The sequence below is a fragment of the Pseudobdellovibrionaceae bacterium genome (assembly GCA_023954155.1).
Taxonomy (GTDB): domain Bacteria; phylum Bdellovibrionota; class Bdellovibrionia; order Bdellovibrionales; family UBA1609; genus JAMLIO01.
Genome location: JAMLIO010000001.1, coordinates 346,029 through 403,699, shown reverse-complemented (window position 1 = coordinate 403,699; position 57,671 = coordinate 346,029). Strand labels below are relative to the sequence as shown.

Here is a 57,671-nt window from a genome sequence, read left to right as displayed (position 1 = left end):
AGCTATCATAAGCGGTAGAAAAATCATTGTTACTGATGATCAGATCTAGAGGTTCACCTTTATAATTTTTAACCCCACCTTGAGACTTCACATCAAAAGGGTTCACTGTAAGTGTATAACCTGAAGCCGAAGTGAAGGTCAGAGGTTCAGCAATCACCTTCGGCAACAGCAATGTCACTGCGTAACCCGCTTCAGTCAACAAAGCCTGAATCCAGTACACATTGTCCCAATAGTAAGGGTTATTCGTGTGCTCTTCTGTCAGTAAACCTATATTTTGCACCGCCGACCCATAACGTTGTTTGATGTAAGCCTCTACCAATTCATACGAACTGTCTTTATCAGCCTGACAGATGTTATTAAATCCTGCAGGGTAAAGGTTCGCATCTACAGGCGCAATCTTGTAACCCGAATCGCGAATATCAAAACTTGTATAAAAGGGAAGCGAGCACTCTTTGACTTGAGTTGCATACCAATCTAATAGAGCATCGTATCTACTGACGATCTTTTCATGCAATAAGTTTTTCATATTCCTGCCTTCCCATGGTTTCGGCAAATTGTACGCTCATTCCTACCACAGTGACTGGCAATAGCAATAAAATTAGCCCTGGCACTAGCAAGAAGGGAAGCAAAACCAAACCTACCGCAGAGAAATAAGCAAAGTTTTCAATATACAAACCAATCCGACGCCCTAAAGACATCTCGTAAATTTCCACTGTGTAATCTAGGCTATCCATCCCCACCATAAGTGCGGAATAAAAAATACTTATAAACTGCAACCCAGGAATAAGGGACACAATAAAAACTAAAATCCATATCACAAGAAAGATACACATCCTGACAATCGAAACCACAAACATTCTTATGGTGACTCTGATCCAAGTGGAAATTCTAAAGGGACGGTCTGGAAAAACCCCGCGTTTAAATAAAATTCTCTCACAGATCAAACTGTAAAAGGGAATAGAAACCAACTGGATGAAAATAAAACTAAAGTACGTCAGCACTAGAATCACCATAAATTTAAATACCACATTGATGATCCAATAGATGGTCTTAGAAACCCATGATGCCTTCAATAAATAACTGGGAATATAGTCGGTGATGATCCTCTCGGCCCACTGCGAACTAAGTTCCCACCCATATTTAAACAAAACAAAAACTACAACAGCTGAGATCAAAACAGGAATGAGTGTGTAGAGAAATATTTTAAGATCACTGAATATCTCTTTGAATCCACGAAATAAAGTCGTGAAGCCCATTCTGAATTTAAGCCCTTGTGTGCTCATCCCACTTCTCCGTAGTTTCTTTGGATCTCATACTTGCGCAAAGTATAAAACCTCATTGTACTTACCCCGTATGCTCATCCCACTTCTTTGCGATCTCTTTAGGTTTCATACTTGAGTTAAAGTATGGAACTCTAATTATACTCACCTTATGCTTGTTCGACAAATCTTGCAGGTGCTTTTCAACGATCTGAGACTCTGCCGTCTTTTTTTGCAAAAACTGACGTAAGGGCTCAGCCATTTCCAAACCCTGTCGCTCTAGGATGTGTCCCAATCCCCGTCCCATAAACTTACTGACGTAATAACGTTTGACCTGCAAATCTATACCTTTAAGTTCAGACAGAAAGTCATCAGCTTGGATTACATTTTCTATTCCATAGGCACTGATATAATCCACAAGAACGGAGCCTGTTTTAAACCCTTTTTCTATTTCATTTAAAGTGTTTAGTACCGTAGGTCGTACAGTTTCTAGAATACGTATAAAGTCTAAGAGTTGTTTAAAAAACTCTAGCCCCGTTAAACTTTGCAAAGTCTTTAGGGCCATACGGCTCGAAGATTTAATAAAATGTGTGATGAAGTTTTCATTTTCAGACTCGATAAAGAGTCTCAATATCTTACTCTCAAAGAGCTTTCTAAATTTTTCTGGGGCGTAAAAGAACTCTAAGGCATTTTGAAAAGGTGGCGTATCCACATAAATCACATCGTACTTTTGTGACTTCATCATCTCAACCAAATAGTAAAGTGAGGTGAATTCTTGTAAACCCACAATGCCCTCAAGCAGATACCCAAAGAGCCTGTTGTTTTTAAAAGCTCTGGCCTCTTCGGGATGGATCTGCCCTAAGAGGTGCTCAAATATTTGCGCAGGATCAATTAAAAAGACCTCTAGGTTTTGTGTCTGATCCGTCACCTCTTCCGTAAGCAGATCCTTGAGTCGCAACGAAGGATCAAAAGTCATCGCCAATGTCCTTTGACCCTTAAGAGCAGAATGCAAAGAGAGGTTGGTCACAAGAGTGGTTTTGCCCACGCCTCCTCCGCCAACTATGACGTGGGCTTTAATCTCGCTCATGTTTCACATCCCATAAATGCTCTTCAGAGAGCTCTTCAGCCACATCCACAAAATTCAACTTAAAAGATTCAGGAAAGGAATTTTGAGAGAGGTGACTTTGCGCCATTGATGTTTCTAACTCTAAATTTTGTTTTAGAACTTCAATGAATTGCCCCTCGGCAAACCCTAAATCACTGGTCTTGATCGCAATCTTTTGAATGCCCTTCCCGTATAACGACCTATTTAAAAGTACTTTGGGGGTAATTTGAAACTGCTCTCGGAGTTTGTGCTGAAGTTCTTTTTGTTCATTGAGAACCAAAGGCTCGGGCATAAATACCGTGTAGACATGGACCCACTCTGGATTTTTAAGCACCTCAATGATGCCACGACAATGCTGTCCCATAGGACCCACAGAGGCAATTTCAAGCAGTGCTCTTGGCACCTGCAGGCAACTGATAAAGTGCCCTGTAGCAGGAGCATCAACAACAATATGATCATAATGCAGCCTAGGCTCCACCCCTCGTAGGTGGCTGGTGATGTAGCCCAAAAAAGAAATTTCCTTTAAGGCGGGGGCCGCCTTGATCAAGGCATTGGTGGCTTTGGCTTTAAAGAACATGTCAAAAATAAATCGAATTTTGACCGAGTGGCGCACATACTCCCGCAGGCAGTCTTCCCCAGTCCACGACGCCACATCCAAGTGCTCTTGCCACTTCACAGGTACAAACCCCACCCCTCGGCCCAGGTGACGACTCATAGTATTAAACTGGGAAAACTCCACCAAAAGGGTCTTCTGCCCGCCTCTTGCAAGCTGTAAAGCCTTAGAGAGCGCTAGAGTGGACTTTCCCACCCCGCCTTTGCCTGTAAAAAAGTGAATTTTTCCCATATTACTCAATAAAATTAAAATCCTTCTTGAAGCATTTTCAGTCTCTTTATATATGTCTTACTTTATATGTAAATACACAGAATAACATAGATTTATATGGATCATGTTAAAAAGGAGTTGAGATGAAGTCTACGATTGAAGCCTCTGAGGGCCTAAAGCGAAAACTTAAAATTGTTGTTGACCAAGAGAACGTGAAAGCCGCTTTCGAAAAGCAATTTGAAAAGATTAGAGGCGAAGTCACTTTAAAGGGCTTCAGAAAAGGAAAAGCACCTCTTAGCCAAATCAAGAGCATGTATAAAGAACAGGCCACACGCAATGTTGTGGAGCAACTAGTTCAAGACAACTATATGTCAGCATTACAAGACCACAATCTTCAACCCATCAACTATCCAAAGATTGATCTAGATCAAATCGAAGAAGATAAGGGCTTTTCATTTACTGCTGAATTAGAAGTGCGCCCCGAGGTTGATCTTAAAAAATATGAAGGCTTAGAGATCGAAAAAGAAGAAGTCACCGTTGATGAATCCAGAATCGACGATGTGATCAACCAAATCTTAAATTCACGCGCAGAGAGAACTCCTCTTTTAGAAGAGCGTCCCGTTCAATCTGGTGATTTCACTGACATCAACTTTGAAGGTTTTTTAAGTGACGGAAGTCCACTGGCAAATGGCGCTGCGAACAACTTCATTCTTGAAATTGGCAGCAACTCCTTCATCCCTGGATTTGAAGATGGCATTGTTGGTATGACAATCGGATCCGAGAAGACTGTATCTTTGACCTTCCCAGAAGATTACCACGCTACTGAAATTGCTGGTGCCAAAGTAGATTTTAAAGTGACTTTAAATAAAATTCTAAAAAAATCACTGCCTGAACTGACAGATGAATTTGCTCAAAGTTTAGGTGATGAAAAAATCAAGACTGTTAAAGATTTAAAACAACAGATTAAAAAAGATATCGAACGCAGCGAGAGTTCTCGTCTTGAACAGAAGCTTCAAGAAGAGGTTTTAAAGAAACTGGTTGAAGCCAACCCCGTTGATGCTCCTGAGTCTTTAGTTTTAGAACAAAAAGAAAATCTAAAACAAAATACAACTCAAACTCTTAAGCAGCAGGGCATGGACGATCAAGGTGTGACCGATTACCTAAAAAAATGGGACGCCGAATTTACACAAAATGCTTCAGACATCATCAAGTCTTCCTTCATTGTTGATGCTATTGCTGAAAAAGAAAACTTAATCCCCACTGTAAAAGACGTTGAAAACCGACTTGCCGAGCTTGCTCAAGGTGCGGGAATGCCTGTGGAAGAAGTACGCAAGTTTTATAACGAACCAGGAAAACTGGATTCTTTAAGATACAGACTGCTTGAAACTAAGGTGATTGACTTTGTTATCGCCAAAGCCAACGTAAAAAGCGTACCTGCAAAAACAGCAGAATAAACTTTAACTCACAACAAATAAAAAGGCCAAGTATTGAACTTGGCCTTTTTTTATTCTCTTGATCACTTGCAAATACTCTACGACTTAATATCTTTTGTCAGATGTTTTTGGGCCTCAACTACCCATGGGTCGTTTTGGATGTCTTTAAGTTCAAATTTTTTGTCTTGTTCTTTAAGAACCTTGTCGGGCTCAACACCTTTTTTATCTATAGTTTTGCCGTTGGGTGAATAGTAGCGGGCAATCGTGAGCTTCACCCCATCGCCATTTTCAAGCGCAATCACAGACTGTACAGAACCTTTTCCATAAGTCTTTGCCCCCATAAGTGTGGCCTTCTTGTGGTCTTTCATTGCTGCCGCAAAAATTTCGCTGGCACTGGCAGAGTTTCCATCCACCAAAATCACCATGTTGATGTCACCATGAATTTGGCTCTGTTTTGTGGCATTTAACACGTTTTTTTGTTCTTTATTGCGCCCAATGGTTGAAACAATGACCCCTTCATTGATGAAAAGATCTGCCATATCTACGGCTTGCTTAAGCAGGCCTCCAGGATTGGCTCTTAGGTCTACGATGAATGAACTGTTTGGATTTTTTTGTAAGCTCTTAGTGATATAGTTTGTAAAATCTTTGGATGTTTTTTCTAGAAAACTGCTCACCCGTACATAATGTACGCCCTTGTCTTTATCAATGATCCTACCTTTAACAGATTTGATCGTAATACTTGCGCGTTTGATTTTAAAATTAAGAAGCTGCTGTTCGCCTTCTCTTTTTACCGTGAGGTTAATCTCTGTACCAATTTTACCGCGAAGCTTTTTGCTGGCCTCAACAATGTCTAAGCCTTTTACTAACTCCCCATTGATAGTGATGATCCTATCCCCTGATTTGATTCCTGCTTTTTCGGCAGGACTGTCTTCAATGGGGCTGATGATTTTTAAGAAGCCTTCGTCAAGAGTGACCTCAATGCCCAAACCTCCAAAACGTCCCAAAGTCTCTGATTGAAAGTCCTTAAAGTCCTCTTTTTCTAAATAAGCCGAATACGGGTCGAGCCCGCCTAATAAACCCCTGACACTGCCGATGATCAGTTTCTTTTCATCCACAGTATCCACATAGTTACCCTCAATCAGATTGAATACGCGAGAAAATAGTCGCAGGTTATCATACCTTTGGCTAGAGTAAGACAACAACGGGTTCACTGCCATGCCCAACACTACTCCTAATATTAGCAATCCCATTTTTGACTTCATGCTTATCTCCTCCGTCTTACCCATTGCACAGGGTCCAAAGATTCTGAATCGAATCTTAATTTTAGCTCCAATTCTGTGTCTTTGACGAGACCAATTTGTTGATCAGGACTTACGTTACTACCAATGATTAAACTTTTAGTAGGAACAGCACCAATATAAAAACTCCTGATGTTGTCCGTATGCTTAACGACAATTAAAGGGCCCAAGTTTGCAATGTCTAAAATGGCTTCCACTTGACCACGATAGATCGGAAACACAGACGAATTTGTTGCTGCTAGAAATTTCATACCCTCGTTGTAATCAAAGACGCGTTCCCCGCGTACTTTATAAAATCCACGTGACCCTACCAATTTGGCCTGCGACACAGGCCAGAACAACCTTCCTGCCATAGCGTAAAAGATGGAATCTGGACCATCACTGATCGCTTTATACCTTAAAGCCACTTGCTGTTCGTTGAGGGCTTCAATTTCTTTTTCTATTCTAAAAGTTAAAGAATTACTGGTGTCGATAAACTGTTGCAACTCACGTTTTGCCAAGTTCATGTCTTCTAAAGCCAGTTGCATCTCATTTTTAAACTTAGTGATCTGGTCTGATTGCTTTTTCCAATTAAAATAGATTTGCGCTTCGATTCTAGACTTAAAGCTTAAATCACTATTGGTCTCACGAAGCTGCGAAACGACAAAGGTCTTTAAGTTTTTTTTGATATTTTGCTCTATCTGTTCAATTCTTTTTTGATTCTCTTTAATGCGCTCTTTGGTTTCTTCAATTTCATATTCCAGATAAAGGATGTTACGTTGGGACTCACTTCTTTTACGGATTAGGTTTTTGATTTCGTTTTGCAGTTTAAACTTCTGTCCTCTGGTTGTCTTTAAAGCATCCACCTGAGCATACGAACCTACAAAACCAAATACTATTAACAGAAAGACAATACGGCTACTGGTTTTCAACGTAATCTTCCCGTATTATTTTTTGTGTCATCAATGTGGTCAGAAAGAAAACCAAACTTACATTCACTAACAGATGTATTCCTATTTCATACATAGAGAAAAAAGGAATATTTATGACTTCACTGTATTCTTGTTGCAACTGATTCCAAACTGCAAACAGGATCGAGATCGCAAATATTAAACCTATCGCAGAAAGAAACACACCCTCTAAAATCAGTGGTCCACGAATAAAGTTTTTTGGAAATCCCAAAATCTTTAACAGATTGGTTTTATTTTTATGCTCTTTGAGCGACAGACTTAAAAGCAAAAACAGAAGTACAAAAATAGATGTGTAAAGTGCTGTGATAAATCCCCAAATCCCCACGCGATTCTTATGATAGATATCCACAAGTTTTTGCACAGTAGGATAAGGAGAAATCACTTGATCAATCTCTGCTACACCCGTAGCCCAATCGCTGATGTCCTTTGTGAGTTGCACCTTATGAAGCGGGCCCATATCACTAAACCGAAGCTCGGCCACGGCAGGTACGAGTTCAATGATCTCTTGATCCGTTAGATTAAGCTGTAAGTTGTCTTGCTTGAGGTTTTCAAAAATTTGCTTTGGACTTACAAAGTCCACCCGAATATTAGGGCTGATCTCAGCTATTTTATGTGAAAGATTCTTGATCTCTATCTCTTCAAAATCAGGTCTTAAAACCAAACTCGTTTTATAGTCTTCGGATAACACTTCAAAACTTTCAAAAACATTGCGCACAAACAGCACGGCCACAAGCAGAATAAAATAGGTGCACATGAAAGATACGATGAAAGAAAGTGAACGTATAGGAAAGGCTCCGATATTTCTCTTAAACTCTTTGTAAATAAACTCTATCATCTTGCAATATGACCTTTTTCAATAAAGAAAGTTCGGGCTGGATAAGTTTTTATGAGCTGTTGATCATGGGTGGCCACAATCAGGGTCTTTTCAAATTGAAAGAACAGCTCCATGACCTGGCAGCTCATCTCGAAATCCAGATTTCCAGTAGGCTCATCGGCGACAATCAGATCAGGATCTTGCAAGATGGTTCTTGCTATAGCCACGCGTTGCTTTTGCCCACCAGAAAGCGCTGACACGGTCTTGTCACTTACGTTTTTCAAGTCTAATTGTTCTAAAACCTCAAATACTTTTTGAGAATCAGGCTTTTTTCCAGAAGCATAAAAAGGCAAGACCACATTGTCATAAATCGATCTGTCACTCAGAAGTTTAAAATCTTGAAATATCACTCCCACTTGCCGTCTGTGTTGAGCCAAAGAAGCATAGGAGTCATAATTTAGCTCTGTGCCATTAAAGACAGCACGTCCAGAACTAGGTACAGTAAGACCCGCAAGAATATTAAAGAGCGTGCTTTTGCCCGCCCCACTGGCTCCACTGATATAAATCTTCTCGCCGTCATCCACTTCAAAATTGATATCCACAAGGGCCTTAGTGGGACCAGGGTAGGTTTTATAAATATGACTTAGAGACACCTTCATTTAAAGCCATTTCCCACTGCGAACTTCTGCAATGGTATCGTCGTGCTGCATGCCTAGGGCTTTTTCTAGTTTTTCATTCAACTGGGGGATGTTCTTTGCAACCCAACTGTTATAGTCGGTCTTAACCGTATAGATCACACGTCCAGCACAGAAGATACGAGTGACAATATAGGGATTCTCCCTGCCCCAGTCCTCTGTTTGCACGTGAAATTGCTTATCGCCGCACCATAAATCTGTGTTTTTTCCCTTAAGCATTACAAATTTATATCATGAAGTTATTTTTTTAGGAAAGATGTCTCAAGTTGAAACAGATAGTCAGGCCTTAGCTCTAGGTTGTTTTCTTAAATTATCCCCCCCAAAAGGCCGATAAGTTACCGTGATGTATAGGGTCTTCCAATTTTTTATAACTTGCATTTTTGTGCTGAGTTTTACCGCTTGCGGAAAACTCAAAAGCGCAAACTTGGCCGTTGAAAATATCAACGAGAGAATCAGCCCTACTTATGAGGGACCACCCGAACCTACATACTGTAGTGGCTCGTTAATTTTTGGTGGACCCAATATCACTGTGTCTGGTAAGGCCCAATATGAATATCGCGAACTTGTTTACACCTCCACCTTTCGCGGCTTAGGGCACGTACCTAAAGACGAAGACGAAAATGACATTTTAACTCCTATTCGTTATGCCGAGGTTGTCATTTTAGACAGCCAAAATAACATCGTCCAATGCGGAGAGACCGATCAAGAAGGCGATTACAATCTGACTCTGCCCAGAGATGGTGCTCTCTATCGAGTACGAATCCTTTCTAGAGGACTCAATGATGCTCAGGTCAGAGCCAGCGTCTTAAGATCCCCTGAAAGCAACCAACTGTATTTTGTGGAAAAGGTTATCACCGCAGATAACAACAAGGTCATCAATCTACTTGCCAAAGCTACAGGCACCCTTGAAGGTGGAGCCTTTCATATTTTTGATCAAATACTTAAATACAATGAAAAGCTACGCGAGCTAGTAGGAACATGTAATACGGGTTCCTACACAGGCTGCACACCATTCACAGCAGCACCCAAAGTCAATATTTACTGGGAGAAGGGTTTTAACCCTGGCACTTATTTACCTGGAAGTCCGATCAGTTCTTTTTATTACCAAGGTACAAATCGAATTTTTCTTCTTGGGGGCGTTGACGGTGACGTAGATTATTCAGACACAGATCACTTTGATCGAAGCATTATCGCGCACGAATACTTTCACTTCCTCGAAGCCACAATGGGAAAGGCCTCAAGTCCTGGCGGTGCTCATAATGGAAACCAGATCATTGATCCACGCTTGGCGTGGAGTGAAGGAGCGGCTCAGTACTTCCAAGGTGTTATGACTGGCATTGCACGAGTCATGGACTCAAGGGGAAACATCTCTGGAGCCTCTGCGCTTGTTGTAGATTTTTCGATTGAGATCGTAGACACCGATATGCCCGTACAAGAGAATGAAGGTGAGTTCAGAGAGTTTTCTGTAGCCCGTGTCTTATGGGACAGTTACGATGATTCACCTGGTGAAACCGACTCACCTGTCGCCTGTAGCAGTGCTAATATTGAAAACGTCAATGATAAATGTGCCAAAAATGGCTTTCATATTTTCTGGTCTGCACTGACAGGTAACAATGGCTTTAAACACAATAACCATGCCTTCGTCTCTGCAAGTCTAATGCACCATCTGCAAGGCAAACTTCACGCCCAAGCTCCAGATCCAAGCATCAACTGGAATCCTTTGCGCAATTATGAGCGACAGGCTCACGACAGATTTCCTTCAATGACGACCACTCCACCAGAACGAGTTCCCTTTGGCGCCCGTTTGATCAATTGTACGGGTTCGCCTCATTGGTTTACAATGCGACCACCGTTTCTCTCGCCCGTAAACCCCGCATGGCACAACTCGCATCTCGTCACTAATAATAACTTTTTATACTTCTACCACAGCGGTGGTGCTCTATATTCAGATATTATCTTTCAGTTCTCTGGCGGTATAGATGCCGAGATCAATTACATTTTATATAGAGATAATTTTTATCTTTATGACAACGACGACATCGTAGGGCACGACACTATACCCTCAGGAACTTACCCCACTTACAGCATCAACATTGCCGATCTTCCCGCAGGAAACTATATGATGAACGTCAACGTGATTCACACTAACGGAACCAATGGACAAATTGATTACAACATCAGAAATAATGGAGTGTATTTATGTCCCGAAGAATAGATAAGACTCTTTTATTATTTTTAATCACTGCTGTATTTACAAGTGGGTGCACTAAAAAAGTAGAATATGTGAATCATCTAAAACATACCACCTTAAAACTTGCCCCTGCTGTGCGGGTTTCTATAAAGCCCTTACAAGAAAATAAACAGCAGATTGTTCTGCGTCCCGTATTTGATACGCAAAAGTCTTTAGAAAATATCAAAATTACTTGGCTGCTAGCTCTCGAAGATCAGCCCGCACAAGTGATCTTTGAACAAGATTTATCACGAGAGCCTTTTTCGGAAAGTCGGTTACAGGATGTCCATGTGCCCGTTACCAGTACTGCTTTAAATCATAAAGTGGTTTTGATGGTGAGTGGGAAATCTGACGGCACCGACTTTAATCTGACTGCGATATACAATTCACTCTTTCAAAAAGAAATTGATGAAGCTAAAGACCGACTTCTAGAAAGAAGTTCACGCAAAGTTATTCGGGATAAACGCGAATATCAGGATTAAATTCGTTTTGCAAAATGCCTTCAATCGCTTGTAGTGTTCCCATAAATGAAGAGGGACATGTTCCACAAGCGCCTTGGTAAGATATTTTTAAAATGTTATCCTGATAGTCGATGACATCCAAATCTCCCCCATCAGCCTGCAATCCAGGGCGAACTGTACGATCCAATATGGCCTCTATCTCTTGCATTTCTGCGGATAAATGGGAGCGGTCTTTGGGTTTTTTAGAGTTCTCTTCTTCTGGGGTTAAAAAATCAGGATCGTGATCAGGCAATCTGGCTTTAAGCACCTCAGTGACTTCATTTTTAAAATCATCCACGAGTACTGTCCCGTCGTGTGAGACTGTCACCGTATTTTGAAAGGCATAGACCTGTCTGACACCATCAATTAAAAAGATATCATAAAATAAAAGGTGCTGCTCGGCCTCTTCAGGAAAATTAAATGTGGCCTTACCATCTGACTTGATGGTTTTATTCGTAATAAATTTGATCGCTCTTGGATTAGGCGTAATTTGAGGTCTTACTTTGACGTCTTGTGAAATAAAGGGTTGGTCATTCATAATAACATCTCTCTTGCTTTTTTAAGGGCTTCAACAAAAGCCAGACAATCTTGACCGTTGTTATAAATCGAAAAAGAGGCGCGCAGAGTAGCACTCACGCCCATTTTGTCCATAATGGGTTGTGTGCAGTGATGGCCCACACGTACCGCTACACCCATCTCATCAATGAGTGCTCCTAAATCCGCAGGATGGCAGCCGTCAATGTTGAAACTTAAAATATTATGCTTAAAGCTCACATCACCCAGAGGTTGATAACCAGGAATTTCGCTTAACATTTCATGGGTGGTATGAACTAAACTTCTTTCATGACTTTGCAATTCATCTTTTGGGATTTCGTTAAAAAAATCTATAGCAGTCCTCAGCGCAATCACCGCACCAATGGACGGCGTTCCTGCCTCAAATTTTTGCGGGGCAGGTAAAAATTGGATCTCATCAAAGGACACTGAAGAGATCATACTCCCTCCTCCTCGATAATATCCCATGGAGTTAAGAAGGTCCTTACGTCCATACAGGACTCCCAAACCTTCGGGTCCAAACAGTTTATGGGATGAAAAGCATAAAAAATCACAACCGATCTCTTGCACAGAAAGACTTACGAAACTTACACTTTGTGCCGCATCTACAATGCTCAACGCCCCAACTTCTTGAGCTCTAGCACATATCACCTGAACATCATTCAATGTTCCTAAGGTGTTAGACATGTGAACACATGAAACCAGCAGCGTCTTTTCTGTAATGAGTGTTTTAAGGGTATCAAGCTCTAAAACACCCTTTTCGTTAAAGGGAATAGTTCTAATTTTTAAACCATGTCTTTTGGCAAACCAGTACCAAGGAACAATATTTGAATGATGCTCCTCCTCCGTTAAGACAATCTCATCACGTCCTTCACCTTTGCGAACATCAGCAACAGAGTCTAAGGCGTAAGCTAACAAATTTAGAGCATCAGTAGTGCCTGACGTAAAAACAATCTCTTCGGGAGCAGATGCGCCCACAAAGCGCGCTACCGTCTGTCGGCTTTTTTCAAAATTTTCAGTGGCTTGGTTTGAAAAGTAATGCGCGCCTCTGTGAACGTTTGAAACTTCTGAAGTGTAGTACTGAGTCAAACGCTCAATCACGACCTGAGGCTTAAGCGTAGTCGCAGCACTGTCTAAATACACAAGACGCTGGCCATTTACACGTTGTAAGAGCTGAGGAAATTGATCGCGGATTAACGGCATTCCCATTTTAGTTCTTCCTCTTTACTGTATCCTGAGCTTTATACGATTGAATTAAGTCTGCAAAAACAGGAGCGCAGGCCTCTTTGATCTTCAAAGAAATGTCTTTTCGCACTTGTAAGTCTGATATCCCTTGAATCACTTCACCCGCAAAGGCTTGAGCTAAAAGTTCGTATGCTTTTTCTGGAGAAATTCCTCTTGATAACAAATAAAAGACTTCGTCACTAGACACTTGACCAATGGCCGCTCCATGCGCAGCCTTCACATCGTCAGCATAGATTTCCAATTCAGGTTTGGCGTTCATCTGCGCCTTCTCACCCAGAAGCAGCCCTTTACACGACTGGGCAGAGTCCGTCTTCTGAGCTACGGGATCAATATAAATTCTGCCATTAAAAATGGCTCTAGCCTCATCAGCTACAATGGCCTTAAAGAGCTGTCTGCTCACCCCATTAGGTTCGTAGTGAGCAATTTCTGTTCTGGATTCTGAAAACCCAGTGTCCCCCGCAAGAACAAAAGTAAGAACTTCGGCATTCACATCAGATTTTAAAATATGAACATTATTTTGATTTCTTACGAACTGACTATTTAAAGAAGTTAAAAACAATTTGTACGTAGACAAAGCCCCCAGCGAGGCTTCGCTAGAATAAAGCAAAGCCAGTGTTGCGGGCAAACTTTGCTGAACAACAAAATGTCTAAACCTAGAATCCACCTGTTCAACTTGTGTGAAGACAGAAACAAAGGTCTGAGGATCAAAGTCCTTTGACTCAAATAATTCATAAACAGACACATTAGAGTTTTTCACAGCATACTTCACCGTAGTGCCCACCACGTCTCTTTTTGCGTCTTTAAAATTAAACTTTACTTTGATGGGCTCTGGTATTTCCACCGTATCAAAGCCAAGTACAATTGTAGGAAAAATTTTATTTATATTTAAAAATCTCTGATCTATTTTAGAGTTGGAGTTTAAAATTCTTAGTTCTTCTTGACGACTGACTTTTACACCTAAATCCAGTAAGTCCTGAGAAATCCTGACTCTATTGTCACTGATAAGGATTTCTTTTTGAGAGTCTGCTAAGACCTCGACATCGAAGGCATCAGAACCTGCTTGCTCTACGACAAGGTTTTCAAATGATTTTAATTTCTTAAAATCAAAGTACTTCCACGCCTCTTCTTTTGAGGTGGGCCAAAGTGTTTGGCCATTGGAGGTCTCTGTCAAGAAATCGTGTAAGCTCTTTGTCATTCTAAACCCAGTCGTACCCTTTTCGTTCAAGCTCTAAGGCTAAGTCCTTATCGCCTGTTTTTACAATTCTTCCATCCTTAAACACATGCACCACATCAGGGACAATGTAATCTAATAATCTTTGGTAGTGAGTGATCAAAATCATGGACCGATCTGGTGAGCGTAAGGAATTTACCCCTTTAGCCACCACTTTAAGAGAATCAATATCTAAACCCGAATCCGTTTCATCTAAAAGGCAAAGGCGTGGGGATAAAACCGCCATTTGTAGGATTTCATTACGTTTTTTTTCGCCACCAGAAAAACCTTCGTTCACCGATCTAAATAAAAATGAAGGATTAAGTTCAACAAGCTTAGCTTTTTCGATCACATAAGATTCAAATTCTGATTCTGACATTTCGGCAGTGCCTTGATGCTTGCAGATGGCATTAAATGAAGCACGCAAAAAATCAATATTACTTACGCCTGGAATTTCTGTTGGATATTGATTGGCTAAAAATATTCCCTCTAAAGCCCTTTCATGAGGCGCAAGATCAAAAAGATTCTTCATATCCATGTTGATGTCATAAAGAACTTCTCCCGAAGTCACCTCATAGGTGGGATGGCCCGCTAGAACTTTTGAGAACGTGCTTTTGCCTGATCCATTAGGACCCATGATGGCATGGATTTCACCTGGCTCGACATTGATGTTTAAGCCTTTTAGAACTTCTTTATCTTCTACACGTGCACATAAATTTTTAACTGATAACATCTTATCTCTTCCACTCACTCTTTTAACACTCGTATCCACTCTGGCTTGTCGAGATCACTTATAGCAACCTTAACCCACCGAGTTTTCGAGTTTCATTTCAATCAGTTTCACAGCCTCTACAGAAAATTCTAATGGCAGCTGTTTAAAAACATCTTTACAAAACCCATTCACCAGAATCGAAATGGCCGACTCCATATCTAACCCTCTCGACATCAAATAAAAAAGCTGATCCTCACTGATCTTTGACGTGCTCGCCTCGTGCTCCACCACTGCTGTGGGGTTTTTAACCTCTAGGTACGGGAACGTATTGGCTTGGCAAGAGTTGCCCACCAACATGGAATCGCACTGCGAGTAATTTCTAGCCCCTTCAGCGGAAGGCATGATTTTAACCAGTCCTCTGTAGCTGTTGGCAGAACTGTCCGTAGAAATTCCCTTGGATATGATTGTACTCTTGGTGTTCTTGCCAATGTGAACCATTTTGGTTCCTGTGTCGGCTTGCATTTTATCGTGGGTCAAAGCCACTGAATAAAACGCACCTTCAGAGTTTTCTCCTTGCAGGATGCAACTAGGATACTTCCATGTGATGGCTGAACCTGACTCCACTTGGGTCCAAGATATTTTAGAATTCTTGCCCACACACTTCCCGCGTTTAGTGACAAAGTTATAAATTCCACCTCGTCCCTCTTTGTCTCCTGTGTACCAATTCTGAACTGTAGAGTACTTGATCTCTGCATCGTCTAAGGCGATCAATTCCACAACCGCAGCGTGCAGTTGATTTTCGTCGCGCATAGGGGCCGTGCAGCCTTCAAGGTAATTTACAAAACTGCTTTCATCCGCGATCAAAAGCGTTCTTTCAAACTGCCCCGTTTCTTCGGCATTGATGCGGAAGTAAGTCGAAAGATCAATGGGGCATTTCACACCTTTTGGAATATAACAAAACGATCCATCCGTAAAAACAGCGGAGTTGAGTGCAGAATAAAAATTATCTGCAATGGGCACCACTGATCCCAAATACTTCTTTACAAGTTCAGGATATTTTTTGACGGCTTCACTTATGGAACAAAAGATCACACCATGTTCTTCAAGTAAGTTTTGGTTAATGGTTCCCACAGAAACACTATCAAAAACCACATCCATAGCCACGCCACTGATTCTTTTTTGCTCAGAAACAGGGATACCTAGGCGCTCAAAGGTTTTAATCAGTTCGGGGTCCAGCTCATCTAGACTCTGATGCTTATTTCCGCTCTGCTTTTTGGGGGCGGAATAATAGGAAATCGCCTGAAAATCTATCGGTGGATAATGAACATGCGCCCACTTGGGCTCCACCATCTTTTCCCACTGTTTTAAGGCTTTTAAACGGAAGTCCAGTAACCATTGCGGCTCTTCTTTTTTTTCTGAAATGAATTTCACAATTTCAGCATTCAAGCCATTGGGCGCACGATCACTCTCGATATTCGTGACAAACCCATATTTATAAGTGTTTTGATCTTTAACTTCTGACATTATGGTACCTGTGTCTAATACAAAGGGGAATTTGTCAAAATAAGCCCTAAATGTTGCCTCAAAAATACTATATTTAACCTTCATTCTCAGTAACAAAAGTCGGCTTTAAAGAATTTTCATGGAGCACTTAAAAACTTCATCTTGGCAAACCCCGCTCGGCAAGCTATCACCTCGACATGAGTTGGACACAAGCACTGGTTAAGTTTATGCAAATTGCACTCGGGGTGTTGATTTTTGCCCTTGTCCTTCATGTCCTTATCGTCTGGTATGGGCGAAATCAAGTATATTCCAGGCTAGACAGCTCTGTATTGAAAAATATCAGTGATATTATGTATTTAAATGAAAATAACTCAGGGTTTGTTATGGAAAATGACTCTGATTTAGGCTCCCCCAAGTTCCCCTTAACGCAATTTATACACCTCCAATCTGAAGACGATCGCGTGACCATCAACCCTGATGCCCAGTGCTTTTTTATCTACCTGAACTTCGACACCTCACGCACACAAAACTATGATGAGATCCTTGCGCCCCTTAAGGACTTCGAATGTGTGTTCATCCAAACCCCCTATTCTAATGCCAAAAATTATTTTAGTGGACTTAAGCCTCGCTGGTTTTACGGGGTCAGGCTTTCACAGTGGTTACAATTTATATTTCTAAACTCACTTTTTTTAGAACCTGCAGCACCACTTGAAGGGGATTTCGTTGTCATCAACCAAAGTCCCACCGACTTACATCCAAGAGTCTTAAAAGAAATCCAACGTCGCAAGCTGATCCTATTTGTGCAAAAATAAACACGAAGTCCCTCATGCCGCAACCTTGTTCTGAATCGTTCATGAAACTTAATGACTTGAGCTTTCTCTCAGAAATTGGCACATTTATATAGTAATTCTTCTTCACAACTAGGAGACCTCAATGATGATCCAACTTTTGTTTTCAAATTATGCACACGCAGCCGAAGTCGAAGTCAAAATGGGAGCTTGGCATGCCATCGCTTCCGCTGGCCCTATTGTTAAACTCACCTTGCTTATCTTAGTTTTTATGTCGATCTTTTCTTGGATGATCATTTTCTCTAAACGTGCGGCCTTCAAAAAAGTACGCGCACAAAACAAGAAGTTTGTGGCTAAATTCTGGAAGTCGACTTCTTTTGAAGATGTCTTAGCAGATGGTGATGAGTTTAGAGATTCCACTCTCTTTAAACTCTTTGAAAATGGTTACAAAGATCTCAAAGAAATTTCACAGATGGATTCTACCAACTCTATGGTTCAGCCCTCTGTCATGCTCCAACGATCTTTAGCTCAGAATGCCGAAAATCAAATCAGCGCTTTGGAAAGTCGGTTGAACTTCCTTGCCACGACAGGTAGCTCTGGGCCTTTCATTGGACTCTTCGGAACGGTTTGGGGAATTATGAGTGCCTTCCAAAAAATCGGTGAAACCAAAATGGCCAGCTTAGCCGTTGTGGCCCCTGGTATTTCTGAAGCTCTAATTGCTACAGCTATCGGCCTTGCTGCTGCCATCCCCGCTTCTATTGCCTACAACCATTACATTGGGCAAATCAGAAAAGAAGAGGTGGAGCTTCATCATTTTGCCAATGAGTTTCTAACAATTGCTGAAAAGAATTTAGCCAACAACTAAGGAGCCTTCGATGGGAATGAGCGCACCTTCTGGAGGCGGCGGATCTCGCCGCGCAATGAGCGAAATCAACGTCACACCTTTGGTGGATGTCATGCTAGTTCTTTTAATTATTTTTATGGTCACAGCCCCCATGATGAAACAGGGACTGAGCATTGATCTGCCTGAAACCAAAGGGACTGGTACTCCTCACACTAAAAACGATCCTCTGACAATCACGATAAAAACGTCTGGTAAAGTCTTTATTGGAAGCACAGAGATCCCCGTTGATCTTTTAGCTGATAAAATACGAGGCATGACAACAGGCTTAGCAGATCAACGCGTCTTTATTGAAGCCGACAAAAAAGTCACCTACGAATCCGTGGCCAAAGTTATGGGCGAAGTTCAATCCGCAGGTATCTTTAGCATTTCACTGGTTACCGTTCCAAGAGACAAATAAATATGAAGTTTGTTCCTGATGATTTAAAACCTTATTTAAAAATGTCTCTCGCGTTCCACGCGTCGATATTTCTTATCTTTGGCGTTAAGGTTTTATTTTTTCCTGATCTAAGTCACCTAGATGACACTCCCAGCATTAAAGTAGATCTTGTGGCACTCCCCGATAAAGGCGACAACAAAGTTGTTCCTAAAGTTTTAGAAAAACCCAAAGACACCAAAGAACAACCCAAAAAAGCAGAAACACCTGCGGAAAAACCAAAACCTGTCGTAGCACAAAAACCACAAGAAAAATCTGATCCTGCCAAGCCCGACAACAAAAAACCTGAAACCGCAAAGCCTGATGACAGCATTGATGAAATGGCCGCCCTAAGTCGTCTGCGTGAACTTGAGGCCCTTAAAAACATCGAAACCACCACCCAACCCAAAGCAGCAAATAACGCAGCCCCCATTAAAGGAAACCGCCTTGCTGTAGGTGATGCCATCGAGGGTGTTAATAAAATTCAATACAATAACTATAAAAAAGTTTTACAGGATGCAGTAAAAAACCACTGGGACCTGCCGCCCTGGTTACAAGATGGTGACCTCAATGCTGAGGTTCTTATCAAAATAGATGAAACAGGTCTTGTAACAGCAAAAGAACTGATCAAATCCAGCGGCAACTCTATTTATGACAAATATGTATTAGAAACTATAACGAAGTCCTCGCCTTTCCCTCCACCTGATGACAAGTTTGTTAATGTTGTGGCTATTAAGGGTGTGGTCCTCTCCTTTAACTAAAGAACATTGGAGGTTTTTTATGAAATCAACTGCCCATCTGCTGCTAGCAAGTCTTCTTCTACTCTGCTCTTCTGCTTTCGCACAGAATCAACCTCACATCAAAGCTCAGCCCTCTGAGCACATTTACATCAATATCGGAAAAGCCCAAATGAAGAAAAGTTTGATTGCCATGCCAGGCATTCAAATTAGTAAAGACAGTGCTGACTTTAAAAAGTCACGAGACCTAATCCAACGCACTATCGAAAGCGATCTGAACTTTTCTAATTACTTCCAATTTATGCCCGCAAGCAGCTTTCTTGAGAAACCCAGCGAAGTATCTTATTTACCAAAAAATCTTGATAGAAAGGGATTCGATTTCAAAAAATGGCAGGACAATAATACGGAATTTTTAATTCAGGGGCTCGTAAAGAGTGTAAGTGGTAAGGAAGTCACATTAAGGCTTTATCTCTATTACGTTCCTGAATCTAAACTTGTTTTTGAAAAGGACTACACCGCAACCGCCCTGTTCCCACAAGAGGCAGGACACGATTTTGCAAACGATGTCATGCAAAAGCTAACAGGTTTGCCTTCTATTTTTAAAACCAAAATTTTAGCTGGATCTGACCGTGCTGGAAAGGGTTTCAAAGAAATCTACTCCATGAATTGGGACGGCTCGCAAATCACCCAACTGACAGAACACAAGTCTATCACGCTTTCTCCAACATGGTCCCCTGGTGGAAATCAAATCGCTTACTCGGCATTCACTGTGGACCCACGGAAAGGAACACGTAATGCTAATTTGTATGTGTATGACATAAGAAATAAAAAGCGTGTTCTTGTTTCCTCACGAACAGGAATCAACTCTGGCTCTGTCTTTTTTCCCAGTGGCCGCAGCTTGCTGATGACTCTCTCTGCTACTGGAACTCCTGATATATACCAAATCAGTCTTGATGGGAAAATTGAAAACCGTATCACTAGCGGTCCATTTGGGGCCATGAACGTGGAACCCGCACTGGCTCCCGACGGAAAGACCATAGCTTTTTCTTCTGATCGCAGTGGACGTCCTATGATTTACACTATGGGCATTTCCCCCATTACACCCGCCAAACGTATCACCAGAGCTGGGCGATACAATGCCACACCGTCGTACTCTCCTGACGGTAAAAAAATTGCCTTTGCAGGATGGGATCAATCCCATTTTGACATCTTTATCATGAATACTGACGGTACAAACCTAAAACGCCTTACCCAAGAAAGACGCCCTAACGGGAACTGGGCCTCAAACGAAGCCCCAAGCTTTTCACCTGATGGTCGATTCATTGTGTACTCCAGTAACAAAACGGGTAGAAAGCAACTTTATATCACCAATACCGAAGGCAGTATCAATGTGCCCATCACAAACGACAACTTTAACTACTTCCAACCTAAATGGTCGCCTTTCTTAAATTAACAGGCCATAACCACTTTGGGACATACACAAGAGACTTTTACAAACCATACCCTTCAGAAGATTGAAGGGTATTCTGCAAACGAGCTTAACGAATTCACAAAGTTCTCTCCCATTGCAAGAACTTATCTAAGACTTCTTGAACAAAAAAATATTCCTTCTATTTATTCCGTCCGCCATAACGCTTGGATTATGTCTGCTTTGGCAAGTTTTTTTGACAATGCCCCTAACAGAACTATTTTTTCTCATTGGTCACAAGCCATGGATGACATACTTATGGCTCTGCAAAAAGACACGGGACTTGATCAGGAGCCTCTTGATCTTTTGGCACTGGGTAAGTACGGATCACAGGTATTAAACCTTAGTTCTGACATTGATGTTTTATTCATTGCCGATGACCTTAATGGACCTTTACTTGCTAAAACACGTAGATTCATTAAGTTGATCAATCAAAAAACAGAGTGGGGATTTCTGTCCAGAGTAGACCTCAATCTGAAGCCTCAACCACTTAAAGATCGTTTTATCATTCCCCCACAAGGATTGATTGATTATCTGTGGAATAGCACGGAACTTTGGGAACGACTTATCTACACCCGCTCACGGTCTATTTTCAAAAACACAACATCGGATACAGATGCAGATTATCTCAGCCATATTAAAAAATTCTGCTTTAGAAAATACGTGAATATGAATCTTATAGAAGACCTCTCGGGTCTTTTAAATAAAATCCTCCAACATAACCACGACCCCAACAACATTAAACTTCGCCCAGGCGGTATCCGCAGTTTGGAGCTGTTTTTCAACTCACTGCAACTGCTTTATGGTGGGCGTGACGAGGATCTGCATACACCAAACACTTATTTACTCTTAGATCATCTTGCAAATAAAAATTACATTAAACACGATGAGCTTCAGATTCTGCAAAAAAACTATGACTTTTTAAGACGAGTTGAGAATTTAATCCAAATCTACACCGACTCCCAAGAGCACTCTGTCAGCACACACATTCCTATTGCTGCCCAAGATATCAATAACGCTTGCAAAGAAAATACTGAAATCCTAATTGGGTATATGAATCAGATCATTGGGAACAGAAAAAAAACTGTCTCACATATCAGTATTATTGACGAGGAGATGGACGTCGAAAAATTTCCTCATCTAGAAAATCTTAAACAGTTTCTACAAAAAAAACCGCAGTATAAAGACCTTATTTTATCTCATCCCAAAACCTTTACAAATCTGTTGCAGTCCCTAAAGTACTCTCCCTATCTGTCCCGTATTCTTTTACTTCGTCCTGATCTCTTTGACTTGTTTTTGATTCAAAAGACCATCATCAATGAATCTGCGGATGATGAAACTCTGCTCACCCAACTTGTCGACTTTAGACTACTGAACTACATCACCGCCCTTGGAGATTTTTTGATTCACTTTAATGTGGACACCCTCACAAGCACTCTCTCTTTGACAGCAGATCGTTGCATTGGGACCATACTGAATAAAGTTTTTCCTGACACAGATAAAATCAAAATCCTCAGATTAGGAAAGTGGTCTGGACAAGAGGTGGGCTTAAAGTCTGACCTTGATTTTATTTTTGTCTGCGAGGATGAAAATATAGATCTAAAAAAAGTCCGAAAGGTCATCCACTATATTGGCCACCATACTTTTTATGGCCCTTTCTACAATATTGATTTGCGACTTAGACCTTCAGGCAATGCAGGCCCTATTGTCACAAACAGCACCAAACTAGGGGCCTACATCTCAGACCCTGGGACTTCGGCATGGATTAAACAGTCTTACCTTAGAAACTCTTTCTTAAACAATGCCCAGAAATTCAATTTTAACTCTCAGCACTTTGGCCTCACATCTGTGCAAAAAGAGGAACTGTTAGACATTCGATCCAAGAGGCTTCTGCCACTACATGCCAATAAAATTTCTCCCAAAGAAACCCAAGGTGGGCTGATTGATCTTGAGTTCTTTATTCAGCATCTCTGCCTAGATAAAGGCCACTATCCACAAGGCAATGCTTTTAATGATATTGTCCAAGAGTTGACCACAGCAGGACATCTCAGCTCTGACACTTCCCAACAGCTTGTGCAGATTTATCGACAATTACGCACTACAGAACAAATCTGTGCCCTTAAATCAGCAACTACAGACCTTGCTGTGACAGAATATAATGCTCCAATGATCTTTGATCTGCCCTCTGGCTCTGAGTCCATCTTGCCCACCCCATTAACCTATGACTCCCTTCACGAAACCTTACGCCAAGCCCATAAGCTTATAGAAGCCCACCACCCTTTTTTACTATGAATTTCAAATCATCTCGTTTAAACTTTTAACCTAAGATTCATCTTCATCTAGGAGTTCTTATGACACGTTCTATATTTTATATTTCTTTTTTATTTTTATTAACGAACTGCTCTCTTTTTGGTATGAACAAGTGCTCAAGTGATGGCGCCACAGACAGTCCTGCAGCACCTGAACTTGCAAGTTACGAACATAAGGCCACAGAAAAAGCACCTGAAGAGACACCTTCTGAAACCACATCTGAAGCCCCAGTGGCTACACCCGTTGCCAAGGCAACTGCAAAAAACAAGGAGAATCAAAAAATGTTTGCAATCTTTCATACAAATAAAGGTAAGATCAAAGCTGAACTCTATCCCAAGATGGCCCCTAATACCGTCGAAAATTTTGTGGGCCTAGCCGAAGGAACCAAAGAGTTCACTGACCCTAAAACAGGCACAAAAACAAAACGCAAATATTACGATGGTCTTACTTTTCATCGTGTTATTCCTGATTTTATGATTCAAGGTGGTTGTCCTTTAGGTACTGGCACAGGTGGTCCTGGTTATCAGTTTGCCGATGAATTTCATCCCGAGCTTAAACATGACAAGCCAGGTGTTCTTTCCATGGCCAACGCTGGGCCCAACACCAACGGCAGTCAGTTTTTTATAACTGTAGCCTCTACCCCTCATCTTGATGCTCGTCGTTCTGTGGGACAAGGATATTCTATTTTTGGCCAAGTCGTTGAGGGCCAAGACATTGCTAACGCCATCAGTAAAGTTTCTACTGATGGCAGAGACAAACCCCGTGATCCTGTTATTATTGAAAAGGTCGAAATCATTCGTCAGTAGTTCTATATGAGATGTTTAGTCACAGGTGCTAGCGGATTTATAGGTTCATGGTTAGTTAGAAAGTTAATTTCTGAAGGCCATTATGTCAGGGTGCTTTGTCGCAAGACCAGCACCTTTCCCTTGATTTATGATCTTGATTTTGACAAGGCCTTTGGAGACATCACAGACCTTAAGTCTTTACCTGCAGCTTTTGAAAACATTGATGTGGTTTTTCATCTTGCGGGCCATATTGGTTACCGCAAATCTGAACGTGCCATGATGGAAAAGATCAACGTCCTTGGGACAGAAAACATGCTTGCTGTAGCCAAGGCCACACCCAGCATAAAACGTTTTGTGCACCTCAGCTCCGTAGTGGCTGTAGGTGCAGGCCGAACTCCTTTTGAAATTTTAGACGAAAACTCTCCTTACCTGATTTCTAGTTATAACTTTGGTTATTTTGAAACCAAACGTAAAGCGGAAAAGTTGGTCTTAGCAGAAGCTCAAGCGGGAAACTTAGATGCCTTTGCTCTTAACCCCTCCACAGTATATGGACCAGGGGACATGCTTAAGGGCAGTCGCAAATCACAACTTAAAGTCATGCGTGGCAAACTCCCCTTTTATCCTCATGGTGGGGTGAATGTTGTCGGGGTCTTTGAAGTCGTAGATACCATTTATAAATCTGTGGAGCTTGCCAAAACAGGCGAACGATATATCCTTTGTGGCGATGAAAATCTCTACATTAAAGACCTTCTAGAGAAAATTGCGGCCCTTGCTGGGTCTAAGCCCCCTAAAATCGAACTTCCCTCTAGCATCATGAATCTGATGGGATTTATAGGGAAATTTACAGGTGGTAAACCTATTGATTCTGAAACCGCAAAGGTCACTCAACTTTACCATTGGTTCCGCTGCACAAAAGCTAAAAAAGAGTTAGAGTTTAAGCCTAGTCCAGTAGATGAGGCCTTACAATCTAGTGTAAAATGGGCCAAAGATAATATCCTTTAATCATTAACTTTTGGTTTATTATGAAAATTAGTCGTTCACAAATTGACCTTATCATAAAGTTTTTATTTTTTATTGTTGGTTCCTTCTTAGTTGTGACATCTGCTGTGCGGCTCTTAAAACCTAATCTCAACAATTACCCTCCTCTTGATAGCTGTTTTGAAACCAGCGTTCACAAGGTCCTACTTTGTGAAAAGAACCCCAACTATATTTCTTTAGATCAAATTTCCGATCAACTTGTAAGAGCCATTCTTATGAGCGAGGATGATAAATTTTTTGACCATAAGGGTGTGGATTGGGTTGAGATTAAAAACAGTCTGAAGAAAAATATCCAACAACGACACTTCGCGCGTGGGGGCTCCACTCTAACACAACAGCTTGTGAAAAATGCTTACCTCCATCAAGGGAAAAGTTTGATACGGAAGTTTAAAGAGTATTTTCTAGCTCAAGCACTTGAAGAAAAATATTCTAAATCTCTTATTCTCGAAAAATATCTCAATGTGGTGGAACTAGGCACAGACCTTTATGGCGTAAAGCGTGCAGCACAGTTTTATTTTAAAAAACCCGTATCTGATTTAGAACTGTTAGAGTCTTTATACTTAGTCACTTTGCTCCCCAACCCCAAACGCATTTCAAAAAGTTTTTCTGATAGAAAGCTAAGCCCTTGGCAGATCAAAAAAATAAAGTCCTTACTGAAGAACTTTGAACGTCGTGGACAAATTGATTCTTCCGAAAGAGTTCAATACGAAAATGCTTTAGCGCAGTTTCCTTGGGATTCACAAAACCCTATGGATGCAGGCTTTGACCCTAACGGCATGGACCTTACAGAAGACCAAACCGACGATCTTGATGCTCCAGAGTCAGACGAACCTGTCTTTTCCAACTTTAAAGCCACACCCGCAAGCCCTGATGAGGAAGAGAACCCTTCTTATAATTTTAGACCTAAAAATAATTCAAATGACCAGGTTTTTGATGACACCGATACAAACCCTAACGATTATGGTGCTGAAGACGACGCGGGCTTCGAACCTCCAAGTTCTCAGTCAGACTCGCAAAGAGGCCGTTCACGCCAATATGACGAAGACGATGACCGTTCTTCGGAACGAGACGACAGAAGTAATGAGCTTCCTGATGAGTATGACGGTGAGGACGAAGGAGACATGGGATACGATGCCGAAGGGTTTTAATGTTAAATCTATTTTTACTTTTACTGACTCCACTGATTCTCTTTGTACCTTTTGACTCTACACTGGCTCAAATTCCATCTGTAGCTCATACTGACCAAGAGCCTTCCTCTCTTAAAACTCGTACCACAGCAGATGAAGATCACAATTTTTTGGTGCCTTATTCAGCAGATGAAGAAACTCCCGCAAGCTCTCTTCAGGATTCTTTAATTGGGACTTGGGTTCTTAAAAGTTTTCAATGTGAAGACGGAACTGCTGTTCCTGACGATCAACCACAAAATCCATTCGCTTCACTTACCGAACCACCCACTAAAACTTTTGCTCATAACAATAAATTCGAAGACAGTGTTTTAATCCCTTTAGGACGTGATGTGACCTGTAAAACTATTGGCAATGGTTTTTATATTGTTGATGAAGGTATTTTAGTGATCTTTTTGGATGAACTTACCTCTCCTGATTGCCCTGGTCTTGTTCAAAGTTTTAATGCTTCGCTAGAAGATAATAATCTTTTTGAATACGAAATCACAATGCCCAAGAAAAATCAGTTCGTATTACTACAACCTTTAAAGCAGGGCGAAACCGATTTCCGCTGTGGGCAAGACAAGCGTGTAGCAGAGGTTTGGGAAAAGACCTCTCTTTAAACCTATCCGTGCCCACCCATTAAGAAAGCTTCCGAACTTGTATCTGGTTGGGGCATGTTTTTGATCTCTTCAAAGTAATCTTTTGCGCAAGACAAGATGTCTTCTACATTTTTGATTTCAAATATTTTTTTTCTGAATCCAGAAGAACCTGGGTAACCTGAAGAAAACCACGATGAGAACTTTTTCAGTTGTATCCCAATGATCCGCTCATCATCAAGGTCCTTCTCTAAAGAATTATAAAGCTGATGTAAGACATTTAAGTGATCCCGTGCTTCTCGAAAATCTGCATTACCAGATTGAGAGTTCCAAAGACTCATACACTCTTTAAAAATCCATGGATTTTTTAAACATCCCCTGCCAATCATCACCCCATCACACTGACTGGATTTTAAAGTCCCAATAATTTGTGGTGGGAATATTAAATCCCCATTACCCAACACAGGCACCTTGCTTTCAGATTTTACAAATCTAATATAATCCCAATCCGCCTTGCCATTATAACCTTGAGCCCTTGTTCGCCCATGAATAGCGACCCACGTGATCCCTTCTTCATAAGCAATCTGACATACCTGTTCTGCATTGCGAGTCTGTTGATCCCAACCTGTTCTGATTTTAATCGTGACTGGAAGGCGGGTGCTACCTTTCACTGTTTGTAAAACTTTTCTCAGCTGATCTAAATCTTTGAGAAGAGCCGAACCCGCTCCACGTTTAACCACTTTCGGCACAGGACATCCAAAGTTGAGATCGACAAAATCCGCTCCCAAGTCCTCACATACTTTGGCAGCGTGAGACAGATGTTCTAGGTCCTCACCAAAAAGCTGAATCCCAACAGGTCTTTGATCTTCATTAAAGCGCATAAGTTTTAAAGTCTTTTCTGAAGAAAATTTTAAACCTGTGGCTGACACCAATTCCGTTACAACAATACTTGCCCCCATGCTTTTCATAAAAGATCGAAACGCACAGTCCGTAATGGCCGCCATAGGAGCCAGAACAAAAGGATTTTGATTAAGGTGTTGTAAGAGTTTTTCTTCGGTCATTGCTGTGTTTTATACGTAGGTTCTTTGCCGAGCTGCAAGTTTTTTTTGCACTAACGTCTATCTTGTGAAAAAACTCATCTAAATATAAAGAAATATCCGTCTCAATGCTACGTTTTCACTCAAGACAAAGCACACTCCCCCCCCTCCACAGTTTCCGCGAAGAAGACGGGAGATGCGGCGAGAGCGCGAGTTGACAAATCCATAACTGAGTAGTTCCGTAGCTCCCCCGAAGAAGGCTCAGCCTATTTTATCAAAAGACCCTTAAGCTTACCCCAAAGATCTTTTACCAAACCATGGCTTTCATGATTTTGGGTACCAGCTTCTTCAAGATGACCGCCTTGAGCCTGAAGCAGATGCTCTGCTTCTTGGTGAGCCTCTGTACTGACATGATGGTCTTCAATAAAGGCCGTATGGCCCTTTGGAAAAGATATCCCAAACCCTACATTTTGAAAGACTTCAACATCCTTAATGGCAGCCCAATCATTGAAATCTACATGCCAAATATGGTGATCGCTTGTAATTTGATTCGTTTTTAAAAGATCACAAATTTCTTTTGAGGTCAGTGGACCAAACTGATGACAATTCCTAAAAATATACCATTGGGGTTGTGTGGAATCGTATGCTTCTTTAAGTGCTTTTGTATCCATCTATAATGACCTCCGAAAACGCCTCTCTACATACGTATCGACGCCACTACAAAAATCTAAATACAAACGCTTATATTAGGGGTAGTTTCTGGACTTTGGGAGGATGGTGGCTCGGGACGGATTTGAACCGCCGACACAAGGATTTTCAGTCCTCTGCTCTACCGACTGAGCTACCGAGCCATCTTTATGAATGTAAAGAATTAGTCTTCTCTCTTTTAATTGTCAAAAACTAAATGCCTGATCAAGGTCATTTATTAGATCATCAATGTCTTCAACGCCAACACTTAAGCGTATCAAAGCATCACTGATACCAAGTTCTTTGCGTCGTTCAGCAGGGACCGAAGCATGGGTCATAATGCCAGGGTGTTCGATCAATGACTCAACGCCCCCCAGGCTTTCAGCTAAAGCAAAAATCTTCACTCTTTCTAAGAATTTGCGCGCTTCGGGCATTCCGCCCTTGATAAAGAACGTGATCATGCCACCAAAACCATTCATTTGTTTTTTAGCCAACTCATGCTGAGGATGGTTCTCAAGCCCTGGGTAAATCACCTTATCTACCATAGGATGTGAGCTTAAATAATTAGCAATTTTAATGGCATTCTTTTCATGCTCTCTCATTCTAAGTGCTAAGGTTTTTAAACTTCTCATCGCCATAAATGAATCAAAAGGCGAAGCTACAGCACCAATAGAATTGACTAGAAATTGTAATTTTTCTGCCAAATCTGCACTGTCAGTTAAAATGGCGCCACCTAAGACATCACTATGACCACCGATATACTTTGTCGCAGAGTGAACAACAAGGTCTGCACCCAATTCGGCAGGTCTTTGAAAGTAAGGACTCATAAACGTGTTATCCACAGCAAGTAGTATGCCTTTAGACTTTGCAAACTCGGCGATCTTTTCAATATCAAATATTTTTAATGTGGGATTGGTCGGTGTTTCTAACCAAATAAGTTTTGTTTTGTCTGTGGTGGCATTTTTAATGCTCTCTAAACTTGTAAAGTCCACATAAGAAAAATTTAAACCATGTTTGGTCATAACTTTATCAAATAAGCGGTAGGTCCCGCCGTACATGTCATCACCAGCTAAAATATGATCGCCACTCTCTAACATGTGCATAATGATCGCAGCAGCAGAGCAACCCGACGCCAAGGCAAAACCATATTTTACACTTTCAAGTGATGCTAAACATGTTTCGTACGCCTTACGTGTAGGGTTTGAAGTTCTGCTGTACTCGTAACCCTTATGCACGCCTGGTGAGGCTTGCACATAAGTTGTAGCCAGATAAACTGGTGTCATGATAGCACCCGTTGTAGGATCGGGTTCTTGTCCTGCATGGACTGCTAATGTTGAAAAACCTTGTTTCTTTTCCATAAATTCATTCCTTGGTCGTTACGACTACAAATTGATATCTAATTTTGTTTTTAACCAATTGGCATCAAATGCTTTTGTTAAATACTTGCTGCCATTGTCTGGAAACATGATCAAAATATTTGAAGGTTTATCTAACGTCTCAGAATATTTGATCGCACCGACTAAAGCCGCAGCTGAAGAGGGGCCCACAAGCAACCCTTCCTCTCTAGCAAGCTCCACGCATTTTTCAAAGGACTCTTTGTCATTGACCCTTACAAAATCATCAATCACCGAAAAATCCAAACATTCAGGCACCATGTCTTCCCCGATCCCTTCCACAAAATAGGGCCGCGCAGGTTCTCTGACCTCTTTAAAATAAAAAAGATCATACAAGATCGAACCGATAGGATCATTAACCACAACCTTTAAGTCAGGCTTTTGTTCTTTAAGGTATTTCCCCACTCCTGAAACGGTGCCCCCAGTTCCTACTCCTGCAATAAAGACATCAATCTCACCTTCCATTTGTTCCCAAATCTCTGGGCCTGTTTTTTTATAGTGAGCGTCCCTGTTATCCAGATTGTCATATTGATTTGTAAAATATCCGCCTGGTCGTTCCGAGGCAATCCTTCTGGCCACAGAATAGTGGCTATTCGGATCATCAGGCTCGAGACCTGTAGGAGTGATCACCACTTCTGCACCATAAGCTCGCAGTGTGGCTCTTTTTTCCTCACTGATCTTTTCAGGCATAACAAAGACAGATTTATAACCTTTGATTGCGGCAACCATCGCTAAACCTACACCTGTATTTCCTGATGTGGCCTCCACAATGGTCCCACCAGGTTTTAAGTCTCCACGTTTTTCTGCTCCTTCCACAATGGCAAGCGCAATTCTATCTTTGACACTCAAACCTGGGTTAAAAAATTCCAACTTGGCCCAAAATTTATGCTTTGAATTTTTGGGAACACATCTTTGCAACTGGACTACTGGTGTGTTGCCAATGGTGTCTAAGATATTTGTAAATTTATTGCTCATGGGTCTTCTCCTGCGTTTCCAATTGAGGGTGTAAGTGCTGTAAAAGTAAATTGAGTCGAGCTAAAGGATCGCTTGTGTACTTTAGTCCCAAGTTTTCCATTTCTGATTTTATTTCATTTTCAGACAGTTTATTTTCCAAAAAACTTTCAACAAATGCCTGCAATTTGTCTTGCTTTTCTGTGTCCATCTCGCCCACCTTATTTCTCAGCGTTTAACAATGAGATTAACCATTTCGCTCCATAAGACAAGGTCTGTAGTGTCCAGGAGCATCTCGATTTAAGACTGGTTTTGGCGTTAAGTTTTAAGCCCCAATTCCGATGTCTATGCTGTGATTTAACAAAAACCATCAAAATAAAGGGGTCTCAACATGCGTAGTCGCAATATTGTGAGCTTATTAGCAATAATGGGTGCTGTCTCACTTTCTGCCTGTGCTTCATCTGAAAAGTCATTCGAGGAGCAACATTCACAACATAAACAAGAACATGCGGATAAACAGGAAGCCAAAGAAGCTGCGCACAAAGCAGACAAGAACGTGGAGCGTGTGCCTGCAATGAAAAAAGGAACCGAGTTTCCACCCAACGCTCAAGCTGGCGAGTGCTACGCTCGAGTCATTGTCCCACCAGTTACAGAATGGAAAGAAGATGTTGTTGTTCTCAGAGAAGAATACAAAAAACTAATCACTGTACCTGCTACTTTTAAAGAGGTTGAAAAAGACGTCATCATTAAAGAGGCCTCCGAAAAGATGGTCCCTGTTGAAGCTCAATATAAGATTGTTGAGGAAAGAGTTCTTATAAAACCTGAAGAGAAAAAACTGATTCGTATTCCTGCTAAATATAAGACTGTGTCTGAAAAAGTTTTGGTTTCTCCTGAGCGTGAAGTTTGGAAACGTGGCGATGGTCCCATCACTAAAGTCGACGAGGCTACAGGTGATATCTTATGTTTAGTTAAAGAACCTGCTGTTTACAAAACTGTGAAAAAGAACGTTCTAGTTTCTGCTGAAACCACTCGCGAAGAGATCATTCCTGCTGAATATCAAATCGTTAAAAAGAGTGTTGTGGTTTCACCAGCATCTGTGAACAAGATCCCGATCCCTGAAGTAAAACAAAAAATGAAAGTTCGTGAGATCGCTTCAGAAGCCAAGATCGAGGAAAAACTTATTCCAGCAAAAGTGGAAAAGGTTAAAAAACAAGTGGTTTTAGAGCCTAGCAAAACCGAGTGGAAACCCGTTTTATGTCAAACTAATATGACTAAAAAAGTAATCACAGATTTACAAAAAGCCTTAAAGGCTCAAGGTCTTGACCCTGGTGTCATTGACGGCAACTATGGCGGACAAACAGCTGTTGCAGTCAAAGAATTCCAAACACAAAAAGGCTTAGCAACAGGCGGTCTAACTCTAGAAACTCTTGCTGCACTTAATGTAAAACAATAACGATAGAAATCTTTATAATGAGAATCTAAAACCGAACCCAAGGGTTCGGTTTTTTTATAGAAAGAACAGCACCAGTATCCCCAGGGGAACAAGATAGAAAGAGAATATATAAAGTAACCCACGATTAAGTATTCTCGTGACACCCAATAGACCGATAAGACCAAAAATCAGTGCAGAGATAAAGATACCCAACAATGCTGGCACTTGTGATGCGTCTATCTTTACCTGTCCCAACTCTAATATCAGAGCGCCAAGAATCAATGGTATTGAAATCAAGAAACTGAAGAACGCGGCTTGCTCGCGCTGAACACCCAAAAATAAACTGGTGGTGATCGTCGTACCCGAGCGGCTCAACCCTGGACATATTGCCAAAGCCTGTGAACAACCAATGATCAATGCTTTGGTAAAAGTCATTTCATGGGATAACGATTTAATAAAATTTTCTCTGTACTCCATATCTTTGGTTTTAGATTTTGAAGCCCATAAAATCACAGCAGTCACTAATAGAAAAACCCCCACCCAATGCGTGGAAGAGAACAAATACTGCTCAAAAAAATCTTTGAGAAATAACCCGACCAAACCACCAGGGATCACAGCAATCACCACAAGCACTATCAATCTAAGACTTGGATTCACTAAAAAATTCGTCTTGCGATCAAAAAGTGTTCTTAAAATATATGCGAACTCTTTTTTATAGAAAAACACTACGGCTAGAAGAGTGCCGAAGTGGGCCAAGACCGATGCCGTCAGGTCTTCTGATGGCAGATTCATCAACTTTTGTGCAATCACCAAATGACCTGAACTTGAAACAGGCAAGAACTCAGTCAAGCCTTGGATGATTCCTAATATGATAGATTCAAATACACTCATCCATTCAAGATCACCCATTATATAGAAGAGTTCAATGTTAAATTTCTAAGGACTTTATCGTTAAAGCGCGTCAATCTCGACTATTTCACTTTTGTAGGGCTTACCCTCAACGCTGACTTTGCTCACTTTATTGTGTGAACGCAACTTGAATAAAAGTGTCTTCGGATTTTCAAGGGACACTCTGTAATCATAGGGAACGCTATTCCAGCGTCCAGCATCCCACACTTCAAAGGCTTTGAGCGAACGAAACCTTACAGTGGTCATTCCAAGAAGTGGGCGTTGCATTTGGGAAGACATCACCACAAGAAAGCATGCGCCCACACCAACAAGCTTGAACCACCTAGGGTTGAAGAGCTTCACAGCCTGATAGATCTTCAACAGCTCTTCTGATACTGTCTTCATACTGGGCATAGACCCTTCTTGTGTTATCGGCACATGATACTCTACTGTGCTCATCGCCACTTGATCGATGGGCTTCCTATTTAACTTGATACTTTTATGATCTGGCTCACAAGAATCAAATTCATATTTGATTTGCCAAACATGAGCGCTTAATTCTGAGGTGGCTTGACCCAAATTTAGTTGTCCTATTTTTTTATATCTACGCAGCCCTGGTTTGATTTGTAAAAGGTCGTTACAGCCCGCAAACTCTAGCACCTGTGCGATAAGACCTAAGCTATATAAGTCCGAACGAAAATCAGGTCTATGACCTGCTAAAACCTCTGGGGCAGAAAATTCAGGAGTGGCATAGATAAGGCCATGATCACCTAAACAGATATCAATGATCTTTACTTTGCCCTCTACAGATAAAAGGATATTGGATGGCTTTAAGTCCCCATGGCAAATGCCCGCTTCATGTAGAGCTTTGAGGCTCTGAAAAATAGATTCGACGATGTATCTTTTTAGATTCTCGGAAACCTTCATATTGTGGCTTTGAACCATCTGTATAAATTGGTGTAGATCACATCCATCCACGTACTCTGTAACAATAGTCAATTGGTCAGATTCGTAACTCCAATCCAAGACTTTAGGTATGCCTTCACAGTTCATTCTGGAAAGATTTTCCAATTCATTGTGAAATTTTTTTCTAAAACTGTCTGACTTGTACTGTTTAAGTGTCACAATCTGCTGGAAATTCGACTCTGGATCACGACGAATACACTTGTATAAATCACTACTAAGGCCCTGACCGAGCCTTGAGAGTATTTGGTAGTCTTTTTTCGTTTGTATTTGAATTCCCATCTATATGACCCATATACAAAAACCTTACCAAATCGCTGCGTTCATCCCAAATGCTCAGTTTTTGTGTCTGCGCCTCTGCCAATACTTGGCTTCTATAGAAGCATTTGGGGAAATAATTCTCCAAAATCACCCGATCCGCAGGGTCCAAGGGCAGCCAGCCTGAAACATATTTCAGACAATGACCTTCAATCTTATGATAAAGACTTTTATGGCCCGATCGCAGTGCGCCCACAGCAAGAACAAAGCAAGTCCGCGGAAGCCTCTCCGTAAGGATCTCCTGCTCGCACGTGGACCACTGTAACGGTGATAAATCCACGCCTTTTGCTATTGTAGTTGCTGGTATAACAGCCACACTGCACACGCACATAAATAAAGATAAAGAGCGACTAAAAACCATTGAGCATCTCCCTTAAAAATGGAGCCAAAAACGACCACATGAGTGCTGGAAAAAAGAAAATAAAAAGTGGGATCATCATCTTATAAGGTAAAGCCAAAAGTCTTTGTTCTGTCCGCATCCGAACTCTTTCGGCCACTTCTATCCTTAACGCCTCTAAATTTTGCGATATTGGATAACCTTGTAAACCGTACTCTAGTAAAGTGAACAGACTTATATTCTCCACATAATGAAATCTTTGGTGGATATGCCCCACCTCTTTGCCCGAGGAATACTCTTTATGCCACTCTTTAAGTGCCGCTTGAAGCGGACCTTTACTGACCTGAGTGGCATCTTGAATAGCATCTCTTAACGCTTTGCCTCTCTTTAGATCTGCAATCAACATCTCAAGCATATCTGTTGTGGTGGTGGTCTTCATAACTTCATCTGTGTGCAAGGAAGTGGTGGATGAGAGCACTCAATATTTTAAATGTCTGGTCATGATGGCCGAATTTAAATACGTTTATCGGCTAAAGATTGTTGTTGGAATAAAATATAGATTCCGACTCCGTACCACGCCGCTGTGATACCAAAGTCTTTTATGAAGAAGCTCCCATTGATGACATTCCAGACCTGCACGAGGGCATACAATAGACACAAAACTCCCATTTGAATCCAAACTGGCAACATGATGGCTTGTTTTTTTCTGTGATTTTTATCTTCAAGCAACCACTGATCATAAAAATTCTTGAGAGATTGGATTTGATATGACGTTTTTGTGCTGATTTGAAACAAATTTTCGTAAAAAGCATCCAGATTCTGGACGTCAAAACAGGACTTTTGTTCACGTAGTACGAATATTTTTTTAAAAATTTCATGATAAAAATCACTTGTTACACCTTTTTGAGCACCTAAAACCTTTTCAAAGGCATATCTAAACGACTTTCCCATACCCATGGTCATAATAAGTAGACTTAAAAATTGCGGAATGGATTCAAGAACTTTTTTTCTCTTTGCATGTTCCGAATATCGAATCCAAAAGTAATAACAGCAAATGTAGAGCAGGAGCAGAAGATAAAAGTTGTACGATTTTTTATTCCACTCATACAAAAAATTAAAAAGAAGCGTCAAAATTATGACCTCAACACAAATTACAAATCCATTTGTTATCTTTAAATTGTTTCGATAAATGAATTTACTCATCGACATTTTGAATTTTTGAAATCGCATTTTGGAATTTCGATCATTGTTCATGGAGGCTTTACTGCAAAAATCAAGCTCAAGTTAAATTTTTCTATTGACGATTAGAGTCAACGACTACAGAATTAAATTGTAGTCATAGGCAAGAACAACTTTAGGAGGTCATAATGGCAACAAAAAGAAAAGCAACTAAGAAGAAAGCTGCTAAGAAAACAACTAAGAAAAAAGTGACTAAGAAAAAAGCTACTAAGAAAGCTGCTGCTAAGAAAACAACTAAGAAAAAAGCTACTAAGAAAGCTGCTAAGAAAACAACTAGAAAAAAGAAGTAGTCTGATTTTTAGTCCAGCCGTAATGGCTTTGAGCCCCTGGGATACCAGGGGCTTTTTTGTTTTTAAGCTTAAGACATACGCTTCAAGTTGCATGAAAACTCTCTCTTTACCTAGGAATGTCTTAGCTCTCTCACCCTGTTATGAGGTCTGCCCTCTCTTGAAGTCAGGGTTTGTATTGAGCTCTAGAATCTCAACCTCCTATAACGCACCCCAATAGCCATGAGCAAGATTGCAGGTCCATCTATGTACTCTCCATACCCCCCAATTTTATCTATATTATATTGATAAAATAGAGGGCAAATGGTGACGTATTCCCCAAAAAACTATAATAATGATCTCAAAAATTTATATATTTTTTGGCCGTTTTGGCTGTTTCCAACCCATAAGGAGATGCTCCATGCATAAAAGAAAGAAAATTACTGTTGTAGGTGCAGGATTCGTAGGCTCAACTTGCGCTCATTGGGCAGCAAGCAAAGAGCTTGGGGATGTTGTTTTAGTAGATATTAACGAGGGATCAGCCAAGGGCAAGGCTTTAGACTTATTTGAAGCTTCACCGATTGAGGGTTTTGATTCTAAAGTGATTGGGACTTCTGATTATAATGACACAAAAGACTCTGATGTGGTCATCATCACAGCTGGACTTCCAAGAAAACCTGGTATGAGCCGTGACGATTTACTTTCTACTAACGCCAAGATCATGCGTACGGTGTGCGAAAACATCAAAAAGACTTCCCCCAATGCCGTTGTGATTGTCGTGAGCAATCCACTTGATGCTATGGCCTTTGTCGCTAAACAAGTGCTCGGCTTCCCCAAAGAACGAGTCATCGGTATGGCTGGAATCCTTGATAGTGCACGTTTTAAATCTTTTATTGCGGAAGAACTCAACGTATCTGTAAAAGACATTCAAGCTTTCGTGCTTGGTGGACACGGAGACACTATGGTTCCAATGCCAAGACACTGTGCTGTGGGTGGAGTGCCTTTAACAGAAATGTTACCTGCTGATAGAATCGAAGCTTTAGTAGATCGTACTCGTAAGGGTGGTGCTGAAATTGTGGCCTTACTCCAAACAGGGTCAGCATATTATGCCCCTTCTGCTAGTGCCGTTGAAATGGCTGAAGCCATTTTAAAAGATCAAAACCGTATTCTTCCTTGTGCCGCATATTTAACAGGCGAATATGGAGTCAAAGATCTCTTCGTAGGTGTTTTATGTCAGCTTAATGGTAAGGGACTCGCAAAAGTTGTTGAAATTGAACTTAACGAAACAGAAAGAAAAGGCCTCGACCATTCTGTTTCTGCCGTTAAAGAATTAGTAGATGCATTACAAAAGTTGGAGTTTTAATAGATGAATATTCATGAATATCAAGCCAAACAAGTTTTAAAATCTTATGGGACACCCATTTTAGATGGGGTGCTCGCCACCACACCTGCCGAAGCTCGCAAAGCGGCCGAAAAATTAGGTGGACCAGTGTGGGTAGTTAAAGCACAGATCCATGCTGGGGGACGTGGTAAAGCAGGTGGAGTGAAGCTTGCAAAATCCGTGGATGAAGTTGAGTCTTTAACAAAAGAAATGATTGGTAAAACTTTGGTGACACACCAAACGGGTCCAGAGGGCAAAGAGGTTCTTAAGGTTTACATCGAAAAGGGCTGTGACATTGCTAAAGAATACTATGTTGCAATTCTTGTAGATCGCCACAGCAGTAAAACTGTCATTATGGCTAGCTCTGAAGGTGGAATGGACATCGAAGAGGTTGCTGCTAAGACACCTGAAAAGATCCACACCGAGGTCATCGAACCTGTGACGGGATTAACCGCATTTCAATGTCGTAAGTTGGCATTTAAAATTGGTATGCAAGATAAAGTTGTCAACAAGGCTGTTAAGTCTTTTATGTCTTTATACCAAGCCTTTGTAGAAAAAGACGCTTCAATGGCCGAGATCAATCCTCTTGTAGAAACCAAACAAGGTGATGTGATCACATTGGATGCAAAAATGAACTTTGATTCCAATGCACTTTATCGTCACCCCGAGATTCTTGAGCTTCGTGATCTGACAGAAGAAGAACCTTCCGAAATTGAAGCCAGCAAATATGATCTCGCTTTTATTAAACTCGACGGAAACATTGGTTGTCTTGTGAACGGTGCGGGTCTTGCCATGTCGACTATGGACATCATCAAACTTAATGGCGGCGAGCCCGCAAACTTCTTAGATGTCGGTGGTGGTGCCAACAAAGAAAAAGTGACTGCGGCGTTTAAGATTATTCTTAATGACAAAAACGTAAAAGGCATCCTTGTAAATATCTTTGGTGGAATCATGAAGTGTGACATCATTGCCGAGGGCGTGATTGCGGCCACTCAACAGTTAGGACTCACAGTCCCTCTTGTGGTGAGACTTGCTGGAACCAATGTAGAAAAAGGGAAAGAGCTACTCGCAAATAGCGGGCTCAATATTATCCCTGCTGATGATCTCAACGATGCTGCACGCAAAATCGTAGAAGCTGTGAAAGGAAAATAGACGATGTCGATATTAGTGGATTCAAATACAAAAGTAATTTGCCAAGGTTTTACAGGCGCACAAGGTACTTTTCACTCTGAACAGGCTCTTGCTTATGGAACAAAAATGGTAGGAGGAGTAACTCCTGGAAAAGGTGGCACTACACATCTGGGCCTACCCGTTTTCAATACAGTAGAAGAAGCCGTAAAAGCAACTGGAGCCAATGCCTCTGTGATTTATGTGCCACCTCCATTTGCCGCAGATGCCATTATGGAAGCTGCAGATGCAGGTATTGAACTTATCATCTGTATCACTGAAGGTATTCCAGTGCTTGATATGGTGAAGGCGAAAGAATATCTCAAAGGACGCAACACTCGTCTTGTGGGACCTAACTGCCCAGGCGTGATCACCCCAGAACAATGCAAGATCGGCATTATGCCTGGTTACATTCATAACCCAGGCAAGATCGGTGTGGTTTCAAGATCTGGAACTTTAACGTATGAAGCTGTGGCTCAACTGTCAGCCGTAGGTATGGGCCAAAGTACATGTGTAGGTATCGGTGGCGATCCTGTTAATGGTACTAATTTTATTGATGTCCTAAAGCTGTTCAATGCTGACCCTGACACAGAAGGTGTCATTATGATCGGTGAAATTGGTGGTACCGCTGAAGAAGAGGCGGCAGAGTATATTAAAAATGAATTTAAAAAACCTGTGGCCGCTTTCATCGCTGGCTCTTCTGCACCTCCAGGAAAACGCATGGGCCACGCTGGTGCCATCATCAGTGGTGGACAAGGTACTGCTGAAGCCAAATTCGCCGCTCTTGAAGCCGCGGGATGTGTGATCGCAAGGTCTCCTGGCGACTTGGGTGTGGCCATGAAAGAGGCAATGACTAAAGGTAAAAAATAAGTTTCATAAATTTAAAACATAGGAGAAATACAAATGGAAAAAACGTTTAGCATCATCAAACCTAATGCTATCAAGAAAAATGTGATCGGTGACATCATTAAACAATTTGAAGACAACGGTCTACAGATCGCTGCCGCCAAACTTACAACTATTCCTCGTGCACAATGCGAAGAGTTTTATGCTGAACACAAAGAACGCCCTTTCTTTGGCGAACTTGTTGAGTTCATGACTTCTGGACCAGTGATGTTGATGGTTCTTAAAGGCGAAAATGCCATCATGAGAAACCGCGAAATCATGGGTGCGACAAACCCTGCGGATGCTGCGGAAGGGTCTATCAGAAAGAAACACGGTGATAGCGTTGGAGAAAATGCAGTTCACGGTAGTGATAGTGCTGCAAGTGCCGCAAGAGAAATTAAAATCTTCTTCAAAAACGAAGAGGTTGTGTTTTAATTTTTAGACTCTTTGATCTACAAAATACATTTAAAGGCCCTTCATGTTGAAGGGCCTTTTTATTTGTCCCAAAGGAAACCTCGCTTTGGAGTGTAAAAAAGTGAATTCGTCATCTCAAATATATTGCCTCTAATGCCCTTGGATATGGGAATTTTTACAAAGAAACTTACAATTTTGGGCACTTTCGTATATGACTGCTGAGTTATTAAAGGATTTAAAACCTTTTCTTTAAATCAGGAGGATTTATGACACAAAAACTTCTTGGACTCATGTGCGCCACATTGCTTTCGTTTAATGCCTTTGCAGATGCGGACCACGACCCTACCTTAGATGAGCCCGTTCAACTGTATGTTGATAAAAGTGTAACCACGAATGTCACAGTGGATGTGAACGTTCAACCCGCCTACACGCCTAACAATGTGGGTGTGCAATGGGCCAATAATGTGAATTACTACTATGACAATGGAGCACCCATTCCAAGATTTGGAAGCCTTGTGCCTGTTGTGATCAACGCCAACGCTCGTTTAGCAAGCCCCAATCTTACACCCATCACTGATCTGATGCAGTTTGTGCAGTATGAACTGAGTAAACAAGGTTACAATACGAACCTTGCACTTTATGGTGTACAAAGCATTCGTGTGAATGCCGTGTCTGACAATCCTAGAATTCAAAGCCAAGTGGCCCTAGCTAGTCAGAATCACCTGATTGCCTCTGCTTTTGTTTACAATTATCCGAACTCTGTCATTTTATATAATGCTGTAGGAAATATGAATCTGCTAAACTGGCCTCTTAATCTTTATTTTCAAGGTCAGATCAGATTGCAAAACATCACTGTGTTTCTTGCACCTCTTGTAAACACAAATCCTGGTGGCGGTTGGATGCCTTATCCTCCCCCTCACCACTACCCTCACGGTTATGTACAGCTAGGTAAAACTAAAATTTACGACAAAAGACCTGTTTCTCATAACTCACAAACAGTTATTTTTAGAAACTATGACCCTCGTAATGCTGTGATTTCATATCCTGGTCACCGTCAAATCGTGATTGATGTTGTTGGTAATAAGTTTGTGGCCACAAAAGTGAAAGTAGAATATTTAGACCGATATGGTTATGTGGACTCAATTGTTTTAAGTTCAAGAAAACAAACGGTACAAGATGGAAACTCTTTAGTATTTGACGTACCTCATGGTGTATCTGTGCGTGCAGTAACTGTGGATGGATACTCACCCAATATCAAAGGCAGTCGCGCCCGTGTGACTGTGGGTTTAAGGTAGACCGTATTTGGAAACTACTGCCATTGTCGATATTTTTGAAATCTCCTTTGATGGAGCCAAAGGTGTCGGCAAGCTGCCCGAGGGAAAAGTGATCTTTGTCCCTCGAACAGCACCAGGTGACACTGTTAAAGTTAGAATCACTCAAAACAAAAAAACTTTCTGTCAGGGAGAAGTCGTCGAGATCCTCACGCCTTCTCCTTTTCGTATTTTGCCTAAGTGTTCTATTTACGAAGAGTGTGGTGGTTGTCAGATTCAACACCTTCAGTACGAGGCACAAATCGCAGCAAAACAGGCTCTTCTTCAAAGATATATTGATAAGGTTTCACCTCAAACTCAATTGCTTGAGTTTGAAGTTTCTGAACAGATTTGGGAGTATCGCAATCGTCTTGAAGCCCACTTTAAAAACTCCCAATGGGGCTTTTACAAACGCCGCACCCACGATCTGGTCTTTACCAATTACTGCCATATTGCTAAACCTGCGCTCAATAAAGCCCTTAATGAATTGGACCTTAAAGAAGGGCATGTCCACGTGGCTGAAGCTCGCACGTCCCAACCCTCTGAACATACAACTTCTTTTGGGACAACAACCAATAAAGAACTCCATAGTGATATCCCACACGATAACAAAACAGATATGACTACTAATCTTAATGATGGTCCCAAGGTCCTTGTGGACTATGGACGTAAAAGAGGTTTGCAAGGGGTCTTTTCGCAGGTCAATGAAGGCGTAAATCAAAAGCTGAAGACCGCCGTGTCTGAACTTCTTAAAGCCTTAGAGTGGGACTGTGCCCTAGATTTATACGCGGGTTCTGGAAACTTTAGCTCTCTGATTGCGGCTATTTCCCCTCATCGTGATGTTCACAGCGTCGAACTCAGTCAAAATTTAGTGCAAGAAGGCCAGGCCCAACTTCGTACTTTTTCTAATATTCATTGGCACCAAATGCCTTGTGAAAAGTTTAACTTTAAGGTGCTTGGTAATCAGAAAACTCTTGTCATCTTAGATCCCCCAAGAACAGGGTGCGAAGCCCAGCTCTTGACCCAGCTTACAGACCACTCACAGATCCACGATCTTATTTATATCAGCTGTAATCCTCCTATTTTATTTCGAGACTTAAAAGTTTTAAGCCCCCACTTTTCACTGATGTCCTTACAAGGTTTTGATATGTTTCCTCAAACTATGCACTTTGAAGCCATCGCTGTTTTAAAACGCACAAACTGATGCGTTGCGTTTCTCTGCCTCATTCTGCTCTAGAATAGACACTGAACCCGACGATTGGCATTATATAGATATGAACCACTATACCCTTTTTATTTTTTGTATTTTTGTGTCTCTTACAGCCTGCCAGTCTGTAACTAAAACATCAGAGAAAAATAAGCTCAAAGCGGATTACCATATAGAACTTGCTGACAATCTCCTTAAAGCAGGAAAAAATCCTGCCGCAATTCAAGAGCTACAAAACGCCATCAACTTAGACCCCTCCAATGCACAAGCACACTATAAGATGGCGGTCTCTTTATATGAAAGACGGCGCACAGGGCAAGCTATCCACCATTTCAAAGAGAGTTTGACCTATGATCCTAAAGCCACAGCTGTGCGTTTAGATTTGGCACTCGTGTATTATGAAAATAAACTTTATGCTGAAGCTGCTGAACAGGCAAAGATTGCGGCAAACGATCTCACTTACCCTGATCCTGCAAGAAGCCACTACCTTCTTGGCATATCACTTATGGAGTTAAGCAAGAAGAACAAGGGGCTTCTATCTGGTGCTCGACGTTCTTTTATTTCCACCCTCAGTTACAACGCTAATCACTGTGGTGCTTTGTATAATCTTGGTCGTGTTTATAAGGCTGAGAAAAAAAACAAGCAGGCCTTTGTATTGCTTAAAAAATCATTAAACTACTGCTCTATGCGCGGAGACAAAGAACTTGCGCTCAACCAACTTATTCCTTTATCCAAAGAGTTAGGTCTGGTAAAGCAATGGCAGAGTTTTAATCAACTCAAAATCAAGTTGGCACAAAAACCACAAAACATGTAGGTTGATATGGATTCAGAAGGTTTCGGTTATAGTCTTAGAAAAGCACGAGAGCAACATGGGCTCTCTTTAAAACAAGTTGCCGTGGCGATTAAAATCAACGCCGCAGTAATTGAAAATATCGAAAAAGAAAATTTCGACCAACTACCTAAACCTGTTTTCACTCGTGGATTTGTAAAAACCTATTGCAAATATCTAGACCTTGACGAAGAAGTGATCTTAAAAAAATTTGATGATCAAACCAACTTCACAAATAACACGGCCAAACGAGCTGAAATTGAAGACGACACGACCGCAGGTAGGACCCCCTTCTTTTTACTTGTTTCAAAAACTCTCATTCCGCTTTTTATCATTGGAGCACTTATTGCCGCTGGTTACGGTGTTTTTCTTGTAACACAAAAATACCAGAATGAAGTGAGCGTTGTTAAGACCGATGACATCCAAGCTATTCATACTGCTAACGAGAACACCACAGACACTGAAGGGGCAGATACTCCTACTGCTATAGAAACTAAGTCTAATGCTGACAAAACCGATAAGTCTGTAAACACGGCTGCTAAAGCGCCTTCCACCACAACTTCTGCTGTTACTACTACACCCAACGTGAAGCCTGCCGAGTCCACAATACCTGAAGCTGAGATCACCCAAAGACTTACACTTGAGCCTTCAGCAAAAACATTGGTTCAAATTCAGATTGACGATGAAGAGGTTCAAAAGATCATTCTTCGCCCCGATGTGAACCGTACCTTCCAAGCCAAAAAACGAATTAAATTAAGCATTAGTGACGCTGGTGCAGTAAATATCATCTACAATAGAAAAGACTTAGGAGTGTTGGGCATATTAGGTCAATCCCTTGATCTGGAATTCCCTGATACTAAAACCAAGAAGCAATGAAGTATATTTATGTCTTTATTAGCATCGTTGCCTTCTACCTTTTTTATGGCTTCTTAATCAGTAAAATCGACCTCAATCCTACATCTACACAGACCACAATCACACAAGACATGCCCAGACTCTTTAATGACTATAAAGGGGTTATCAATGTCCATAGCAATCAAGGCGTCGGGCAAGGGAGTGTTCCAGAAATTCTTAAGGATGCCTATCTTTCTAAGTTGGATTTTATTATTTTTACAGAAAGTTTGGTCTACGAGAAGCCCATTGAGCCACCCTCTTATGCTGGTGGCCTTCTAGTACTTCATGGACGAGAGTATTCATATCTCAAATCCCGACTTATCTTATTAGACAACAGCCATGATTTTAGTAAAATCACGAGTGCGGCAGCTGCACAACTTTATATTTCAGACCTTTTAGAAAACCCTGGTAGTGCCTTCATTATTTTGAATCATCCCACAAAACCAGGCTATGAGTGGGGTGATGAAGTATCGGCTAATTTGAGCGCATTAGAAATCATTAACCTTCGTGCCAATTGGTCGGAAGCCTGGGATAAATCAAAGCTTAATTTTATAAGATCACTTTTGATTTACCCTTTTAACGCAGACTATGCTTTTCTTAATTTATTTCAGCACCCGACTGCAAATTTAAAATTGTGGAACAAACTCAATAAAACTCGCCCAACAGTGGGTTTACTTGGCAGCGATGCAAAATCCAAATTAAGAATCTACAAACATAAATATTTACGCTTTCCCAGTTATAAAAAGCTTTTCAGCTTAGGCTCTAACCATATCTTAATCAGAACTGAGCTTACAGGAAACACTCACAACGATAGTAAAAAAGTTTTTGATGGTATCACAAGTGGCTCCATGTACTTTTCTTTGGATTTTGTAGGTGATCCTGTTGGTTTCCAATTTTATGCCAAAAATAAAAGCCACATTTACCCCATGGGCTCGACTCTAAAGGCCAATCCAAATTTAGAGTTTTGCATCGACTTTCCCATCAATAATCAAAAAGTATCAGGGACTCTCTATCTTGACGGTCAAAAATATATGACCCTCAAAGAGGCAAAGTGCTTTAAGCCCACACAAACTGGATCATACAGTTTAATCATGACAAAACGAGTTAAACGCCCATGGCCCCTTAAAGCTTTTAAAATTCCATGGATTATCTCTAACTTCATTTATATCAACGAGTAATTCTAAGCCTGTCACAACAGAGTTTAACCTTAGATAGACGTCCATAAATGAAGCATCCTCCCCGTTGACACAGACTTCAGTGCTCATTTATACAAGCCCTTCGCTATCTTTACGGCCCCATCATCACGGCCGCAAAGCCTTACGTATCAAGCTTTTCAAGTGCATAGCCGCGCAAGGCGTTAGTTATGGCATTTCATTGCCGCTTCCACTTATAGATGGCAGATTTATTATATGAATTTTATAGCATTTGACTTAGAAACCACTGGAACACTGGCTGGCATTGATCGGATTGTTGAGGTTGGATTTGTCCGATTTGTAAATGGAAAACCACAAGACCGTTATGCGTGTTTAGTAGACCCTCAAATGCCTATTCCAACTGGAGCCTCTAGGGTGAATGGCATTACTGATGATATGGTTAAAGGTAAGCCCACAATTGAGACACTACTTGAGTCACTGACTACGTATTGTGGCAACGATATGCTTGTCGCTCATAATGCAACCTTTGATTTTCAGTTTCTACTGGCAGACTATAAAAAACATGAGTTTGCAGCTCCCACAGGAACAGTATTTGATACACTCCCACTTTCTAGAAAAATTTTTCCAGGACTGATGAACTACAAGCTTGCATCCATTGCCAAGCATCTGAATATTGAAACTGGAACACTACATAGAGCGGATGAAGACGCCGAGTATTGTGGACATGTTTTTAATAAGATTCTAACACGTCTATATGGAGAGGCTTCAACTCCTGACTGGCAAGATCTGATTCGTTTCTCGGGAAGGCCTGAGTTAAAATTTCCGATAATTGAAAAACAACTTAAGCAACTAGATCTTTTTTCAGTTTAGTCTGTAGATTTACTTTGAGCATCCGAAGTTTTATTTAACCCGCGAATTTCATTTAATAGTTCTTCTGCTTTTTCTCTGTCGCCACGGCGAACATTAGAGTACCCACCAAAAGGGGCAGCGGGAGGGCTGTTAATACTATTACCTTTCGTAATTCCTGCTTGATGTCCACTCGACAACGCTACAGCCTCAGTATCATCTTCGTTTGCATAAGCAAAACTTGAGATGCTCAACATGATAAGTAGTATTATTTTATTTATTAAATACATCTTTTCCTGCTTTTTTGAGGCTATATGCTAATGTCATTTGAGGCTGGACCAATGACCCTTAGAATATTGTTAAATACATTTGCCACCTGAGTCGCCACTTCTGCGCCTTGGCTACTCTTTACAGAGACCATTTGACCTTGTTGATCATAAACGACATCTATAGAACCTAGGCCAGGACGAGTCAACCGAGCAGGCTTCCCTGTTTGAGAGTTATAAGCAATATTCAACTGTTTGGCTGTGTGATCTACCACTTTTATAATTCTTCCTGCAGCATCATAGTGGAGTTCCGCCGATTCTCCCTTGCTATTCATGGCCTTCTTTAAATTACATGAAGGCTTATTGTACTGAAAAACTGTGGTGTCTTTTCTAGAAGCCACTTGTCTTTCCAGTAGATTCTCTTGCACCATTTTAGAAATCTTACTGCAAACACCATCATAAAAATACGTTGTACTCACTCTTTCATTTTTTTCTGTTTTAAGACTGCCATTGGCATAATAAGAATATGTGACAATCTCAGTGCCATCTTGTTTATATACTGGTCTACCAATTGTTTCATGGTATTTAATATCTGTAACCATACCATTGATTTCTGATCTTACACGAGCAAGATACTTTCCTGACTTATCCGCACGATCTTTGTGCCAAAATTCATATTTAGATTTATTTGTCACTTTACCATTACACATTTTAGTCACTTCAGACCAATAATGGTTTCTTGGATCGTCCTCTGAATCACGATAAAGATAGGTTTCTTTACAGCCCTTTTGGTCTTTAAAACCAACCACCCAATCTTTGTCCTTATCATACGCAATTTCTTTAGTCGTGTTATCTGGGTGAATGATCTTTACTAAGTTGTGCATATCATCATATAGATAAGAAAACCTACTTCCCCACGCGTTGTTCACAGTCGCAAGATCATGTGAACTGTAGGTATAACTCACAGCTTTCTTGGTAGGAGCTGAAATGATGGCACTCACTTTGCCGTTGGATTTATGGTATTTAAAACTGAGTCTACGGCTTTTATTGTCCACCACACTCACAATTTTATTGTTAGCGTATGTGATTTTAATGAAATTTAAACTCTTATCATACATTGCTACCAGTCGACCTTGGGAATCAAACCTTTGGAAAGTTCCATCAGAAAGTTTTCTCTTATAGGAATTGGCCTCAACTTCTACAACCTCGTTTTTACCAATAGCTTTATAGGATTTACCCTTAGTGATACTTCCTTTAAATCCAAGTTCGGTGGCAAAGGCCTCTCTGAGATAATTGTTGTTGATCAGTTCTTTTTTGAAGTTTTCAAAATAATTCTCTTTTAAGCTCGAATTTTTTTTATCTTCTCTCACTTTTTTTACAATTTTATCAATTAGGGCATTTCTTTGAGCCAAGTTATTGGAACCATCTTCAAAAACAGTTTCCATACCTCCACCACATTCGGTGACTTTAATGTTAGATTCTGGCGTGATTTCTAACTTAGTTTCAAAATCCGAACACCAACCAAAGCCAAATATTCCATCATGGATAGAACGGCTATTATAGGTCCTTGTAACTTTTAAGATGTAGCCAGGGCCACCCAAATCTAAGTCTGTCCATGTTTCTGAGTAGTTGGCATCTTTCATATCTACAATTGCCCATGCATTAAAAGAGCAAGTGATCGCCATTAGGGATGTCACCATTGCTGTTTTAAAATATTTTATGATCATGTTGCCTTCTCCTAAACCTTAATCGTCACAATCTTCTTAATTACAAAACCACCAACAATCACCAGAACACAAACTACCAATAAGGCCATCATGCCCATAGTAGTTTCAAACAGTGGCGCTACAAACTCAGGGTCCATTGCTCTAAACATGAGTAATAATCCAAAAGGAACCATTGAAATAATAATCCCTTGCATTTTTCCTTGAGCTGTCATGGCCTCAATTTTCTTTTCAATCTTTTGTCTTTCACGTACCACACTGTTAATAGTTTCAAACGTTTGACCCAAGTCACCACCCGTATCACTCAGAATATTGACTGAGGTGACAAACATCTGCACATCCTGTTTTGGCACTCTGTCAGCAAAATCATTCATGGCATCATTCATCGACATACCTAGACGAATTTTATTTAAGATCATACTGAACTCTTGTGCGAGCGGACCTTTAATGTTTTCTACCACCGCTTCCATACTCTGCATCACACCTGATCCAGATTTGATACCGTTAGCCATGATCGTCATTCCATCGACCATTTGGTCTACAACTCTGGTACATCGTTTTTCATACATATTTTGAAAGACTTTAACTGGAATACTGTTGCCCGCAAAAATCATAGCAATGGCCACAGGGAAACCAATTTGAACATTAGGCCAAAATGCCAAAAAGGCGACAAGCCCTAAGCCATAACTCATCAGCACAAGCATCCAAAGCACTTTTTTAGGCTCTAGATCTGAATACATAAGGTCTAAATATCTTTCGATTTCCGCTTTAGAAGCTAAGGTCTTGGCTGAAAAATAGTTGTAGACGTAGGGACCGCCTAACAGAGCCGCTATAAAAATACTTACTCCAAAAAATGGAATAAATATCCATGTATTAGAAAAAAAGCTCTGTAAGTCTACTATCAATGCGTCCATCTTCTATTCATTCCCCGTTTTCTTTTGACCTGGTACAGGTGGAACATTAGGTCTTCTTCTTGCTGCCATAGCCGCATTCCTTTTAGGATTTTTATCTGCGACAGGAGCTGGTTTATCGTTAGAAAATATTGAATCTGGAATATGTACTCCACGATCTTTAAATTTTTGAATAAATGTAGGGATTGTACCTGTAGATTGAAAGCTCCCAATGATCTTTCTATTTTTATCAAAACCTTCTTCTTTAAATCTAAAGATATCACTCAAGGTGATCACATCTCCTTGCATACCTTCCACTTCAGTGATGTATTTGATCTTCCTGCTTCCATCACTCAAGCGTCCAATCTGAACAAATAAATTCACGGCACCTGCAATCTGTTCTTTAATCGCCCTTACAGGTAAATCCATACCTGCCATCAAACACAGTGTTTCCAAACGCGCTACAGCCTCTCTTGGAGAGTTCGCATGCACAGTAGTCATAGACCCGTCGTGACCCGTGTTCATCGCCTGCAACATATCTAATGCTGCACCATCACGACACTCCCCGACCACAATTCGATCAGGTCTCATCCTTAACGAGTTTTTTACAAGGTCCCTAATAGTGACGGCCCCTGACCCATCCATACCTGCAGGTCGAGTTTCCAATCTCACAACGTGATCTTGTTTCATTTGCAATTCCGCCGCATCCTCTACCGTTACAATTCTTTCATTTGCAGGAATAAATCCCGAGAGCATATTTAACAAAGTCGTTTTACCTGACCCTGTACCCCCAGAAATAATAATATTTAAACCTTGTTGAACACAGATCTTTAACAGGTCCACCATCTGTTGGTTGAGTGAATTCCACTGAAGATAATTTTCTGGTCCAATCGTATCCTTAGAAAATTTACGAATGGTTAAAGACGGTCCGTCAATCGCCAGAGGTTCAATCACCGCGTTCACACGACTCCCATCTTGTAAACGAGCATCAACATAAGGGGTTTTGTTATTGATCAAACGTCCTAAGGGCGTCACAATTCTTTCAATAACGTTACGTAGCTGTTCATTACTGGTAAAACGAGTTGGGCTTCTTTGAATCTTACCATTTTTTTCAATGAAGATCTTTTCACAACCATTGACCATGATTTCCGTTACAGTTGGATCCGCAAGTAAGTCTTCCAATGCTCCTAACTTTAGGGCTTCGTCCAAAACTTCTTTAATGATCTTACTGCGATCATCACGATTAAGCCCTTTTGCCATTTGATCCACAAGTTCTGTAATGGTCTTTTGAGTTTTTAGTTCTAGTTCTTTTTCTTTTTGAGCATCACCACGTGTAGAGTGGATGTCTTTCTTTAAATCCATCTTATGAATCAATTCACTATGAATCTGAATCTTAAGTTGAATATTAGGATCAAGCTTCGGTTGGTTTAAAGAAACCGATGAACCCTTTTCTTCCTTGGTTTTTCCCGCCGAGGCACTTTGTGCAAGTGCTTTTAACCTTTGTAATGTTCCCCCTGTGAGTTTTCTTATAACTTCATTATGTGCCAGCGCCACAGGATGTCTGGGGTTTGCATGACAGAAAGGGGCACCATTTGCCAAAGAGGAATACACTAAATTGTCATCCTGAGGGATCACAGATAATAAGGGACGTCTTAAACTATCACTAATCGCTTTAGGACTTAGACCACTGGAATGAGCTTTGTTAATTACAATTTGGAAGATATCCACGGGAAAAGTTGCTGTGACCAAATCATTGATCGCTTTTCTGGTTTGATTCACGGTTAAAATATCAGGAGTAGTGACCATGAGTGCAGCACTGCAATTTTCTAAAATCGTGTACTGCACCGTATCCATTGAGTTTCCAATATCAACAATGATGTACTTATAAAATTGACTGAATGTATTTAAAGCTTTTCCAAATTCTACCGCATCAATATTTATACTTGATGTGGGATCAACAACTGAAGCCAAATAATCTATTCCAGAAGCATGTTTGGTGATATATCCTGCGAAGGCCGCAACAGTCAAAGCGCTGCTATGTTTACATAAATCTGTAACTGTCTTTTCGGGTCGTAATCCTAAAATAATATTTTGGTCTCCACAACTCCGTCCATCCAGGTCAATAAGTAAAGTTTTACCCTTTAACTCATTACTTACAGCAATAGCAAAGTTGGCAGCAAAAATACTTTTGCCTACACCACCTTTACCACCTAACACTGCTATAAGATGACAACCCGAATGTACTGCCAAAAAGACCTCCACGTCCCAGTTTTACACTCTTTCTTATCGGCGACTCAGAACGAGAATATAAGTCTTATTTTTGAAGTCTGAACTTACGTTTGATATTTTCAGAGCCTGCACTAGCACTACTTTTGATCATAGGTGTTACAAACACCACAAATTGTGACTGACCACGAGAAAACTCTTTAGAAGCATAAAGTTTGATCAATGGATTAGGACTATCGGCTGGGAGTTTATTATAGCCCGTAGAAGATCTGCTTGTAACTAGACCTCCGATAGCAGCACTTTGTCCTGATCGCACCGTGATGTTTGTTACAACTTGGTTATTCGAAGTCACGGGTCCAAACTCTGTCGGCTCTAACATTTCACCAACTGAAAAATCAATCTTCATACTCACAATATCAGATCTCGCTCCTGTGATTGTAGGGGTGACTGTGGCATTGATACCCACACTGCGATTCTCAGAACTTGCCACGCCCGTAGGGCTTGTCACCTGAAATGGAATCTCTCTTTGCGAAACAAACTTCCCTGGGTTTCCATTTTCAACAATCACGCTTACACTTTGTAGAACTCGTGCGTGACCGTGCTCTTTGGACCAGTTTAATTTTGGTAATAAATTCTGAATGATCGCAGTGATTGTTCCGCCAATAGTCGAAGCTCCAGAAGACACGTTAGAAGACACTTCCATTTGGCTTCCGTCCCCCAAGGTGGGTATCCACTGGAAGTTGAATCCTCGTAAATAACTCTTCTGTAATTCTACATAATGTATAAGAATCTGAACCACTTTAGGTGGTTGACTTGGCGGCTCAGGTTGAATTCTAAGATGGTTGATCACGTTACCAAGTACGAATTCACCATCTGAAGCAATCTTCTTCTTTACAATGCTCATGCCTGGAAAAGGGGATGCTGTGGCGTAGTCAGACACACCAGGTGGCATATAAGCTTGAGCAATTCTTAAGGCTTCGTCGCGTTCATCAAGATCTCTAGCAACACCTTCTAATATAAAGAAACCATTCACAACTCGAACTGTAATTTGTGGGTTATTGATGTCTCTTTCTATCAAAGATGCAATCTTAGTCATGGCAAGAGGACTTAACTGTACAAGTGAAACGGCTTTAGATGGTCCATATTGACCAAGTACGGAAACAATACGGTTAAAGTCACTCACAAGAATGATCTGTCCATCTACAACAACTCTATCGCTCATAACTCGAATTTGAATACCTTCAATATTGCCCAGTAAATTTTTAATCTCTTTAGCAACTCTATCCAAATCATTTTTGTTAATAAAAACTCGGAGCTGCTTGATCACTCTATCTGTCTTTTTATCCAAAAATGTAATCAGTGCGCTTCCTGAAGATTTGGGTACAAGTCTTAAAACTTTTCTTTTGTTGTCCCAAGATATATCCACACGACTTGCAAACTTTCTGTCTGCAATTTTAAATTGAGTCTCATCAGGTAAATCAGAAAGCTCTAAGTCTCTGTAAATGCCTAACATCAGGTCTACCTTTTGATGGTTTTCAAAAGAATTATCTTCATAACCCAATAGAGGCTCCTGCGCTCTTGCATTGAGCGGGAAGCTGAGGACTATAAAAATAATAAAGAAAACCAATCTTTGTAACAACTTATGAGCTCCTATAACGATTTAAATCTTCCACTCTTGTTTCCACCCGAGCCTCTTCTTGGAGCAGAAGAACCTGAGGCAGAAGGCGCAAGATTACTTCTACTATCAAAACTAGGTGCAGGGGCAGATCCACCAGCTTCTGCCGTAGGGGCACGCGGTGCAGGGGCAGTTGGCGCAGCTCCTGGCGCTCCACGGCCTAAAATGTCATTTACATCTACAGCTGTTTTGGCCACAGCACCTGTATCTGATGGATGTCGTAATATTAAGAAAAGGTCCGTAGGGCTATTGGATAAAATATAAATCAACTTTTGTGCTTCTACAGGTGAAGCTTCAATGGTGATCGAACTGAAGCTTGTATCTTGGGTCATAGATTTTACAACGTAAGCTGTACCATCATTACTCATCTCAACACTGGCTGGAAGCTGGTTATGAACATTTGTACCTGTGGCTAAGATGATTGTATTTTGCATCAAAACTTTAACTTCTTTTTTTGTATTCAATCCTGAACCAGAAACGACAGATGCAACGATATCTACTCGATCACCTGGCTTTAACAGTCTGGCCACACTTCGCATCTCATCAATAGGAATAGTTAAGGCTCTTTTCCCTGGAGACACTTGGAAAGATAAGCCTGTCAATGCACCTGGCTTAGAAATCTTCGTTTTTAAAATCTGTTCCCCTTTAATAATAGGGTTAAGAGCGACATATCCTCTAAGTTCTGTAGGGTCAGTGATGGCTTGAGGAGCCACATACTCTTCTGGCACTTCAATCATCTCTACCGCAGTTTCATCTAAAGGTGTCATTTCGTTGATGTCTTTTTTAGCCACAACCACAGACTGTCTTTTTCCAAATTTATCTGTCATCTCTTTGTTCTTTTCTTGAATCCAAGAGTACAAGAGGAACACCGCAAATAATGCTGATCCAACTGCAATCCAAAGTGTTTTTGTGTCATTAGAATTCATTGTTCATTCCTCTAATTTGGCCTACCTGTGTCCACACGCTGCATCTATACATATTCCGTAAGAATTCTTAATCCAAACTTGATCAAATAAATGCTTCGTGTTTCTCCTATTCTGTAATGCTCCTCGGCTTAAATCTTCGTAGGCTGAAGTGTTATGCGCGTCCTCAGACCCAAGTCCAGCGGGGGCTCTGGGAGGAAATTCGATAGGCATCTTTTCTGCAATAAAATCGTTAGCGCCCCCAGACGAACTTCTAGAGGCAAAAAGTCTAGATTTTGTATTGTGATAACTGTGCACTGGTCCTGTAGTTCCCACATCACGCAAATAGTTAATATTTGTTCTATGTCTGATCAATTCATATCCGTAAGATCTTGCGGCAATGGATGCCAAAATCATTCTTTGTGTTACTCCATAAAAACCTAATGTAAAACCCGTCAGTGCAATAAAAATAAGAATCATGGGTACTGTTTCTAAAATAGCCATGCCTTCTTGATTTTTACGATTTGGATTTTTAATATCTTTTTTCTTATCTTTCATTTTAACATCCATTATCTGAAAAGATTCCCACATCATTATTAAATCCATGTGACGTGGCCTGATTGTATTTTCCACTGAGTGCTTTTATCGCATTGCCTCTATCATTGTTAAAGCCTAAGCACTCAATAGCGCTTGGTTCTCTATATAAAAATGCACTGATATTAGCTGTAAAGCCTTGGCCCTCTAAGGCCGCATCCGTTGATCCCAAAAATGGGACTCTAAAACTTAACATTTTGGCATCAAATACCACTGAAGTTCCTACAAACTTCTGTCTCCATTCTTCATTTACAGGTAACTCATCAAAAGGTCTGGCTTCAAAATCACTAAGTTTAATTCTCGATCTAAAAAATACAGCCAAAGAGGTATTTTCGGTAAGATGCTGAAACTTTTGTTGGGCTAATGTGGTTTGCGCCTGTACATCTTTATGTCCTGCAAAATAAGCTCTTGCAGAGGAAAACATCACATACTGTGTTGCCTGGGCCCCTAAAATAGTGAATGCCAGATGGTAATACACCTGCATAAGACCAATGACGATCATAAATGAAAATATAAAATCAAAAGTCAAAATTCCTTTTTGCCTTTTCTTTTTTAAACTCATTAGTCCCCCGTTCTCGTCATAGTGCTAGTGTGTGGATGCAATGTCGATCCATAGGCTTGATCCTCAGGCACCCAATTCCCTGTAGCCATCACGCCTGCTAATCTCTTCCATGGCCCCGCCACCATCTTTGATAAGACTTGATTGTCTCGCATGTACTTGGTTACAAATAATGAAAGCGATAAAAGCAAAATTACAATAAGGACAGCTTCAATAGCTAATTGTCCTACTTGGTTATTTGTAATACCTTTTTTATTTTTCTTGTTCATTTTAATATAACCCCAGTACTCTTAAAGAAAGCCACCCAAAAAGTATCCCAACAGTAAATGGTATTTTATGTACTGCATACGCAGCTCTTTTGAACACTGCTGCTGTTGTAAAAATAAGTCTAAATAGTGAGCCTTGTGCTAAAAAATAAACTAGAGAAAATACTCCACCCCAAATAATAGAATAAGCTAAAAACATAATGCTTTGATTAGGATTTAAAAACAGAGCCACCACCAACATGGACTTTACATCACCTGCACCGAGTATTTTAAATTTAAATAATGCTAAACCTATAACAAAAACAAGGGCAAAAGAAAGCAGAGGATGACTCCAATGTGAAATGGAGTGGAGATTTAACAAAAGTAAAAGAATAGAAATTCCCAAAGAGGCTAAGATATAAGAATTGAAAACCTTAGCATAAAGCAAATCCATAACTACACAGATTGATAAAAAGACTGAAACCCATAAATAAATCATAGACATACGATCGTCACCTGCCTACTTACTTATCGGTAATTTGATTCAAATTGATAAGAAAATTATTTCCATGTAATGGGATTAGCACAGGGAGTACCACTTGCTGGCACTGTAAAACAGCGCCCTGTGGTCATTTGCACTTCAACTCTAGCCGCAAGACTAGGGCCAGATTCCTTAAAAGCACCAATAGGCCCCTCACTACCCGCCATAACACGGATAGTGATCAGACCCACAAAAGCTAGTAATACAGTCAATTCAAGACTCATAAGTTATTACCTCTATATGTGATAGAGCTAAAAATCTTGTGATTTACTGTCCGTCAACTTGGAAACCACTCACGCCGCTATCAACTGTACTTAGACCTTTATTTAAAGTTTCTTTCAATCTACTTCTAACTAACATCACAAATCCAATTACAGCCACTAGAATTAAGATATACTCTACCATTCCTTGTGCTGACTCATCTTTAGCAAAATCTTTCATTAGTTTTTTAAAGTTTTTCATTACTAGCTTCCTCCTTATGAAGACATAATTAAATATCGGGTTCTCAAATAGAAAACTAAATAAGTTCCTCTTAGTTTTTTAAATTTTCTTATTTTGATACAAAAATTATTGCCCACTCATTTGTTTGCTGGCACCTGTACTGGGTTTAAATTCATTGCCCTTGCGCATCTGTTGCTCATAGGACTCCCGCTTTTCTCGTATAGTGCTCCCGCTTAAAGAACGTGCACTGTTGGGCAATCTGATTCCTCTTTCAAAATGACCTGCTCTGACTCTGATTTCTTTCTCTTTAGCAATAAATGTTTTACAGTTATTTATGGCCCTCTGAAATTTAAATCTTAATCCTTGATCTTCATTCTGCTCTAGGCGTCTCAAATTTCCCTCATAAAAACGTAAAAGGTCCTTTTTGTGATCTTCTAAATTTTCACAAGAGCTGTTCAACAAACCAAGCGCATCGTTATATTTTTCGTTCTGAAAATACGACTGACCCAAATACACTAAAGATAGTTCTCTTTGTGGATCAGAGTTCCGTTTTAAGACCTTTTCAGCATGATAAAAATCTTTGTTGTCATAATAAATCATCCCCACTCTTTGGATCACTTCCGTATCGTTGGGATAACGTTTAAATAGATCCAACATCATCTTTTCGTATTTTTCTTTTTCACCTGAATCCTGATAGGTTCTGGCTACAAAAACCAAAGGTTCTGCATTGTCTGGATTAAGCTCCGAGGCTTTCTGACAAGCACTTCGTGTCTGTTCTACTAAACCAAACTTACTGTTCCAATAACACAGATTCATAATGGTTTCTGGAGTTTCTTTAAAGATTTTGATCATCTCTTTTGAGAGCGCAATGCCTTCATTGACATTCTCTTGGTCTTTAATCACTGACATCATCCCTCTATAAGGAAGGACATTACGAGGCTCTATTTGAATAGCCGCCTTATAGTTTTCCATCATTTTATTTAAGTAGTCTTCATAATTTTCGTACTGCTTACCACTTTTTATTCTGCCATAAGCGATCTCTTTACTGACTTCTGCCAGTTGATAGTGAGCCTTAAAATATTTCGGTTTAATTCTTAGTATCTGTTCTAAAACTTTAACCTGCTCTTCTTTGTTATCTATTCTGTCGTAGGCCGTACTTAATAAGATTAACTCTTTAAGACCCAGATCTCTGAAGCCAGCGCCGTACTTTTCGACCATTTCTTTATAAGCTTCTTCATGAAATAACTGCTCAAGGGTCTGGGCCTTTAAGCCGAAGACAGGAACAAATAAAATACAGAGAAAAAGAAAGCTTTCTTTAATATTCCAAGCCAACTTCCCGATATGTTTTAATATGTGGAACATATTAAAGACTTTCTGCATTTTACTCACCCTCCCAAACACTTATCGGCAAGTGTATAAAAAATCTATACGTTCCAAAATAAGACAGTCCACATTTCAGTCAGGGCAAGCGGTCTT

General features: G+C 40.7%; 61 protein-coding genes and 1 tRNA gene (1 of these 62 only partly in view). 25 read left to right on the top strand and 37 right to left on the bottom strand.

The window, feature by feature from the left end:
* From gshA to M9899_01860, 4 genes are all read right to left on the bottom strand, one after another.
* On the bottom strand, positions 1-526 hold the 5' end (the start) of the coding sequence (gene gshA, locus M9899_01875) for a glutamate--cysteine ligase (GenBank protein MCO5112902.1). It extends 716 nt beyond the left edge of the window; only the first 526 of its 1,242 coding nucleotides appear in the window; the start codon lies at positions 524-526; its stop codon lies beyond the left edge, outside the window.
* Positions 507-1,283 carry an EI24 domain-containing protein gene (locus tag M9899_01870; protein MCO5112901.1) on the bottom strand — a complete coding sequence of 259 codons (777 nt, stop codon included), beginning with the start codon at positions 1,281-1,283 and terminating at the stop codon, positions 507-509. The genes gshA and M9899_01870 overlap by 20 nt, the downstream gene beginning before the upstream one ends.
* A gap of 61 nt (positions 1,284-1,344) precedes the next feature.
* Positions 1,345-2,346: an AAA family ATPase gene (locus tag M9899_01865; GenBank protein ID MCO5112900.1), complete on the bottom strand. Its 1,002-nt coding sequence runs from the start codon at positions 2,344-2,346 to the stop codon at positions 1,345-1,347.
* Positions 2,333-3,208, bottom strand: coding sequence for an AAA family ATPase (locus tag M9899_01860; protein MCO5112899.1), 876 nt, complete (start codon positions 3,206-3,208; stop codon positions 2,333-2,335). The genes M9899_01865 and M9899_01860 overlap by 14 nt, the downstream gene beginning before the upstream one ends.
* 122 nt (positions 3,209-3,330) lie before the next feature.
* Here M9899_01860 and tig point away from each other — a divergent pair, with 122 nt between their 5' ends.
* Positions 3,331-4,641 (top strand): trigger factor, encoded by a 1,311-nt coding sequence (gene tig, locus M9899_01855; GenBank protein ID MCO5112898.1) that lies wholly within the window; start codon positions 3,331-3,333, stop codon positions 4,639-4,641.
* A 77-nt stretch (positions 4,642-4,718) separates the two neighbouring features.
* Here the strand turns inward: tig and M9899_01850 are convergent, their stop codons facing one another.
* Genes M9899_01850 through M9899_01830 form a run of 5 tightly spaced genes read right to left on the bottom strand, consistent with a single transcriptional unit; the run spans position 4,719 to position 8,596 of the window.
* Positions 4,719-5,882 (bottom strand): S41 family peptidase, encoded by a 1,164-nt coding sequence (locus M9899_01850; GenBank protein ID MCO5112897.1) that lies wholly within the window; start codon positions 5,880-5,882, stop codon positions 4,719-4,721.
* Positions 5,883-5,884: 2 nt separating this feature from the next.
* A complete protein-coding gene (locus M9899_01845; protein ID MCO5112896.1) occupies positions 5,885-6,829 on the bottom strand; it encodes a hypothetical protein in 945 nt (314 codons plus the stop codon).
* On the bottom strand, positions 6,816-7,703 hold the full coding sequence (locus M9899_01840; GenBank protein ID MCO5112895.1) for a hypothetical protein: 888 nt from the start codon (positions 7,701-7,703) through the stop codon (positions 6,816-6,818). Before M9899_01840 ends, M9899_01845 begins: the two co-directional genes overlap by 14 nt.
* A complete protein-coding gene (locus M9899_01835) occupies positions 7,700-8,341 on the bottom strand; it encodes an ABC transporter ATP-binding protein (protein ID MCO5112894.1) in 642 nt (213 codons plus the stop codon). Before M9899_01835 ends, M9899_01840 begins: the two co-directional genes overlap by 4 nt.
* Positions 8,342-8,596 (bottom strand): hypothetical protein, encoded by a 255-nt coding sequence (locus tag M9899_01830; GenBank protein ID MCO5112893.1) that lies wholly within the window; start codon positions 8,594-8,596, stop codon positions 8,342-8,344.
* 205 nt (positions 8,597-8,801) lie between these two features.
* Between M9899_01830 and M9899_01825 the strand changes: the two genes are divergently transcribed.
* Both M9899_01825 and M9899_01820 read left to right on the top strand, forming a co-directional pair.
* Complete coding sequence (locus tag M9899_01825; GenBank protein ID MCO5112892.1) at positions 8,802-10,592, top strand: hypothetical protein; 1,791 nt, start codon at positions 8,802-8,804, stop codon at positions 10,590-10,592.
* Complete coding sequence (locus tag M9899_01820; GenBank protein MCO5112891.1) at positions 10,577-11,089, top strand: hypothetical protein; 513 nt, start codon at positions 10,577-10,579, stop codon at positions 11,087-11,089. Before M9899_01825 ends, M9899_01820 begins: the two co-directional genes overlap by 16 nt.
* Here M9899_01820 and M9899_01815 read toward each other — a convergent pair.
* The 5 genes from M9899_01815 to sufB form a co-directional block, all read right to left on the bottom strand.
* Positions 11,058-11,645, bottom strand: coding sequence for a NifU family protein (locus M9899_01815; GenBank protein MCO5112890.1), 588 nt, complete (start codon positions 11,643-11,645; stop codon positions 11,058-11,060). The two genes, M9899_01820 and M9899_01815, sit on opposite strands and share 32 nt — an antisense overlap.
* Positions 11,642-12,868, bottom strand: a complete 1,227-nt coding sequence (locus tag M9899_01810; GenBank protein ID MCO5112889.1) for a SufS family cysteine desulfurase — start codon at positions 12,866-12,868, stop codon at positions 11,642-11,644. The genes M9899_01815 and M9899_01810 overlap by 4 nt, the downstream gene beginning before the upstream one ends.
* 1 nt (position 12,869) lies before the next feature.
* Positions 12,870-14,099 carry a SufD family Fe-S cluster assembly protein gene (locus M9899_01805; protein MCO5112888.1) on the bottom strand — a complete coding sequence of 410 codons (1,230 nt, stop codon included), beginning with the start codon at positions 14,097-14,099 and terminating at the stop codon, positions 12,870-12,872.
* Between the two features lies 1 nt (position 14,100).
* Positions 14,101-14,847: a Fe-S cluster assembly ATPase SufC gene (sufC, locus tag M9899_01800; GenBank protein MCO5112887.1), complete on the bottom strand. Its 747-nt coding sequence runs from the start codon at positions 14,845-14,847 to the stop codon at positions 14,101-14,103.
* 69 nt (positions 14,848-14,916) lie between these two features.
* Positions 14,917-16,350: a Fe-S cluster assembly protein SufB gene (sufB, locus tag M9899_01795; GenBank protein MCO5112886.1), complete on the bottom strand. Its 1,434-nt coding sequence runs from the start codon at positions 16,348-16,350 to the stop codon at positions 14,917-14,919.
* A gap of 362 nt (positions 16,351-16,712) precedes the next feature.
* On the opposite strand from sufB, the gene M9899_01790 reads away from it, so the two are divergent.
* The 10 genes from M9899_01790 (at position 16,713) to M9899_01745 (ending at position 26,557) form a co-directional block, all read left to right on the top strand.
* Entirely contained in the window at positions 16,713-17,141 is a 429-nt protein-coding gene (locus tag M9899_01790) for a hypothetical protein (protein MCO5112885.1), read from the top strand.
* A gap of 121 nt (positions 17,142-17,262) precedes the next feature.
* Positions 17,263-17,982 (top strand): protein TolQ, encoded by a 720-nt coding sequence (gene tolQ, locus M9899_01785; GenBank protein MCO5112884.1) that lies wholly within the window; start codon positions 17,263-17,265, stop codon positions 17,980-17,982.
* 10 nt (positions 17,983-17,992) lie between these two features.
* Complete coding sequence (gene tolR / locus M9899_01780; GenBank protein MCO5112883.1) at positions 17,993-18,418, top strand: protein TolR; 426 nt, start codon at positions 17,993-17,995, stop codon at positions 18,416-18,418.
* Positions 18,419-18,420: 2 nt separating this feature from the next.
* Positions 18,421-19,194, top strand: coding sequence for a TonB family protein (locus M9899_01775; protein ID MCO5112882.1), 774 nt, complete (start codon positions 18,421-18,423; stop codon positions 19,192-19,194).
* 19 nt (positions 19,195-19,213) lie between these two features.
* Positions 19,214-20,623: a translocation protein TolB gene (locus M9899_01770; GenBank protein ID MCO5112881.1), complete on the top strand. Its 1,410-nt coding sequence runs from the start codon at positions 19,214-19,216 to the stop codon at positions 20,621-20,623.
* Positions 20,624-20,638: 15 nt separating this feature from the next.
* A complete protein-coding gene (locus M9899_01765) occupies positions 20,639-22,930 on the top strand; it encodes a hypothetical protein (protein ID MCO5112880.1) in 2,292 nt (763 codons plus the stop codon).
* A gap of 299 nt (positions 22,931-23,229) precedes the next feature.
* Positions 23,230-23,754, top strand: coding sequence for a peptidylprolyl isomerase (locus M9899_01760; protein MCO5112879.1), 525 nt, complete (start codon positions 23,230-23,232; stop codon positions 23,752-23,754).
* A gap of 6 nt (positions 23,755-23,760) precedes the next feature.
* Positions 23,761-24,735 carry an NAD-dependent epimerase/dehydratase family protein gene (locus M9899_01755; GenBank protein ID MCO5112878.1) on the top strand — a complete coding sequence of 325 codons (975 nt, stop codon included), beginning with the start codon at positions 23,761-23,763 and terminating at the stop codon, positions 24,733-24,735.
* Between the two features lie 20 nt (positions 24,736-24,755).
* A complete protein-coding gene (locus M9899_01750) occupies positions 24,756-25,919 on the top strand; it encodes a transglycosylase domain-containing protein (protein MCO5112877.1) in 1,164 nt (387 codons plus the stop codon).
* Entirely contained in the window at positions 25,919-26,557 is a 639-nt protein-coding gene (locus M9899_01745) for a hypothetical protein (protein MCO5112876.1), read from the top strand. The genes M9899_01750 and M9899_01745 overlap by 1 nt, the downstream gene beginning before the upstream one ends.
* Positions 26,558-26,559: 2 nt before the next feature.
* Here the strand turns inward: M9899_01745 and dusB are convergent, their stop codons facing one another.
* From dusB to M9899_01715, 6 genes are all read right to left on the bottom strand, one after another.
* Entirely contained in the window at positions 26,560-27,594 is a 1,035-nt protein-coding gene (gene dusB, locus M9899_01740) for a tRNA dihydrouridine synthase DusB (protein ID MCO5112875.1), read from the bottom strand.
* Between the two features lie 242 nt (positions 27,595-27,836).
* On the bottom strand, positions 27,837-28,241 hold the full coding sequence (locus tag M9899_01735) for a DUF4339 domain-containing protein (protein MCO5112874.1): 405 nt from the start codon (positions 28,239-28,241) through the stop codon (positions 27,837-27,839).
* A 104-nt stretch (positions 28,242-28,345) separates the two neighbouring features.
* A tRNA-Phe gene (locus tag M9899_01730) sits at positions 28,346-28,421 on the bottom strand.
* Positions 28,422-28,463: 42 nt separating this feature from the next.
* Positions 28,464-29,615: a cystathionine gamma-synthase gene (locus tag M9899_01725; protein MCO5112873.1), complete on the bottom strand. Its 1,152-nt coding sequence runs from the start codon at positions 29,613-29,615 to the stop codon at positions 28,464-28,466.
* Between the two features lie 24 nt (positions 29,616-29,639).
* A complete protein-coding gene (locus M9899_01720) occupies positions 29,640-30,626 on the bottom strand; it encodes a cysteine synthase family protein (GenBank protein MCO5112872.1) in 987 nt (328 codons plus the stop codon).
* Entirely contained in the window at positions 30,616-30,813 is a 198-nt protein-coding gene (locus M9899_01715; protein MCO5112871.1) for a hypothetical protein, read from the bottom strand. The genes M9899_01720 and M9899_01715 overlap by 11 nt, the downstream gene beginning before the upstream one ends.
* Positions 30,814-30,993: 180 nt before the next feature.
* Between M9899_01715 and M9899_01710 the strand changes: the two genes are divergently transcribed.
* Positions 30,994-32,055, top strand: a complete 1,062-nt coding sequence (locus tag M9899_01710) for a peptidoglycan-binding protein (protein MCO5112870.1) — start codon at positions 30,994-30,996, stop codon at positions 32,053-32,055.
* A gap of 54 nt (positions 32,056-32,109) precedes the next feature.
* Here the strand turns inward: M9899_01710 and M9899_01705 are convergent, their stop codons facing one another.
* The 4 genes from M9899_01705 to M9899_01690 form a co-directional block, all read right to left on the bottom strand.
* Positions 32,110-32,925, bottom strand: coding sequence for an undecaprenyl-diphosphate phosphatase (locus M9899_01705; GenBank protein MCO5112869.1), 816 nt, complete (start codon positions 32,923-32,925; stop codon positions 32,110-32,112).
* Positions 32,926-32,985: 60 nt separating this feature from the next.
* On the bottom strand, positions 32,986-34,167 hold the full coding sequence (locus tag M9899_01700; GenBank protein ID MCO5112868.1) for a serine/threonine protein kinase: 1,182 nt from the start codon (positions 34,165-34,167) through the stop codon (positions 32,986-32,988).
* Positions 34,168-34,553: 386 nt separating this feature from the next.
* Positions 34,554-34,979, bottom strand: a complete 426-nt coding sequence (locus tag M9899_01695) for a hypothetical protein (protein MCO5112867.1) — start codon at positions 34,977-34,979, stop codon at positions 34,554-34,556.
* Between the two features lie 74 nt (positions 34,980-35,053).
* Positions 35,054-35,491, bottom strand: a complete 438-nt coding sequence (locus M9899_01690) for a hypothetical protein (GenBank protein ID MCO5112866.1) — start codon at positions 35,489-35,491, stop codon at positions 35,054-35,056.
* A 416-nt stretch (positions 35,492-35,907) separates the two neighbouring features.
* Here M9899_01690 and M9899_01685 point away from each other — a divergent pair, with 416 nt between their 5' ends.
* The 11 genes from M9899_01685 to M9899_01635 all read left to right on the top strand — a co-directional run bounded on the left by M9899_01685 (position 35,908) and on the right by M9899_01635 (position 46,156).
* On the top strand, positions 35,908-36,069 hold the full coding sequence (locus tag M9899_01685; GenBank protein ID MCO5112865.1) for a hypothetical protein: 162 nt from the start codon (positions 35,908-35,910) through the stop codon (positions 36,067-36,069).
* Positions 36,070-36,466: 397 nt separating this feature from the next.
* Positions 36,467-37,408 (top strand): malate dehydrogenase, encoded by a 942-nt coding sequence (gene mdh, locus M9899_01680; protein MCO5112864.1) that lies wholly within the window; start codon positions 36,467-36,469, stop codon positions 37,406-37,408.
* 3 nt (positions 37,409-37,411) lie between these two features.
* Entirely contained in the window at positions 37,412-38,578 is a 1,167-nt protein-coding gene (sucC, locus tag M9899_01675) for an ADP-forming succinate--CoA ligase subunit beta (protein ID MCO5112863.1), read from the top strand.
* A gap of 3 nt (positions 38,579-38,581) precedes the next feature.
* Positions 38,582-39,463, top strand: a complete 882-nt coding sequence (gene sucD, locus M9899_01670) for a succinate--CoA ligase subunit alpha (protein ID MCO5112862.1) — start codon at positions 38,582-38,584, stop codon at positions 39,461-39,463.
* 27 nt (positions 39,464-39,490) lie between these two features.
* Complete coding sequence (gene ndk / locus M9899_01665; protein ID MCO5112861.1) at positions 39,491-39,913, top strand: nucleoside-diphosphate kinase; 423 nt, start codon at positions 39,491-39,493, stop codon at positions 39,911-39,913.
* Between the two features lie 245 nt (positions 39,914-40,158).
* Positions 40,159-41,187 (top strand): hypothetical protein, encoded by a 1,029-nt coding sequence (locus tag M9899_01660; protein ID MCO5112860.1) that lies wholly within the window; start codon positions 40,159-40,161, stop codon positions 41,185-41,187.
* A gap of 7 nt (positions 41,188-41,194) precedes the next feature.
* Positions 41,195-42,406, top strand: coding sequence for a TRAM domain-containing protein (locus tag M9899_01655; protein MCO5112859.1), 1,212 nt, complete (start codon positions 41,195-41,197; stop codon positions 42,404-42,406).
* Between the two features lie 70 nt (positions 42,407-42,476).
* On the top strand, positions 42,477-43,223 hold the full coding sequence (locus M9899_01650; GenBank protein ID MCO5112858.1) for a tetratricopeptide repeat protein: 747 nt from the start codon (positions 42,477-42,479) through the stop codon (positions 43,221-43,223).
* A 6-nt stretch (positions 43,224-43,229) separates the two neighbouring features.
* The gene (locus M9899_01645; GenBank protein MCO5112857.1) at positions 43,230-44,114 is read left to right on the top strand and encodes a helix-turn-helix domain-containing protein; all 885 of its coding nucleotides are present in this window, start codon (positions 43,230-43,232) and stop codon (positions 44,112-44,114) included.
* Positions 44,111-45,310 carry a hypothetical protein gene (locus tag M9899_01640; GenBank protein MCO5112856.1) on the top strand — a complete coding sequence of 400 codons (1,200 nt, stop codon included), beginning with the start codon at positions 44,111-44,113 and terminating at the stop codon, positions 45,308-45,310. The genes M9899_01645 and M9899_01640 overlap by 4 nt, the downstream gene beginning before the upstream one ends.
* A gap of 231 nt (positions 45,311-45,541) precedes the next feature.
* Entirely contained in the window at positions 45,542-46,156 is a 615-nt protein-coding gene (locus tag M9899_01635) for a 3'-5' exonuclease (protein ID MCO5112855.1), read from the top strand.
* Here M9899_01635 and M9899_01630 read toward each other — a convergent pair.
* The 13 genes from M9899_01630 to M9899_01570 all read right to left on the bottom strand — a co-directional run bounded on the left by M9899_01630 (position 46,153) and on the right by M9899_01570 (position 57,557).
* Positions 46,153-46,422, bottom strand: coding sequence for a hypothetical protein (locus tag M9899_01630; GenBank protein ID MCO5112854.1), 270 nt, complete (start codon positions 46,420-46,422; stop codon positions 46,153-46,155). The genes M9899_01635 and M9899_01630 overlap by 4 nt on opposite strands.
* Before the next feature lie 20 nt (positions 46,423-46,442).
* A complete protein-coding gene (locus M9899_01625) occupies positions 46,443-48,125 on the bottom strand; it encodes a DUF6531 domain-containing protein (GenBank protein MCO5112853.1) in 1,683 nt (560 codons plus the stop codon).
* Positions 48,126-48,136: 11 nt separating this feature from the next.
* Positions 48,137-49,036 carry a type II secretion system F family protein gene (locus tag M9899_01620; protein ID MCO5112852.1) on the bottom strand — a complete coding sequence of 300 codons (900 nt, stop codon included), beginning with the start codon at positions 49,034-49,036 and terminating at the stop codon, positions 48,137-48,139.
* Between the two features lie 3 nt (positions 49,037-49,039).
* Positions 49,040-51,262, bottom strand: a complete 2,223-nt coding sequence (tadA, locus tag M9899_01615) for a Flp pilus assembly complex ATPase component TadA (protein MCO5112851.1) — start codon at positions 51,260-51,262, stop codon at positions 49,040-49,042.
* Between the two features lie 64 nt (positions 51,263-51,326).
* Entirely contained in the window at positions 51,327-52,877 is a 1,551-nt protein-coding gene (locus M9899_01610) for a type II and III secretion system protein (protein ID MCO5112850.1), read from the bottom strand.
* An 11-nt stretch (positions 52,878-52,888) separates the two neighbouring features.
* Positions 52,889-53,839 carry a Flp pilus assembly protein CpaB gene (gene cpaB, locus M9899_01605; protein MCO5112849.1) on the bottom strand — a complete coding sequence of 317 codons (951 nt, stop codon included), beginning with the start codon at positions 53,837-53,839 and terminating at the stop codon, positions 52,889-52,891.
* 21 nt (positions 53,840-53,860) lie between these two features.
* Positions 53,861-54,373, bottom strand: coding sequence for a hypothetical protein (locus tag M9899_01600; GenBank protein MCO5112848.1), 513 nt, complete (start codon positions 54,371-54,373; stop codon positions 53,861-53,863).
* Position 54,374: 1 nt separating this feature from the next.
* Positions 54,375-54,971, bottom strand: a complete 597-nt coding sequence (locus M9899_01595; protein ID MCO5112847.1) for a hypothetical protein — start codon at positions 54,969-54,971, stop codon at positions 54,375-54,377.
* Entirely contained in the window at positions 54,971-55,237 is a 267-nt protein-coding gene (locus tag M9899_01590; GenBank protein MCO5112846.1) for a hypothetical protein, read from the bottom strand. Before M9899_01590 ends, M9899_01595 begins: the two co-directional genes overlap by 1 nt.
* Position 55,238: 1 nt before the next feature.
* Positions 55,239-55,718 (bottom strand): prepilin peptidase, encoded by a 480-nt coding sequence (locus M9899_01585; protein ID MCO5112845.1) that lies wholly within the window; start codon positions 55,716-55,718, stop codon positions 55,239-55,241.
* Positions 55,719-55,774: 56 nt separating this feature from the next.
* Complete coding sequence (locus M9899_01580; GenBank protein ID MCO5112844.1) at positions 55,775-55,978, bottom strand: hypothetical protein; 204 nt, start codon at positions 55,976-55,978, stop codon at positions 55,775-55,777.
* Positions 55,979-56,021: 43 nt separating this feature from the next.
* A complete protein-coding gene (locus M9899_01575) occupies positions 56,022-56,216 on the bottom strand; it encodes a hypothetical protein (GenBank protein MCO5112843.1) in 195 nt (64 codons plus the stop codon).
* A 105-nt stretch (positions 56,217-56,321) separates the two neighbouring features.
* The gene (locus tag M9899_01570; protein ID MCO5112842.1) at positions 56,322-57,557 is read right to left on the bottom strand and encodes a hypothetical protein; all 1,236 of its coding nucleotides are present in this window, start codon (positions 57,555-57,557) and stop codon (positions 56,322-56,324) included.
* Positions 57,558-57,671: the final 114 nt, after the last annotated feature.

Coding starts and splice junctions, on each gene's coding strand:
- M9899_01870 (MCO5112901.1), bottom strand. CDS start 1,283: ATGAGCACACAAGGGCTTAAATTCAGAATGGGCTTCACGACTTTATTT.
- M9899_01865 (MCO5112900.1), bottom strand. CDS start 2,346: ATGAGCGAGATTAAAGCCCACGTCATAGTTGGCGGAGGAGGCGTGGGC.
- M9899_01860 (MCO5112899.1), bottom strand. CDS start 3,208: ATGGGAAAAATTCACTTTTTTACAGGCAAAGGCGGGGTGGGAAAGTCC.
- tig (MCO5112898.1), top strand. CDS start 3,331: ATGAAGTCTACGATTGAAGCCTCTGAGGGCCTAAAGCGAAAACTTAAA.
- M9899_01850 (MCO5112897.1), bottom strand. CDS start 5,882: ATGAAGTCAAAAATGGGATTGCTAATATTAGGAGTAGTGTTGGGCATG.
- M9899_01840 (MCO5112895.1), bottom strand. CDS start 7,703: ATGATAGAGTTTATTTACAAAGAGTTTAAGAGAAATATCGGAGCCTTT.
- M9899_01835 (MCO5112894.1), bottom strand. CDS start 8,341: ATGAAGGTGTCTCTAAGTCATATTTATAAAACCTACCCTGGTCCCACT.
- M9899_01830 (MCO5112893.1), bottom strand. CDS start 8,596: ATGCTTAAGGGAAAAAACACAGATTTATGGTGCGGCGATAAGCAATTT.
- M9899_01820 (MCO5112891.1), top strand. CDS start 10,577: ATGTCCCGAAGAATAGATAAGACTCTTTTATTATTTTTAATCACTGCT.
- M9899_01815 (MCO5112890.1), bottom strand. CDS start 11,645: ATGAATGACCAACCCTTTATTTCACAAGACGTCAAAGTAAGACCTCAA.
- M9899_01810 (MCO5112889.1), bottom strand. CDS start 12,868: ATGGGAATGCCGTTAATCCGCGATCAATTTCCTCAGCTCTTACAACGT.
- M9899_01805 (MCO5112888.1), bottom strand. CDS start 14,099: ATGACAAAGAGCTTACACGATTTCTTGACAGAGACCTCCAATGGCCAA.
- sufC (MCO5112887.1), bottom strand. CDS start 14,847: ATGTTATCAGTTAAAAATTTATGTGCACGTGTAGAAGATAAAGAAGTT.
- sufB (MCO5112886.1), bottom strand. CDS start 16,350: ATGTCAGAAGTTAAAGATCAAAACACTTATAAATATGGGTTTGTCACG.
- M9899_01790 (MCO5112885.1), top strand. CDS start 16,713: ATGGAAAATGACTCTGATTTAGGCTCCCCCAAGTTCCCCTTAACGCAA.
- tolQ (MCO5112884.1), top strand. CDS start 17,263: ATGATGATCCAACTTTTGTTTTCAAATTATGCACACGCAGCCGAAGTC.
- tolR (MCO5112883.1), top strand. CDS start 17,993: ATGGGAATGAGCGCACCTTCTGGAGGCGGCGGATCTCGCCGCGCAATG.
- M9899_01775 (MCO5112882.1), top strand. CDS start 18,421: ATGAAGTTTGTTCCTGATGATTTAAAACCTTATTTAAAAATGTCTCTC.
- M9899_01770 (MCO5112881.1), top strand. CDS start 19,214: ATGAAATCAACTGCCCATCTGCTGCTAGCAAGTCTTCTTCTACTCTGC.
- M9899_01760 (MCO5112879.1), top strand. CDS start 23,230: ATGTTTGCAATCTTTCATACAAATAAAGGTAAGATCAAAGCTGAACTC.
- M9899_01755 (MCO5112878.1), top strand. CDS start 23,761: ATGAGATGTTTAGTCACAGGTGCTAGCGGATTTATAGGTTCATGGTTA.
- M9899_01750 (MCO5112877.1), top strand. CDS start 24,756: ATGAAAATTAGTCGTTCACAAATTGACCTTATCATAAAGTTTTTATTT.
- M9899_01745 (MCO5112876.1), top strand. CDS start 25,919: ATGTTAAATCTATTTTTACTTTTACTGACTCCACTGATTCTCTTTGTA.
- dusB (MCO5112875.1), bottom strand. CDS start 27,594: ATGACCGAAGAAAAACTCTTACAACACCTTAATCAAAATCCTTTTGTT.
- M9899_01735 (MCO5112874.1), bottom strand. CDS start 28,241: ATGGATACAAAAGCACTTAAAGAAGCATACGATTCCACACAACCCCAA.
- M9899_01725 (MCO5112873.1), bottom strand. CDS start 29,615: ATGGAAAAGAAACAAGGTTTTTCAACATTAGCAGTCCATGCAGGACAA.
- M9899_01720 (MCO5112872.1), bottom strand. CDS start 30,626: ATGAGCAATAAATTTACAAATATCTTAGACACCATTGGCAACACACCA.
- M9899_01715 (MCO5112871.1), bottom strand. CDS start 30,813: ATGGACACAGAAAAGCAAGACAAATTGCAGGCATTTGTTGAAAGTTTT.
- M9899_01710 (MCO5112870.1), top strand. CDS start 30,994: ATGCGTAGTCGCAATATTGTGAGCTTATTAGCAATAATGGGTGCTGTC.
- M9899_01705 (MCO5112869.1), bottom strand. CDS start 32,925: ATGAGTGTATTTGAATCTATCATATTAGGAATCATCCAAGGCTTGACT.
- M9899_01700 (MCO5112868.1), bottom strand. CDS start 34,167: ATGGGAATTCAAATACAAACGAAAAAAGACTACCAAATACTCTCAAGG.
- M9899_01695 (MCO5112867.1), bottom strand. CDS start 34,979: ATGAAGACCACCACCACAACAGATATGCTTGAGATGTTGATTGCAGAT.
- M9899_01690 (MCO5112866.1), bottom strand. CDS start 35,491: ATGGGAAAGTCGTTTAGATATGCCTTTGAAAAGGTTTTAGGTGCTCAA.
- M9899_01685 (MCO5112865.1), top strand. CDS start 35,908: ATGGCAACAAAAAGAAAAGCAACTAAGAAGAAAGCTGCTAAGAAAACA.
- mdh (MCO5112864.1), top strand. CDS start 36,467: ATGCATAAAAGAAAGAAAATTACTGTTGTAGGTGCAGGATTCGTAGGC.
- sucC (MCO5112863.1), top strand. CDS start 37,412: ATGAATATTCATGAATATCAAGCCAAACAAGTTTTAAAATCTTATGGG.
- sucD (MCO5112862.1), top strand. CDS start 38,582: ATGTCGATATTAGTGGATTCAAATACAAAAGTAATTTGCCAAGGTTTT.
- M9899_01660 (MCO5112860.1), top strand. CDS start 40,159: ATGACACAAAAACTTCTTGGACTCATGTGCGCCACATTGCTTTCGTTT.
- M9899_01650 (MCO5112858.1), top strand. CDS start 42,477: ATGAACCACTATACCCTTTTTATTTTTTGTATTTTTGTGTCTCTTACA.
- M9899_01645 (MCO5112857.1), top strand. CDS start 43,230: ATGGATTCAGAAGGTTTCGGTTATAGTCTTAGAAAAGCACGAGAGCAA.
- M9899_01640 (MCO5112856.1), top strand. CDS start 44,111: ATGAAGTATATTTATGTCTTTATTAGCATCGTTGCCTTCTACCTTTTT.
- M9899_01635 (MCO5112855.1), top strand. CDS start 45,542: ATGAATTTTATAGCATTTGACTTAGAAACCACTGGAACACTGGCTGGC.
- M9899_01630 (MCO5112854.1), bottom strand. CDS start 46,422: ATGTATTTAATAAATAAAATAATACTACTTATCATGTTGAGCATCTCA.
- M9899_01625 (MCO5112853.1), bottom strand. CDS start 48,125: ATGATCATAAAATATTTTAAAACAGCAATGGTGACATCCCTAATGGCG.
- M9899_01620 (MCO5112852.1), bottom strand. CDS start 49,036: ATGGACGCATTGATAGTAGACTTACAGAGCTTTTTTTCTAATACATGG.
- cpaB (MCO5112849.1), bottom strand. CDS start 53,839: ATGAATTCTAATGACACAAAAACACTTTGGATTGCAGTTGGATCAGCA.
- M9899_01600 (MCO5112848.1), bottom strand. CDS start 54,373: ATGAAAGATAAGAAAAAAGATATTAAAAATCCAAATCGTAAAAATCAA.
- M9899_01595 (MCO5112847.1), bottom strand. CDS start 54,971: ATGAGTTTAAAAAAGAAAAGGCAAAAAGGAATTTTGACTTTTGATTTT.
- M9899_01590 (MCO5112846.1), bottom strand. CDS start 55,237: ATGAACAAGAAAAATAAAAAAGGTATTACAAATAACCAAGTAGGACAA.
- M9899_01585 (MCO5112845.1), bottom strand. CDS start 55,718: ATGTCTATGATTTATTTATGGGTTTCAGTCTTTTTATCAATCTGTGTA.
- M9899_01580 (MCO5112844.1), bottom strand. CDS start 55,978: ATGAGTCTTGAATTGACTGTATTACTAGCTTTTGTGGGTCTGATCACT.
- M9899_01575 (MCO5112843.1), bottom strand. CDS start 56,216: ATGAAAAACTTTAAAAAACTAATGAAAGATTTTGCTAAAGATGAGTCA.
- M9899_01570 (MCO5112842.1), bottom strand. CDS start 57,557: ATGTTCCACATATTAAAACATATCGGGAAGTTGGCTTGGAATATTAAA.